47 protein-coding genes and 1 pseudogene (1 of these 48 running past the window's edge) are annotated in these 56,217 nt (G+C 34.0%); 25 read left to right on the top strand and 23 right to left on the bottom strand.

Annotated features, from left to right (window positions below; all coding sequences use genetic code 11):
- Positions 1-114, top strand: a 114-nt coding sequence (locus tag LB452_RS06030) for an integrase core domain-containing protein (RefSeq protein ID WP_224460834.1), incomplete at its 5' end; no start/stop codon positions are given.
- 273 nt (positions 115-387) lie between these two features.
- Here LB452_RS06030 and LB452_RS06025 read toward each other — a convergent pair.
- The 10 genes from LB452_RS06025 to LB452_RS05980 form a co-directional block, all read right to left on the bottom strand.
- Positions 388-1,626, bottom strand: coding sequence for a hypothetical protein (locus LB452_RS06025; RefSeq protein ID WP_224460832.1), 1,239 nt, complete (start codon positions 1,624-1,626; stop codon positions 388-390).
- Positions 1,627-1,639: 13 nt separating this feature from the next.
- Entirely contained in the window at positions 1,640-2,359 is a 720-nt protein-coding gene (gene ric / locus LB452_RS06020; protein WP_224460831.1) for an iron-sulfur cluster repair di-iron protein, read from the bottom strand.
- Between the two features lie 77 nt (positions 2,360-2,436).
- Positions 2,437-3,219, bottom strand: a complete 783-nt coding sequence (locus tag LB452_RS06015; RefSeq protein ID WP_224460830.1) for an ABC transporter permease — start codon at positions 3,217-3,219, stop codon at positions 2,437-2,439.
- The gene (locus LB452_RS06010; protein ID WP_224460829.1) at positions 3,212-3,919 is read right to left on the bottom strand and encodes an ABC transporter ATP-binding protein; all 708 of its coding nucleotides are present in this window, start codon (positions 3,917-3,919) and stop codon (positions 3,212-3,214) included. Before LB452_RS06010 ends, LB452_RS06015 begins: the two co-directional genes overlap by 8 nt.
- Positions 3,913-5,160: a nitrous oxide reductase family maturation protein NosD gene (locus LB452_RS06005; protein WP_224460828.1), complete on the bottom strand. Its 1,248-nt coding sequence runs from the start codon at positions 5,158-5,160 to the stop codon at positions 3,913-3,915. Before LB452_RS06005 ends, LB452_RS06010 begins: the two co-directional genes overlap by 7 nt.
- A gap of 1 nt (position 5,161) precedes the next feature.
- Entirely contained in the window at positions 5,162-5,614 is a 453-nt protein-coding gene (locus LB452_RS06000; RefSeq protein WP_224460827.1) for a nitrous oxide reductase accessory protein NosL, read from the bottom strand.
- Between the two features lies 1 nt (position 5,615).
- Positions 5,616-6,221 carry a hypothetical protein gene (locus LB452_RS05995; protein ID WP_224460826.1) on the bottom strand — a complete coding sequence of 202 codons (606 nt, stop codon included), beginning with the start codon at positions 6,219-6,221 and terminating at the stop codon, positions 5,616-5,618.
- An 83-nt stretch (positions 6,222-6,304) separates the two neighbouring features.
- Positions 6,305-8,272, bottom strand: a complete 1,968-nt coding sequence (gene nosZ, locus LB452_RS05990; protein ID WP_224460825.1) for a Sec-dependent nitrous-oxide reductase — start codon at positions 8,270-8,272, stop codon at positions 6,305-6,307.
- Positions 8,273-8,292: 20 nt separating this feature from the next.
- On the bottom strand, positions 8,293-8,889 hold the full coding sequence (locus tag LB452_RS05985) for a fasciclin domain-containing protein (RefSeq protein ID WP_224460824.1): 597 nt from the start codon (positions 8,887-8,889) through the stop codon (positions 8,293-8,295).
- Positions 8,890-8,908: 19 nt separating this feature from the next.
- Positions 8,909-9,427, bottom strand: coding sequence for a c-type cytochrome (locus LB452_RS05980; RefSeq protein ID WP_224460823.1), 519 nt, complete (start codon positions 9,425-9,427; stop codon positions 8,909-8,911).
- 271 nt (positions 9,428-9,698) lie between these two features.
- Here LB452_RS05980 and LB452_RS05975 point away from each other — a divergent pair, with 271 nt between their 5' ends.
- The 9 genes and pseudogenes from LB452_RS05975 to LB452_RS05935 all read left to right on the top strand — a co-directional run.
- Positions 9,699-10,313, top strand: coding sequence for a TetR/AcrR family transcriptional regulator (locus LB452_RS05975; RefSeq protein WP_224460822.1), 615 nt, complete (start codon positions 9,699-9,701; stop codon positions 10,311-10,313).
- A gap of 15 nt (positions 10,314-10,328) precedes the next feature.
- Positions 10,329-11,576 (top strand): TolC family protein, encoded by a 1,248-nt coding sequence (locus LB452_RS05970; protein ID WP_224460821.1) that lies wholly within the window; start codon positions 10,329-10,331, stop codon positions 11,574-11,576.
- Between the two features lies 1 nt (position 11,577).
- Entirely contained in the window at positions 11,578-12,459 is an 882-nt protein-coding gene (locus LB452_RS05965) for an HlyD family secretion protein (RefSeq protein ID WP_224460820.1), read from the top strand.
- Positions 12,460-12,501: 42 nt separating this feature from the next.
- Positions 12,502-12,984, top strand: coding sequence for an OsmC family protein (locus LB452_RS05960; protein ID WP_224460819.1), 483 nt, complete (start codon positions 12,502-12,504; stop codon positions 12,982-12,984).
- Entirely contained in the window at positions 12,965-13,870 is a 906-nt protein-coding gene (locus tag LB452_RS05955; protein ID WP_224460818.1) for an ABC transporter ATP-binding protein, read from the top strand. Before LB452_RS05960 ends, LB452_RS05955 begins: the two co-directional genes overlap by 20 nt.
- Before the next feature lie 4 nt (positions 13,871-13,874).
- Positions 13,875-14,594 (top strand): ABC transporter ATP-binding protein, encoded by a 720-nt coding sequence (locus LB452_RS05950; protein ID WP_224460817.1) that lies wholly within the window; start codon positions 13,875-13,877, stop codon positions 14,592-14,594.
- Entirely contained in the window at positions 14,591-15,697 is a 1,107-nt protein-coding gene (locus LB452_RS05945) for an ABC transporter permease (protein WP_224460816.1), read from the top strand. Before LB452_RS05950 ends, LB452_RS05945 begins: the two co-directional genes overlap by 4 nt.
- Positions 15,698-15,720: 23 nt before the next feature.
- Positions 15,721-16,842, top strand: a complete 1,122-nt coding sequence (locus tag LB452_RS05940) for an ABC transporter permease (protein WP_224460815.1) — start codon at positions 15,721-15,723, stop codon at positions 16,840-16,842.
- A gap of 128 nt (positions 16,843-16,970) precedes the next feature.
- Positions 16,971-17,222, top strand: a pseudogene (locus LB452_RS05935) (cytochrome ubiquinol oxidase subunit I); the annotation flags it as partial.
- A gap of 84 nt (positions 17,223-17,306) precedes the next feature.
- Here the strand turns inward: LB452_RS05935 and LB452_RS05930 are convergent.
- Together LB452_RS05930 and LB452_RS05925 are read right to left on the bottom strand one after the other, a co-directional pair.
- The gene (locus LB452_RS05930; RefSeq protein WP_224460814.1) at positions 17,307-18,035 is read right to left on the bottom strand and encodes an SOS response-associated peptidase; all 729 of its coding nucleotides are present in this window, start codon (positions 18,033-18,035) and stop codon (positions 17,307-17,309) included.
- 114 nt (positions 18,036-18,149) lie between these two features.
- Positions 18,150-18,356, bottom strand: a complete 207-nt coding sequence (locus LB452_RS05925; protein WP_224460813.1) for a hypothetical protein — start codon at positions 18,354-18,356, stop codon at positions 18,150-18,152.
- Between the two features lie 630 nt (positions 18,357-18,986).
- Between LB452_RS05925 and hsdR the strand changes: the two genes are divergently transcribed.
- The 11 genes from hsdR to LB452_RS05870 all read left to right on the top strand — a co-directional run bounded on the left by hsdR (position 18,987) and on the right by LB452_RS05870 (position 32,404).
- Complete coding sequence (gene hsdR, locus LB452_RS05920; RefSeq protein ID WP_224460812.1) at positions 18,987-21,287, top strand: EcoAI/FtnUII family type I restriction enzme subunit R; 2,301 nt, start codon at positions 18,987-18,989, stop codon at positions 21,285-21,287.
- 24 nt (positions 21,288-21,311) lie between these two features.
- Positions 21,312-22,838: a class I SAM-dependent DNA methyltransferase gene (locus LB452_RS05915; RefSeq protein WP_224460811.1), complete on the top strand. Its 1,527-nt coding sequence runs from the start codon at positions 21,312-21,314 to the stop codon at positions 22,836-22,838.
- Positions 22,831-24,057, top strand: a complete 1,227-nt coding sequence (locus LB452_RS05910) for a restriction endonuclease subunit S (protein ID WP_224460810.1) — start codon at positions 22,831-22,833, stop codon at positions 24,055-24,057. Before LB452_RS05915 ends, LB452_RS05910 begins: the two co-directional genes overlap by 8 nt.
- Before the next feature lie 175 nt (positions 24,058-24,232).
- Positions 24,233-24,817: a hypothetical protein gene (locus LB452_RS05905; RefSeq protein WP_224460809.1), complete on the top strand. Its 585-nt coding sequence runs from the start codon at positions 24,233-24,235 to the stop codon at positions 24,815-24,817.
- Positions 24,818-24,969: 152 nt separating this feature from the next.
- Positions 24,970-25,260 carry a hypothetical protein gene (locus tag LB452_RS05900; RefSeq protein WP_224460808.1) on the top strand — a complete coding sequence of 97 codons (291 nt, stop codon included), beginning with the start codon at positions 24,970-24,972 and terminating at the stop codon, positions 25,258-25,260.
- An 8-nt stretch (positions 25,261-25,268) separates the two neighbouring features.
- Positions 25,269-25,445 carry a hypothetical protein gene (locus tag LB452_RS05895; protein WP_224460807.1) on the top strand — a complete coding sequence of 59 codons (177 nt, stop codon included), beginning with the start codon at positions 25,269-25,271 and terminating at the stop codon, positions 25,443-25,445.
- Positions 25,446-25,457: 12 nt separating this feature from the next.
- The gene (locus LB452_RS05890; protein ID WP_224460806.1) at positions 25,458-26,405 is read left to right on the top strand and encodes a phosphoribosyltransferase; all 948 of its coding nucleotides are present in this window, start codon (positions 25,458-25,460) and stop codon (positions 26,403-26,405) included.
- Between the two features lie 4 nt (positions 26,406-26,409).
- Positions 26,410-26,691, top strand: a complete 282-nt coding sequence (locus LB452_RS05885; protein WP_224460805.1) for a hypothetical protein — start codon at positions 26,410-26,412, stop codon at positions 26,689-26,691.
- 193 nt (positions 26,692-26,884) lie between these two features.
- Complete coding sequence (locus tag LB452_RS05880; protein WP_224460804.1) at positions 26,885-27,934, top strand: retron St85 family RNA-directed DNA polymerase; 1,050 nt, start codon at positions 26,885-26,887, stop codon at positions 27,932-27,934.
- A 157-nt stretch (positions 27,935-28,091) separates the two neighbouring features.
- Positions 28,092-31,142: an AAA family ATPase gene (locus LB452_RS05875; RefSeq protein ID WP_224460803.1), complete on the top strand. Its 3,051-nt coding sequence runs from the start codon at positions 28,092-28,094 to the stop codon at positions 31,140-31,142.
- Positions 31,142-32,404 (top strand): McrC family protein, encoded by a 1,263-nt coding sequence (locus LB452_RS05870; protein WP_224460802.1) that lies wholly within the window; start codon positions 31,142-31,144, stop codon positions 32,402-32,404. The genes LB452_RS05875 and LB452_RS05870 overlap by 1 nt, the downstream gene beginning before the upstream one ends.
- 541 nt (positions 32,405-32,945) lie before the next feature.
- Here the strand turns inward: LB452_RS05870 and LB452_RS05865 are convergent.
- The gene (locus LB452_RS05865) at positions 32,946-36,245 is read right to left on the bottom strand and encodes a T9SS type A sorting domain-containing protein (RefSeq protein ID WP_224460801.1); all 3,300 of its coding nucleotides are present in this window, start codon (positions 36,243-36,245) and stop codon (positions 32,946-32,948) included.
- Between the two features lie 77 nt (positions 36,246-36,322).
- A complete protein-coding gene (locus tag LB452_RS05860) occupies positions 36,323-37,132 on the bottom strand; it encodes a helix-turn-helix domain-containing protein (RefSeq protein ID WP_224460800.1) in 810 nt (269 codons plus the stop codon).
- Between the two features lie 394 nt (positions 37,133-37,526).
- On the opposite strand from LB452_RS05860, the gene LB452_RS05855 reads away from it, so the two are divergent.
- Both LB452_RS05855 and LB452_RS05850 read left to right on the top strand, forming a co-directional pair.
- Positions 37,527-37,760: a hypothetical protein gene (locus tag LB452_RS05855; RefSeq protein ID WP_224460799.1), complete on the top strand. Its 234-nt coding sequence runs from the start codon at positions 37,527-37,529 to the stop codon at positions 37,758-37,760.
- Positions 37,757-38,116, top strand: coding sequence for a hypothetical protein (locus LB452_RS05850; RefSeq protein ID WP_224460798.1), 360 nt, complete (start codon positions 37,757-37,759; stop codon positions 38,114-38,116). Before LB452_RS05855 ends, LB452_RS05850 begins: the two co-directional genes overlap by 4 nt.
- A 331-nt stretch (positions 38,117-38,447) precedes the next feature.
- On the opposite strand, the gene LB452_RS05845 is transcribed toward LB452_RS05850, so the two are convergent.
- The 7 genes from LB452_RS05845 to LB452_RS05815 form a co-directional block, all read right to left on the bottom strand.
- A complete protein-coding gene (locus LB452_RS05845) occupies positions 38,448-40,922 on the bottom strand; it encodes an ATP-binding protein (RefSeq protein WP_224460797.1) in 2,475 nt (824 codons plus the stop codon).
- 30 nt (positions 40,923-40,952) lie between these two features.
- On the bottom strand, positions 40,953-41,312 hold the full coding sequence (locus LB452_RS05840; RefSeq protein WP_224460796.1) for a response regulator transcription factor: 360 nt from the start codon (positions 41,310-41,312) through the stop codon (positions 40,953-40,955).
- A 2-nt stretch (positions 41,313-41,314) separates the two neighbouring features.
- Positions 41,315-43,471: a DUF4838 domain-containing protein gene (locus LB452_RS05835; protein ID WP_224460795.1), complete on the bottom strand. Its 2,157-nt coding sequence runs from the start codon at positions 43,469-43,471 to the stop codon at positions 41,315-41,317.
- Positions 43,472-43,510: 39 nt separating this feature from the next.
- A complete protein-coding gene (locus LB452_RS05830; protein WP_224460794.1) occupies positions 43,511-44,773 on the bottom strand; it encodes a YaiO family outer membrane beta-barrel protein in 1,263 nt (420 codons plus the stop codon).
- Positions 44,757-46,211: a glycosyltransferase family 2 protein gene (locus LB452_RS05825; RefSeq protein ID WP_224460793.1), complete on the bottom strand. Its 1,455-nt coding sequence runs from the start codon at positions 46,209-46,211 to the stop codon at positions 44,757-44,759. The genes LB452_RS05830 and LB452_RS05825 overlap by 17 nt, the downstream gene beginning before the upstream one ends.
- Positions 46,208-47,275, bottom strand: coding sequence for a hypothetical protein (locus LB452_RS05820; RefSeq protein WP_224460792.1), 1,068 nt, complete (start codon positions 47,273-47,275; stop codon positions 46,208-46,210). Before LB452_RS05820 ends, LB452_RS05825 begins: the two co-directional genes overlap by 4 nt.
- A gap of 248 nt (positions 47,276-47,523) precedes the next feature.
- Entirely contained in the window at positions 47,524-49,701 is a 2,178-nt protein-coding gene (locus LB452_RS05815; RefSeq protein ID WP_224460791.1) for a PAS domain-containing hybrid sensor histidine kinase/response regulator, read from the bottom strand.
- Positions 49,702-50,632: 931 nt separating this feature from the next.
- Here LB452_RS05815 and LB452_RS05810 point away from each other — a divergent pair.
- Positions 50,633-52,888, top strand: coding sequence for an FUSC family protein (locus LB452_RS05810; protein ID WP_224460790.1), 2,256 nt, complete (start codon positions 50,633-50,635; stop codon positions 52,886-52,888).
- A 1-nt stretch (position 52,889) separates the two neighbouring features.
- On the opposite strand, the gene LB452_RS05805 is transcribed toward LB452_RS05810, so the two are convergent.
- Both LB452_RS05805 and LB452_RS05800 read right to left on the bottom strand, forming a co-directional pair.
- Entirely contained in the window at positions 52,890-54,260 is a 1,371-nt protein-coding gene (locus LB452_RS05805) for an MBL fold metallo-hydrolase RNA specificity domain-containing protein (protein ID WP_224460789.1), read from the bottom strand.
- Positions 54,257-55,099 carry an ATP cone domain-containing protein gene (locus tag LB452_RS05800; RefSeq protein ID WP_224460788.1) on the bottom strand — a complete coding sequence of 281 codons (843 nt, stop codon included), beginning with the start codon at positions 55,097-55,099 and terminating at the stop codon, positions 54,257-54,259. Before LB452_RS05800 ends, LB452_RS05805 begins: the two co-directional genes overlap by 4 nt.
- A 352-nt stretch (positions 55,100-55,451) precedes the next feature.
- Between LB452_RS05800 and LB452_RS05795 the strand changes: the two genes are divergently transcribed.
- On the top strand, positions 55,452-56,217 hold the start of the coding sequence (locus LB452_RS05795; RefSeq protein ID WP_224460787.1) for a zinc-dependent metalloprotease. It continues 1,640 nt past the right edge of the window; the window shows 766 of its 2,406 coding nt (coding positions 1-766); it begins with the start codon at positions 55,452-55,454; its stop codon lies beyond the right edge, outside the window.

Raw genomic sequence — 56,217 nt, 5'->3', positions numbered from 1 at the left:
CAAACACAAATCTGGATGAATGATTATAATCATCATCGCCCACATGATGGACTAAATAAAATGTCGCCAGTAGAATATGCAAAACTTAATTCACTTGGGGCTAGCCCCAAGTGAATTAAAACAATAAATTTGTGAATAGATTGTAAGAATAAACAGTTCTAATTAAGGGAAGCCTACAACTGTCAATTTCATTCTGCTATGACTGGTACAATAACGATCACAGATTAGTTCCAATATATTTTACAATTTATTAGTATAATGTAATTCTATCACAATAATTTTTAAATCTTAGAGAGCCTTTATATTAATAGAGGCTCTTTTTTTTATTTATACCTAATAAATTTACAGTCTTATCCTAGAGTTAAAAATATGTATTTGGATAGATTTTCATTTTTTTAATATCTTAAATTTTGCCATGTTAAACATTAACGTGGAAATCAAAATATTGATAATACTTAAACAAAACAAGAAAGAAAATAAAGCTAAATATAGGTTCAAATTAGCAAAATAACTCCACTTGAAGATCACGATGCCAGCTCGATAAAAAATCAAAAATTCTGTAAGTATAAAAGCGAAGAGATATAGACTTAAACTCAATTTTGATAGTTTGATCCATTTTAAATATGAAGCTAAAAACAGTAAAAACAAAGTCACAAAGCCTAAGAAAAACCAATGAAAATAACCTATAACAAGGTCTAAGTTAGCTGTAGCTAATTCAGCAAAATATGGAATACCAGTTAAGGTTTGCATCATCATTTTAAGAATAAAAACAAATGCGAGGAATTTCAAAATAAAATTGGATTGTTGATTTAGTGAACTGTAAAATACCATGAACGGTTTTTGAATCGATTTCCAGAGATAAAACAATCCAACCCACAAACAAAGACTTCCTAAATTACTCAATGCATATAGAGACCAGTGAGAGCTTGCCCAGAGGCAGGATAGAAAAAACGTCCCTATAATTCCTATGTGATACAAGCTTAGGAATATTGAAAAGGATTTACTTTCAATTGTAACTTTAGATTGTTCTAATAAAAAAATCAATAGACCAAAAGCAGCAAGTATAAACCACGCATTGTACTGAAAGTGTAAATAAAAATAAATCACCAATTTATACCATACCGACTGGTTTCCTAAAGTTGACATGATCCCGCCTAAAGCCCACGGCCCAATTGATGACAACACCATGTAAAACAAGGCATGCTTGATGAGTAAAAATGATTTTCTGGAAGTTAGTTTTGGGTTGCTGTGTTTGAGAATAAATCCAAAAAATACATAACTCACTATCAGGAATAAAGTTGAGAAAATAATAGAAAACAGGGCATATCCTTGTAAAGGAAAAAAGATTAACATACCGATTATACAGGCTTGAGTTGTCCAGAAAATTTTAAGGTAATATTTTTTAATTTTTGATTGTTCTACAAAAAAATAGACAATACAACTGCTTAACGCTAAATAGACCCAGCCAAGTAAAGCCACATGCGAATGTGTATGTACTATAAATCTATATGAAGAAGGAATATCAAGACTAAAGGGAGTGGCTTCAAGTCTAAGAAAAAACCCTAAAACAGCGGTAATAAGTAAATAAATAAGGCTACTTATATAATGTTGCTTTAGGGTCATCATCAATCAAAACAAACTATGAAAAGATACTTTTCTCCATGGCTAAGGCCTTTGGAAAAAGAATGTTATTTTCTAAATGTATATGCAAATGCAGATCATCTTCAAATTCCTGAAGTTTATGAAACATGGCTTTATAGGTATTGCAGGCATGTTCTGGCAGCTGGTAATTATTAGTCAAAATAGCAATTTTCTTAAACAAATCTCCCGCTGCTTCATGTTCATCTTCCATCATGGCAATAGGGTTTTCTACCGTTCCAAAATGTGGGCGTTCAATTTTTTCATCATTTTTAACGGCTTTTTCCATTTTATGGATAAATGGAAATAGAATCAACTCTTCTTTTTTAAGATGAGGAGTCAATTCTTTTGCAATATCAACAAAAATTTCCTTAACTTGAATTAACTCTGGATTTGCTTTACCATGCACATTGGCTACTTTGTTTGTGTACTGAATTAATATTGGAATAGATTCTTCTACATAGCGATGATGCACTTGTTCGATATGCTGTGCCAAAAAACTCAACTCCCAATCTTTATAATTATAGGTTCTGCCAGTATCACTTAAATTTTGAAGATCAAAAAGTAAATCATCCAGTTTTACTTCATTCTTTAGGCAAGCTTTTTCAAGACTTATACCACCACCACAGCAAAAATCGATGCCATGTTTTTTGAAGGTATGCGCAGTATTGATGTTTTCACTAACTAAGTCTGCAACGGTTCTTTCTTTGTTCAAGTCCATGATAATAATATTTTAGATTTAAGTAAAATTACACCTCTATTTACTCTTGGTTTATGATTTGAATCAAGTTAGCGATATTAAAAATCTTTTTTCTTAGCCACGTGAAGCATCCGCCATAAAGGAAAAACCACCCACAACGCCAAAACGCCTAAAGACACTAAACTTCCTGTTAATGTTCCAAAAAAGTCTTTAAAAATAGCTCCTGTATAGCCGAGTAAAGCAGAAATGTCAAGTTTTAAAAGAATTAAAATTCGTGATAAATCAATAGGATTAAAAAGTGTAGCAACCAAAGTAAATTGATCTAAAGGATAGTCTTGAAAATAGATGAGTGCAATCAAAAAAGCCCCATCGTAAATCACCGCCAAAAATAACCAAAGCAATATAGCATAGCCAAAGCCCTTAATCTTATTGGTATTAGACAAAGCTATGTTGAACGCTAAAGCACTGAAGATAAAGCTAAGAAAAACAGCAACAGCAATCAGAATTAAAAAATCGAAAATAACATTGGATTCGAATAAACCATACAACGCAAAGGGAATGCCCAGGCCTAATAACACACTTAAGGATAGGGAAGTAGCCACACCTAAAAACTGCCCTAAAAATATTGACTGCCTTTTAATAGGCTGTGCCAAGAGCAGTTCTGTAAATTCCTGTGAATCATAGTAATACATCACCCCGAAAATAGTTCCGATGAGTGGTACTAAAACAATCACAACATTGAGCAGGGTGATAATGGTGTTTGATAGATCGTTGTTCAAAAATAATAACACCGAACTCAAAAGCAGATAGAATAAGAAATAGACATAGCTCCAACGGCTTCTTACCAAATCAAAAAAACTGTATTTTAATATTTTAAGCATGATTATGTTTTAATAAGTTAGCAATGGCGTATTCAAAATCGGTTTCTCCTGTGGTTGATTTTAAATCGTCTATACTTCCATCAAAATAGACTTTGCCATCTAAAATAAAACTGATATGGTCTGAGATTTCTTCTACAAAGCTCATAATGTGAGAAGTTATCAGGATTGTTTTTCCATTGTCCTGCTCTTTTTTGAGCAGGTCTTTTAATTTAATCAGGGATAGAGGATCCAGGCCTGAAGTGGGTTCATCCAAAATAACAAATGGACTGTCAAACATGAGACTAAGTACCAAGTTTACTTTTTGCTTGTACCCACCAGATAGATGACTCAGTTTGGTATTGAGGTAGGGTTCCAGTTCAAAATAGTCAATCAATTCTGTATCACGTGTTTTTTGATGTCGCAAATCTTTGATCATTGCTATGATTTCTTTCACCTTTATGTTTCCAGGGAAGTTGGCGATTTGTGGTAAATAATCAATATTTTTTCTGTAGGACCAATTGTTTCTGGTATTGGATTCACCCACTAAAATATCGCCTTTACTTGAATGACACATTCCAAGTAATATTTTGATTAAGGTGGTTTTTCCAGAGCCATTAGGACCTAAAATAGCGGTGGTTTTACCTTTTTGAATCTTTAAATTGATGCCTGTGAGCACCTCATTTTTACCAAAATTTTTATGAATATCTTTAAATTCTACCATTGTACTTCGCGCATTAGTGGTTGTTGATCGGTGAGGTTTTTTGGAGTGAAAACTGGAGTTACTTTCTCAGAAAAGTTGATGATATCTATAAATAAACTTCTTAATAAAATGATACTTTCAGGCGTTTCATTTACCAGGTAACTAAATAACTTCACAGGGCGATAAGGCACATCTCCATATCCATCTTTGTCCAAATCATAACCTGTATAATCACTCCAATAATTCTTATCAAAGCTATTATCATTTAAACCACCAGAATAACTCAAATCGAAGTTATTGTAGAGAAAATTATTTCTTGAAAAATTATTCTGATAGCTACCACCTACGAATTTTACAGCATAACCATTATTTATGAAGTCATTTTCACGATATGTTATTCTCGTAGAACCATCTGCTGTGATTCCTGTGGTGTTGTTCTCAAAAGTATTGTGGTAGATTTCGCCGTCACTGATTTCCTTTAGTAACAACCCATAAGAAGCGGTTCCCCAATTTTTTTTAAACACATTATTGTTCATTTGAATACGTTTGGAAAACATGACAGCTACTCCAGCACTATTATTTTGAAATGTATTATAACTGTAGCGATTATCGTTGGAAAACATAAAATGCAAGCCATAGCGCATATTGTCATGGCTAAAATTATTTTCAAAAACATTATTGCTTCCAAATTCAATGTAAATTCCATCACGCATATTGTAAACTTTATTCTGTCTTACAATCAATTCTTTTGAATCCCAAAGATGAATAGCATTTCCAGAGCTGGCTTCAGATTTACCTACTCCCGATATATTGTTATTTTCTACGATGCCATGTTTTGATTTTTCAATTAAAAACCCAAAGAATGCTTTTTTTAAAGTGATGTTTTTTAGTTTAAAATTATTACATCTGTAAAGGTAAATCGCTGCATAATCTGAAGTATAGCTTACTTCAACGTTTTTTATGGTAAGACTGGCAATGCTAAAATCGCTAGCTTCCACCTTAATCCCGTAGCCTTTATTGTCGATATCTACTATGCTACCTTCTTCACCAAAGAGATGAAGTGATTTCTTATTGATAAAAATATCATGTTCTTTATAGACCCCTTTTTTAATGAAAATGGAATCCCCGGATTTAGCAGCATCAACGGCTTTTTGAATCGAAGAAAACTCACAGTTATTCGCGCATACCTCAATTGTTCTGTTTTGAGAATATCCGTTAAGAAGTGTGACTGCAAAGCAAAAAATAAAGAGATATAATTTCATGTTAATGATGTTTGTGGATGTCTTTTTTGATGACACTTTTCAATTCATCCCATTTGTATACTTTACCTTCTAATTTGCTTTGAGCCTCTTCAGCTTCATTTTTTGATCTAAAAGCAGTGAGATAAGCACCCATAGGACTTGGTAAGTTTTTACTAATTAAATATGAGGAGTTCTTAGCGGGTATCATTTCTCCTGGTTTATTGTAATTAGCGACAAGTAAGGTTGCATTTTCAAATTTTTTGGAATCTTCTTTAATATAATTTACCATGCATTCAATAGCATCAAACTTGTGTTGTTTGCCTTTTTCAGTCACTAGCTGTGCTGCATGTGTTTTTTTAACGATACTCATGCTACAGTAATCACACTGGTCTTCTCCATATTTAATGGGTTTTGCAGATTTGTCGCAGGATGTAATAGCGATAAACAATAGGGCTAAAAATGTATACTTCTTCATATTACTTTGCTTTTTTAAATCCGATGATGTAGGCTACACATGTAAGGGACATGCCTATTCCCATTAAAATTGCTCCGAGAGCCGGATAAGAATGAGCTGTAAAGTTTAATATGTCCTTAGAGCCAAATAAAGGCGGTTTATAACTGAGAGGATTCCCTTCCTTATCTGTCATTTTCATAATGGCTTTAGGGTCTAGATTGGTTCCATAATCTGTCATCCAGTTATTGAAATCAATCATACCCAGGACACCTAGCACAACCATAAGAATAAGCCATCCTAAGAACCAGTTGTAGGATATTTTTTTAAAGAATCCCAAAACACCTATAATAATTCCCACTATGGCCATTCCGCCAACAACCTTAGGAAATACAGAGAATTCCCACATTTCATCATCTTTAGGTAGTTTACGCATACCTATATAGTGATTAAGACCGTCTATATTTTGGATATCGTGTTTTTCATGACCTTCAAGTCCGTCGAGGTGAATATACATTCCTATGCCACTTGGGTACTGAGGTGCTTCTAAGGTAATGCTCCAAAGCGGGTAGAGAAACAACCCAAAAAGTAGTGCAGAACCAATTATCATGGTAATACTTGCGGTTTTCATAAGCTAATTTTTTAATAAAAAAGGGACGAGCAGAGAATCTACTCGCCCCAGAATTGAGTAATCAAAACACTGAAATCAATTCATTACTCTTTCCACTCGTCATCAAGTGACCAGCGTAACTTAGTATTACTGTTTTTAGCAGAAACTCTTACATAACCTTGCATTTCCTGGTGAAGTGCAGAACAGAAGTCTGTACAGTAGAATGGCCAGACACCTTCGCGTTTAGGTTCCCATGTAATGGTTTTAGTTTGTCCAGGCATGACTAAAATTTCTGAAGTATTAGCTCCGATCATTGCAAATCCATGAGGAACATCAAAGTCCTGCTCCAGGTTTGTGATGTGGAAATAAACTTTGTCTCCCACTTTAATCCCTTCAATGTTATCTGGCGCAAAGTGACTTCTCACAGTTGTAGCATAAATATGAACTTCATTTCCATTGCGTTCAACACGTGTATCCGCTTCACTTTTTGCAGCGTATTTATGGTTATTTTCCTCTAATTCATAATACTTTTTAGATTTAGATTTGATCAGTTCAGCAGGAATAGCAGCAGCATAGTGAGGCTCACCATGTGTTGGGAAATCAAGCAATAATTCCATTTTATCTCCAGTAATATCATATAACTGAGCAGAGTGCTCTAGTTCAGGGCCCGTAGGAAGGTACCTGTCTTTAGTAATTTTATTCATACTAAACATATACTTACCAAAAGGTTTTCTTGAGTTACCACCAGGGATGGTTAAGTGACCTACCGAGTAATAGGTAGGGAGTCTATCAATAACTTCCCAGGTGCCTATTTTCCATTTAACAACCTCAGAAGAGATAAAGAAAGTAGTGTAACCATAGCCCTTTCCATCAAACTCTGTGTGCAATGGGCCTAATCCACCGCTATCTACAACACCTTCCAAAACAGATTCAAAGCTTAAAATGGGGATACCATAAGCGTCACCATCATAATCTTTATCTTCAATGGCTTTCATCATTTTATCAAAAGAATAGACACTTAATTGAGTTGATAACTTTCCATTACCGATAATATATTGTCCCGATGGATCTACATCCAATCCATGAGGAGATTTTGGTACCGGCATATAATATACAGCACCTTCTACATTTCTTGGATCTACAGAGATCACACCTTCTTTCATTTCTGTAGTGGCTGTCATCGTAGACTCGTCATAAGTATTATGTGCGTAAGTACCTGCTACTTTTGTACCGCCGCCATTTTCTACATATTCTGCAATCTTCTGCCAATTTACAGCTGCGATAAAATCTTTATCATTTTGTGAAGCATTAACCTCCATCATAGAGTGTGCTTCTTCAGTGTTATATGAAGTAAAGAAGAACCAACCATGAGATTTATCTCGCCCAGGGTGAGCTAAGTCATAGTTAAATCCTGGCATGTTCAACTGAAAATCCAGATTCATATGACCGTGCTCCTGATCAATAGAAATAAAGCTTAAAGGTCCTTTAAACTCACCTTTCATTTCATCAATGGGCATGTCTCGTTGTGGATTTGGAACCGCAAAACGAGTACCTGCCACGATATATTCTGTGTTTTCTGTTACGAAAGAGGAGGCGTGATTTCCCGCTGAATTAGGAATTTCGATGATTTCTTCTGTTTCGAAAGTCTCTAAGCTTATTCTTGCAATACGCGGAGTGTTATTTTCGTTGATAAAAACCCAGCGTCCATCTAATTCTCCGTTGGTTTGGGAAATATCTGGGTGGTGAGCATCACCCCAGGGTACAAAGCCAAAAGAGGTGTTAAGCATGGCTTTAGTTTCTTCAGAATATCCATACCCATTGGTTGGAAATTGAGAAAAAACAGGGATTTCTTTAAACATTCTGCCACTCGGTAAGCCATAAACAGTAAGGTTACCGGAATAACCGCCAGATAGGAAAGCATAGAACTCATCATGCTCACCTGGAGCTACATATACTTTTTCAGCATTGGAAGAAGCCATAGCTCCAGAAGAGCCATCCTTTGAATTGTTACCACAACCTATGAGCAGTAATCCTGCGCCTAGACCTAGTAAAAGTTTTTGAATAGTTTTCATTGTTGTTTTAATTTTAAAAATTAGTTTTCTGGTATTAATACGTTATCGATGATGTGTACCCAGCCGTTACTCACATTAACGGTAGCAATAATTTTAGCATTACCGATGTAAAGGTCTTCCCCTTTTTTTGTCACTTCCAGATATTGACCATCCGCCATATAAAGCTTTCTGTCTTTTTCTATATTTTTTTCTAAAGTTTTGACAGGATAGTTACTAGGCGCAACGTGATGAACTAGAATGTTAGCGAGCTTAGATTTGTTTTCGGGTTTTAACAAATCTTCAAGAGTTGCCTTGTCCAGTTTGTCAAAAGCCGCATTGGTTGGTGCAAAAACTGTAAGTGGTCCTACATTTACCAGGGAATTTTCGACACCTGCTGCTTGTACAGCTTTAACCAAAGTGGTGTGATCTTCAGAGCCAATTGCTAGTTGTAGTGCGTTTGGATCTCCATTATCATCTTCAATAAAAGCTTGTCCTTTATTGGAAGAAGAAACTTCGCTTGAATTTGTTTTATCTTCTGTGGATTGGTCAGAACTTTTCGAATTATTCGAAGAGTTGCAGGCTAACAAGCATACCATTACAAAAACAGAAGCCAGTGATTTAATAAAATGAATGTTCATAAGGTTATATTTAAAGGGATTAATGAGTCTTGTCATATTCTCTGAAGTACTCTAGAATAGCGCGGGTATCTTCTTCAGACACATTTTGATTGGCCATAACCGCCATATTGCTTTCTACAAGAAGTTGTTTGGCAATAGGATCTTTTTTGATCATTTCTTCAGGGTTCATAATCATATTCATAATCCATTCCGGTGAGCGTCTTTCAGTAACACCCCCTAATGAAGGACCAACAAATTTCTTTTCCATCTTATGGCAAGCTGTACAAAGATTGTTATACACCTTCTCACCGCGAGTAGCCATTTCTTTATTTATACCTTCACCTACATCTACAGATTTGATAGGGCCAATGCCTATATTAGCTAAAGCATCTTCTGCAGAAATTTCAGTTCCAGATTGTTTTTTCGGTTCAGATTTTTTTTCAGTGCTGGATTTTTGACCAACTTTTATTTGGTCTTTTTCTTTCTTTTCCCCATTTCCGCCACAAGCTATGAGCATGCCCAGGAGAACAATGGAAGTGAATTTAATAAGTGTTTTCATGTTTTCTGATTTTAATTACTTTAACAAATTTACAGACTACCCTTTTTTTGCTATATGATTCAAATCATATTCAAATTACTGTTTATTATAAAATACATATATGTGTCTGGTTATTAGGTTGTTAAATTTAATTAAAAAACTCAACACTAATAAGTATGTTGTCATTATTCTTTCGAAAGCTGATAGTTATCAGTTTTTTATTAAGTATTATGAAATTTACTTTATAGCAGATTGAATCTATTTATTTTTGTGAGTGTATATTCACTTACTTATGACAAATCGACAATTAGAAATCATCAACTCAGCTGGTAAAATTTTAACCAGAGAAGGAATAAGCGGGTTAACCATAAAAAATATAGCAACAGAAATGCAGTTTTCAGAGAGTGCTCTTTATAGACATTTTAAAAGTAAAGAACAGATCATTTTGAGCATGCTAAATTATTTAGCTGATGGTATGCAGGAGCGCTGTGAAAACGCAATAGAACAGAATGATTCTTCTACCCTTCAACTTGAGAATTTATTTGCTCATCAAATATCCTATTTTAAACAGCATCCCCATTTTGTGAGTGTTGTTTTTTCTGATGGGCTGCTAGAAGAAAGTGAGCGAATAAATAAGGCGATAAGGAAAGTAATGCGGGTAAAGTACGATCTGCTTTTGCCGATAGTTCAAGATGGTCAACTAAATGGAGAATTCAATAATACAATAAAGAGTCAAAATTTAGTTGAGATTATAATGGGGGCCTTTCGTTTACAAATGTTTAAATGGAAATCCTCTGGTTTTACCAGTGATATAGACGGCCATGGAAATGTAATCATTGAAAATATAATTTCACTTATTCAGGAAACTAAAAAAGGTTTAATCAGAGATGTTAGTCAGTATTCATAAACAAATAAAAAGTCAATGAAAAAGCTTATCCTTATATTCATATTTTCAAGTATAGTAGCTCAAGGGCAAGACGTGTTTAGCTTAGATGATTGCTACGACCTGGCAGCAGAGAATTATCCTTTAGTTAAACAAAAAACTCTGTTAGAAAACCAATTATCTACAGAAACTGAAGTGATAGATTCAGAAAAACTTCCACAAATTAGCCTGTTATCAAGGGCTAGTTATCAATCTGATGTCATCAATTTTCCACTTCCAAATTCTACTCTGCAAGGCCCAAACAAGGATCAATATAGAAATGAATTGCAGATCAATCAGTTGATTTATGGCAGTGGGGTGATCGATGCAAAGTCAACTCTTCTTCAAAAAACAAATCAGGCCGAGCAGTTGGCTGTTGACATTAGGTTGTATCAATTGAAGCAACGCATCAATCAAGTCTACTTTTCAATTTTGCTTCATCAGGAAAAAATTGAGTTGCAGGCCAGGCGAAATCAGCAACTTCAACAACAATTGCGAGAAGTGAAATCTGGTGTAGACAATGGAGTTATTGTTGCTTCGGCTCAAGATGCTATCCAAGCGGAATTATTAAAGATACAACAAGAAACTACAGGTCTTGAAGGTAATCAGCAATATCTCCTGAAGGCACTATCAAGCTTAATAGGAGTAAAGGTTTCAGATGTAAATCAGTTGCACTTTAGTGAAATCGAGATCACCAATAAATCATCTCTCCAGCGACCAGAATTAAATTTCTTTCAAGCGAAAAAAGAAGAGTTGACAGCCAACCAAAATTTGATATCTAAAGAGACTTTACCTCAACTGAATGCTTTTGCCAACGCGGGCTATTCCAATCCAGGATTGAATATGCTGGACAATCAATTTCAAGAATATGTATTTGTAGGACTTCAATTGAACTGGAAACTATTCGATTGGAGTGCCAATAAGAATAAACGCAAAAGTTTAGATTTTAAAAAAGAAGAGCTCTCTGTAGAAGCCGAAACTTTTCAGCTTAAAACCCGAACTGAACTTGATGAACAGCTTCAGAAAATTAAAAGCTTAAAGCAAATTATAGAAGATGATGACACTATTATTCAATTGCGGCAAAAGGTTATGGAGGCAACTTATTCACAGCTCATAAATGGGTCGATAACCGCTTCCACGTTTTTGGCTGAGCAAACTCAATTCTATGAAAGTGAAAGTTCAAAATTGATACATCAAATTGAGTTGATGCTTGCTAAACAAAATTATAACACCATTAAAGGATACTAACATGAAAACGATATCAAAACTCCTATTCTTATCTCTGCTATTCATTTTTACATCATGTTCTACAGATGAAAAAGCAGATGCTTATGGAAATTTCGAAACTACAAGCGTATTGGTTTCTGCAGAAAATACAGCTAAGATCGTAGAGCTTAATGTAGATGAAGGAAGCCTACTTCAAAAAAATCAAGTTGTAGGTTACCAGGATACTCTTCCGTTACATCTCAAAAAGCAAAATCTTAAAGCGAAGAAGCAAGTTGTACAAGCTAATTCTGCCAGTGTATTGGCAGAAATCAATGTACTTTCTGCAAGAGCAAAAACCGCTAAAATAAATCGAAATCGTATTAAACAAATGCTAAGCGATAATGCAGCAACTCAACAACAATTAGACAATATTCAAGGAGAAATAAACGCTTTGCATCAGCAAATTAACAGCGTTAAATCTAAAAATGCTTCAGTACTTACTGAGCTTCAACTCATAGAAATTCAGTTAAAAGAATTGGAAGATTTACTTCAGAAAAGCATGATTAAGAGTCCTATTAATGGTCGAGTACTCAACACCTATGCAGAGGCCTCGGAAGTTGCACAATATGGCAAACCCTTATTTGAAATGGCTGATTTGTCTAAGCTTGAAATTAGAGCCTATATTTCAGAAACACAATTAACAGAGTTTACCTTAGGAGATAAAGTAAAAGTGAAAGTAGATTCACAAGACGGCATGCTATCTTATAAAGGCCAAATCATCTGGATTGCTGATGAAGCCGAATTTACTCCCAAAATTATCCAAACGAAAGAAGAGCGTGTTGCTTTAGTCTATGCGATTAAAGTTGAAGTTGAAAATGATGGAAAACTCAAAATAGGCATGCCAGCAGAAGTTTGGTTGAAATAAAACTACTAAAACAAAATATCTAAAAATCAAAATAAATAAATAATGACTGAACACGAATATAATGTTGAAATAGAATGGCTGAATACCCGTAGGGGGAAAATGTATTCACCAGAATTAGAGAATACAGAAGAGAACATTACAAATGAAATAGAGGTTGCACCACCAACTCAATTTTCGGGCGGGATTCCCTATACCTGGACACCAGAGCACCTGTTTACATCTGCCGTAAGTAGTTGCTTGATGACTACATTTCTAGCTATCTCTGAGTATTCCAGGCTTGAGTTTGTAAGTTATAAATGCAAGTCGAAAGGAATTTTGAAGAAAATAGATGGGCGTTTCGCGATGAGTGAAATTCAATTGTATCCAGAAGTAGTAGTTAATGACGAGGCTTTAGTTGAAAAGGCCGAAAAGGTTCTTTGGAAAGCAAAGAAAGCTTGTCTTATTTCCAATTCGGTAAAGTCAGAAATTACAATGCATCCAACCATCACCATACAATCTTATGCAAGTGAGCCTTCAAATCAGTGATATTTCAAAATCCTTTAAGGACTTAAAAGCTTTAAAACACATTAGTCTTGAGGTCAGGGAAAATGAGCTTTTTGGCTTGATAGGTCCGGACGGTGCAGGTAAAACAACGCTTTTTAGGATTTTGGCAAGTTTACTTTTACCGGACGAAGGGCAGGCAAATGTTGCTGGTTTTGATGTAATTAAAGATTATAAGCAATTGAGAAAAAATATAGGGTATATGCCAGGTAAGTTTTCGCTTTATCAGGATTTGACGGTAGAGGAAAACCTAAACTTTTTTGCTACCATTTTTAACTCCAGCATCGAAGAAAATTACGATTTGATCAAAGATATCTATGTACAGATAGAACCTTTCAAAAAGCGAAAAGCAGGGGATTTATCGGGTGGGATGAAACAAAAACTGGCTTTGAGTTGCGCCTTGATTCATAAACCAAAGGTTTTGTTTTTGGACGAACCTACCACTGGCGTTGACCCGGTATCCAGAAATGAATTTTGGGGCATGTTGAAGAAGCTTCAAAAAAAGGGTATTACCATATTTGTATCGACCCCCTATATGGATGAAGCTGCTTTGTGTGATCGCATAGCCTTTATAAATCAGGGTGAAATTCTTCAGGTTGATACGCCTTCGGCTATTGTCAAAAACTTTGCTAAGCAGGTTTTAAACATTCAAACTCCGTCCATATATAAAGCCTTACGAGTTTTAGGGAGTTATCAACACACGCATAGCATTTATCCTTTTGGGGAGTCCTTACATTATATGGATTCTCGAAAAGATTTTGATTGGAATGAGGTTCTAAATCATCTAAAAAATGAAGAAATCAAAGACGTTGAAGGAGAGTTGATTTCTCCGGAAATTGAAGATGTGTTTATGGAACTCTCAAGAAACTAAACTCATGGAAACAACAATTAAAGCAACGAATCTAACCAAGTCCTTTGGTGATTTTACAGCGGTAGATAAGCTAAATTTTGAAGTTGAAAAAGGTGAGATTTTCGGTTTTCTAGGAGCTAACGGTGCAGGAAAAACAACGGCTATGAAAATGCTTATCGGTATTTCCAAACCTACTGCAGGAGATGCCATGGTTGCCAATTATAAAGTTTCAACTCAAGCGGATTTAGTCAAAAAAAACATCGGCTACATGAGTCAGAAATTTGCTTTGTACGATGATTTAAACATTAAGGAAAACATTCAATTTTTTGGTGGGATTTATGGTCTAAATGCGAAAACACTTCAGCAGAAATACCAGCAGGTTGTAGAAAATTTAGGCTTAGAAAACTACGTTAAGCAGTTAGTGAAAAACTTACCGCTGGGTTTGAAACAAAAATTAGCTTTTTCGGTAGCCTTGTTACATCAACCCAAAGTCGTGTTTTTGGACGAGCCTACAGGTGGAGTTGACCCCATCACTCGACGCCAGTTTTGGGAATTGATCTACGAAGCAGCAGATCGGGGTACCACCATTTTTGTGACCACGCATTATATGGATGAAGCCGAATACTGCGACCGAATTTCTATGATGGTAGATGGCAAAATTAAGGCCTTGGATACACCAAAAGCTCTCAAAAAGGAATTTGGCGCAGAGACATTGAACGAAGTATTTTTAAACCTTGCCAGATGAAGAAGTTTATAGGATTTGTAAAAAAAGAGTTTTACCATATTTTCAGGGATAAGCGCTCTCTTTTTATCCTATTCGGTATGCCTGTCGCTCAGATTTTGCTGTTTGGTTTTGCGATTTCCAATGAAATCAACAACGTTGATATCGCTATTCTTGATAAAGCTGATGATAAAAATTCAAAAGAAATTATAGTCAATCTAAAGGCCTCTAAATATTTCAATGTACTCGATTATCTGCAAAGTGAAAAAGAAATTGAAACCGCATTCCAAAAGGGTAAAGTAAAAGCGGTAGTGACTTTTGACCAGGATTTTGCCAGAAATCTGCAACGTCCGAAAACCAGTAAATTGCAAATCATCACCGATGCTACCAACCCCAATGTAGCCAACACGATAACCAACTACATCAATTCAATAGTCGTAAAATATCAAATGGTGAATTTGCAGCAGGACCCACCACCACAACTTGTGCAATCTGAAAGCAGAATGTTCTTTAATCCAGCCCTTGAAAGTGTTTACATGTTTGTGCCAGGAGTTATGACCGTCATCTTAATGCTGGTTTCTGCAATGATGACTTCCATATCAATTACGCGAGAAAAGGAAGTAGGTACGATGGAAATTTTGCTGGTTTCTCCTTTAAAACCAAGTACAGTAATTGCAGGTAAAGTGGTGCCCTACATTTTTTTATCTCTTATTAATGCTATTGTTATTGTACTCTTAAGCGTATTTGTATTTCAGATGCCGATAATGGGAAGTTTATTCTGGCTATCTATCGAGAGTCTTCTGTTTATCGTTACTTCGTTGAGTTTAGGGATTTTGATTTCTACCTTATCCTCAACTCAGCAAACCGCTATGATGATTTCATTGATGGGCTTAATGCTTCCTACTATCTTATTATCTGGGTTTATTTTTCCTATAGAAAGTATGCCGTACCCTTTGCAACTAATCAGTCATATTATTCCTGCCAAATGGTTTATCATCATCATTAAATCAATTATGCTGAAAGGAGTTGGTTTTAGTTTTTTCTGGAAAGAAACGCTCATTTTAGTGGTAATGACGATTTTTTTATTGGGTCTCAGTATCAAAAAATACAAAATCAGATTAGCCTAATCCCATTTATTTAATACAAGCAAATGAAAACGGTTTACATCATTATACGAAAAGAGTTCAAACAAATCTTTAGGAATAAAGCCATGATTCCTATCATTTTTGTGCTGCCATTGCTTCAACTTGTTATTTTGTCTAATGCAGCGACTTATGAAGTGAAAGACATTCAAATAGGCTATGTGGATTATGATCATAGTATCTCTTCAAGAAAATTGATAGAGAATATAAAAGGCTCTTCTTATTTTGAAAATCCTATTTATTATGAATCTGCAGCCCAAGCTGAAGAGGCTATTTTGAAAGATAAAATTGAATTAGTAATCGAAATCCCACAAGATTTTGAAAAAAATATCATTCAGGCAAATTATCCTAAAGTAGCCGTACGTGTTAATGCCATTGATGGTGCATCAGCCGGAGTTCAAAACGTATATATTCAACAAATCATTTCAAATTTTAATAAGCATATTCGATTAGAAAGCTACAACCCAGCTCAACAAAGTCTGAACTATTCAAGCATAGAGAGTGTGACTTCATTTTGGTACAATCAAAATTTGAATTATAAGACGTTGATGGTTCCTGGAATTTTGGTTCTCATCATCACCATGTTGACTTTGTTTCTCTCTAGTATGAATATTGTACGGGAAAAAGAAATAGGTACATTAGAACAAATTAATGTCACACCAATAAAAAAATGGCAGTTTATTGTCGGCAAACTATTTCCGTTTTGGGTGATTGGATTAATGTTGTTAAGTATTGGATTGCTCATAGCTAAGCTGATATTTAATACTCCGATGCTAGGGAGTAATATGTTGATTTATGCCTATACCAGCCTTTATTTATTATTGATTTTAGGTATGGGTCTGCTTATCTCCAACTTCACAGACACTCAACAACAAGCGATGTTTATCGCCTGGTTTTTTGTAGTAATCTTCATTTTAATGAGTGGCTTGTTTACACCTATTGAAAGTATGCCGATTTGGGCGCAAAACTTCACGCAACTCAACCCTGTAGCTTATTTCGTAGAGATGATGCGAATGATCATGCTTAAAGGCTCTACGTTTCAGGACACAGGAGTTATTTTTATGAAGACCTTTATTTATGCTTTGGTCATGAACTTTTTAGCGGTCTGGAGTTATCAGAAAAAGAATTAAGAAGCTACTGATTTGAATTCACGTTAAATAGAGGTCACACAATGGTTAAATAAGGGTAAAACCTGTATTTAAGTAACTCAGGTTACGTCTGGTTTTTAGTACAAATCTCTATTTTGTAAACAAAAACTATGGATGTAGAAATTCTATCTCGTATCCAGTTTGCTTTCACAATTGCATTTCATTATATCTATCCACCTCTGAGTATCGGAATTGGTCTTATAATGGTTGTATTTGAAAGTATCTATATACGGACGAAAAAGAAAGAATATGAAGTTTTAGCAAAATTTTGGACTAAAATTTTTGCAATTACTTTTGGTATTGGAGTAGTAACGGGAATAGTCATGGAGTTTGAGTTTGGCACCAACTGGACAACTACCTCCCCAATAAGCTAAGCTTTTTAGGGTTAAAGAAAATAATCAACTATAAAATCAATTGTATTGAAGGTCTAGAATAGCAATAGTTCATTATCCCAGTTCCTCATACTCTACTTTGTCTAAAATGCTATCCACATTAGAGTTTTCCTGAGGATGAAACAGATCTTTACTGACAGGATAATACTCCAGCTGATCTTCATCGAAATCCTGATTGAAAATAGCTTTGATGTCCTCTTCCTCTAAATCGTCCTTCAGCCAGTCCTTTTCCTGATCTGAAGAAAGCATCACAGGTTGCCGGTTCTTTTTGTTATGGATTTTGGCAAATAAGGGCGAGGCTTCTTTGGTAAGAATAGCAAAAGTGACTTTGTTGTCAATACGCGTGTAAATGCCTGCCAGAGACAAAAACGCTTTGTTTTTAGGTTTAAATACAAACGGGTATTTATTACCCTCGTGATCATGAGGTTCAAAAAAAGCGGACACCGGGATTATACAGCGTTTGGTATAAATGGATTGTCTGTACAGAAAATGATCAAAAGCCTTTTCAGATCTCGCATTGATGCCCCCACCAAACTTTCTGGCTTCTTTGTAATAGTCCTTCAACTCCTCGACAGATTTACTTTCTGGTGCTATACCCCAGGTAGCCGCCGCTAAAACACTGGGCTTTTCCTGCGGGATTATCAGCATCTGTGCATGAGTAAAACCAATGCTATGGTAACTTGGCTGATCGAAAAGCTCTCGCTGAGTTTCATCGCTGAGTTTGACTTGATACTGCTCTTCGAGTGTTGAAACTTTTTGGATTTGAGAGGTATGGGCGCACATGAGTTATAGTTTAAAAGCAAATAATTAAAAGTCCACTAGTGAACTAATGGACTTTTATAAAAAACATTTCAAAAGCTACAATGCGTTTGCAACCGGATTAGATGTTATCCTAAATTAATCGTCATTGTTTCGGTTCATGGCCCAAAAAGCAATTCCTGCAGCGGTGATTAAGCCCCCTACAAATAAAGCAATGTTACCATCACGCTGTACTTTTTTAGCTTTATTCAGTTGTTTTGAGCCTATCCCCTTTTTTGCAATGAGATCTTCCAGTCCTTTAATTCTTCCTTCTAATTCTTCTTTAATCTTATCGTTAAATTCCATAATCAATTGTTTTTAAATTTGTTATAACCCTTAATATAAGAGTATTCCCTTAAACGTAAAATCGTTTTTTAGTTTTCTTAGGAAAGCTTTGTGATACCTTTTGTAATTCAGTGTTGCTATGCCCTATAAAGTTTTTTCTTAAAAACAGACATTTAAGTATAGAACGTAAACCACAACTCTACAAAATCCCTATTGCTCAACTTAAAACGACTGTTTCATCTGTTACACTTATCTTTATGTACACATTTTTGTTATCTAAGTGCTCAATTCACATATCATATGAATAGGAATGTAAGGTATTGAGATATCAACGGTTCAAGCCAACAGATCTCATTAATAACCGTTGGTTTAACTGTTGAAGCCGTTGATTTGACAATTTTTACTCATTTATTCTTATACAGGTGTTAATATTTTATATGTTGTTCTTATATTCGAGGTCAATAATACTGTAACTAATCTAATTTATTAAGTAACTTCTTAAACTATCATCCTATAATCTATGATTACGAAAAATCACTCTCTAAAAATCACCTTTCTTAAAAGTAAAGCTCAATTCAATATCAAAGGTTTTTGTAAGGTTTCAGGAATCATGGAAGTAATGACTGGTGACTATCTAAAATAATCAGCGTTATGACAAAAAATATATCTGAATCGGATACGAGAGCGAATTTTATTGACCCAAAATTAAGTGAGAGTGAATGGGATCCGGTTCACATCGTTAGAGAGTATTATTTTACAGATGGTAGAAAACTATTGGGAGACAAACGCGGAAAGCGTTTGTTCCTAGATTATCTATTAAAATATAACAATACCAATCTAGCTATAGTTGAAGCTAAAAAATTAAGTGATCATCCAACAAAGGGCTTACAACAAGCTTTGGACTATGCAGAGAAATTGAGAATTAATTTTGTGTATGCTACCAACGGTAAAAAGATTTATGAGTTTGATAGAAGAACAGGGAAAGGAGATTATATTAAGGACTTCCCTACTCCACAAGATCTATATCATCGACTTTTTGGTTCTAAAAACAAATTAAAAGAGCAATTACATAACATTCCGTTTTTACTTACGGGTAATTTCAAACCTCGTTATTACCAGGAAATAGCTGTTAATAAAACGATGGAAAGTATTGCTGATGGTAACAAACGCATACTACTAACTCTAGCAACAGGCACTGGAAAAACATTTATTTCATTTCAGATCGTACATAAGCTATTGCAAGCGAAATGGAATATTGAAAGTGAAAATAGAAGACCTCGCATTCTATTTCTAGCTGATAGAAATGTATTGGCAGATCAAGCGATCAACACCTTTAATCCTTACGAAAATGACGTCATCAAAATAGATGGTGAAGAAGTCCGTAAACGAAATGGCGTGGTTCCGACCAATGCTTTTATCTTTTTCGCCATTTATCAGGCCATTGCAGAACGTGAAGATATTGGAGGTTATTACCAGGAATATCCTAAAGACTTTTTCGATTTGGTAGTCATTGACGAATGCCATAGGGGTAGCGCTAATGAAGAGGGGTCCTGGAGAGCTATTTTGGACCATTTTAGCTCTGCAGTTCACTTAGGCTTAACAGCAACTCCAAAACGTGATGATAATGTTGATACCTATAAATATTTTGGACAACCTATTTACGAATATTCTTTAAAAGAAGGTATCCAGGATGGATTCTTAACGCCTTACAAAGTAAAGCGCGTCAAAACAAATATTGACGAATATATACACACTAACGATAGCAAAGTTATTCAAGGTGAAGTGACCAAAGACCGATATGAGATTAACGATTTCAACAGAAGTATTACTGTTAAGCAGCGAACGGAACTTGTTGCCAAAACCATTTTAGCCCAAATAGGCAAAATGGATAAAACGATTGTATTTTGTAGCAATCAGGATCATGCCTTAGATTTAAGAGATTATATCAATCAGTATAAAACCGTTTCAGATATTAATTACTGTGTACGTGTAACTAGCGATGAAGGGAAACACGGAAGAGAATTACTGGAAGCTTTTCAAGACAACGATAAAGATATTCCAGTAATTTTAACCTCTTCAAAAATGTTGACCACTGGAGTTGATGCCAGAAATGTGCGCAATATTGTTTTAACATCACCCATTGGATCAATGGTGGAGTTTAAGCAAATTATTGGTCGGGGTACCCGTGTGTTTGATGGTAAGGACTTTTTTACCATTATCGATTTTGTGGGGGCTACCAATTTATTTTATGACGCAGAATGGGATGGAGAACCAGAAGATCCTAAAGATGAGGGTGGTGGTAAAGATCCACAACCTCCAAGAAAACCTAAAGTAAAAGAGCCTGGAGAACCTTATGAGCGTAAAGAAAAATTGATTGTTGAACTTTCCAACGGAAGGCAATTGAAGGTAACTGATGTTGACACAAGGTACATAGATGAAAATGGAAAACCCTTAACTGTACGTGAGTTTTTAGAAAAGCTGATTGGAGAATTACCAGCCATTTATAAAGATGAAGAGCAATTGAGAGAAATATGGTCTAATCCGGATACTCGAAGCGATTTATTAGAAAAACTTGGCGAATTGGGTTTTGACAACGAACAACTCAATGACTTACGAAACATGATCGCAACACCAGAATGCGATATTTTTGATGTTCTCTCACATATTTCATTTTCTTCAGATCTGATGACCCGTAAACAAGGCGTGAAATTTGTAAAAGATGATGTTCAATTTTTTGATGTTTATGAAAATCTGAAGGCAAAAGACTTTTTAGAGTTTATTTTAAAGCATTATGAAGAACATGGCATTGAAGAATTACAACGTGATAAATTAGGCGATTTGGTGAAATTAAAACTAGGAACTTCAAAAGACGCTAAAACCGCTTTTGGTGATATGAAAACATTATTAGGGGCTTACTATAAATTACAAAAAAACAAATATAGAGCTGTTTAATTGCTCTCAAAAACAAGACCATAAATGAGTATACAGAATAATATAGATCGCATTACAGATATCCTTCGTAGAGACGACGGGATCTCGGGTGCGATGCACTACACCGAACAAATCTCCTGGATTTTATTTCTCAAGTTTTTAAATGATTACGAGGACAACAAAGCAGACGAAGCTTTCTTGGAAGGCACTGAATACAAACACGTCTTGCGAAAGAATTTAAGATGGGAGCATTGGGCTTGTCCTAAGGATGAGAAAGGACAATTGGATGTAAAGCGCGCAATGACAGGTGATGATTTGATAGATTTTGTCAATAAAACACTCTTCCCCTATTTACAAGCTTTTAAAAGCACGACAAATGATCCCAAATCTTTAACCTATAAAATAGGAGCCATATTTGAGTACCTAGACAACCGCATAGCCAGTGGACATACTCTACGTGAGATACTGGATATTATTGACCGTTTAGATTTTCAGAGTAGTGATGAATTGTTTGAGCTTTCCCAAGTCTATGAAAACTTGCTAAAGAGCATGGGAAGCGATGGTGGTAATTCTGGAGAGTTTTACACCCCAAGAGCTATTATCAAAGCGATGGTAGAAACGACTCGTATTAAAGTTGGAGATACCATTTATGACGGAGCCATAGGTTCTGGAGGCTTTTTGGTAGAAGCCTTTGACTATTTAGTTCAAGATGGTAAAAAGGAAAAACTTTCTGCCAAAGAATGGGAGTTTCTCCAAAGTGAAACCTTTTTTGGCATGGAAAAAACCAGTTTAGGTTATGTCATGGGCATGATGAACATGATTTTGCATGGTATAGAAAGTCCAAATGTATTTAGAGGGAATACGCTCACCCAAAACATACGTGACTATCAAGAAAAAGATCGACATGATGTGATCCTAGCTAATCCCCCTTTTGGTGGAAAAGAGAAGAAACAAATCCAACAAAACTTCCCTGTAGAAAGCAACGCTACAGAAATACTGTTTTTACAGCATTTCATGAAAATGCTAAAACTGGAAGGCCGTGCAGCTATTGTAGTACCGGAAGGTGTGTTGTTTCAAACCAATAATGCGTTTACCAAAGTCAAGCAGACCTTATTGGAAAATTACAATGTCCATACGATTGTGAGTTTACCGGCAGGGGTGTTTTTACCCTATAGTGGTGTAAAAACCAATATTTTATATTTTGACAGAAACGGGGCGACTAGCGATATTTGGTATTACGACGTCACACCACCCTACAAGCTCACCAAAAACAAACCTATTACTTACGAACATATCAAAGAGTTTGTTCACTTATTTCATCATCCAGAAGAACGTAACGCCACCAATGCTAAATTAAAAATCCCTGCCACTTCGAGCGGAGTCGAGAAGTCTTGCAACGACTGGACTGTTAATATATCAGACATTAAAGACTATGACCTGAGTGCTAAAAACCCCCATAAAGTAGTTGAAGTCGTGCACCAAAGCCCTCAGAACTTACTTAAAGCCATTAAGCAAAACGATACCGAAATAAACACATTAATGAACCAAATTGAAAGTTTGATAGATGGGTAATTGGATTGAAACTAATATAGGTAAGGAATATGATCTAAAGACCGGCGGTACACCAAGTAAGTCAAAACCAGAATACTATAAAGATGGAAATATTCCTTGGTTAGTTAGTGGTGATATTAATCGAATTGAAATTACTGAATGCGATAATTATATAAATGAAAAAGGCTTAAATAATTCTAATGCTAGATTATTACCTTCAGATATAATTATGATTGCATTAAATGGTCAAGGTAAAACAAAAGGAAGTGTTGCAATGCTCAAAATTGAAGCTACATGCAATCAATCATTAGTTGGTATAATTCCTAAAAATCGTAATATCCAATTTCCCAAATTTCTTTTTTACTATTTAAAATCACAATATTCAAATATTAGAAAACTTGCAGGCGGTAACGATAGAAGAGGATTAAATATGGGGTTAATAAGATCTATAAAATTTAGGTTTCCTAACTCATTAGCAGAACAACAACGTATTGTTGCCAAATTAGATGACTTATTTGAAAAAATAGATAAAGCCATTGGATTGTTAGAAGAAAATATAGAGCATACCCAGGCGTTGATGGGATCTGTGTTGGATGAGGAGTTTGGGAAGTTGGAGAAATTCAATAAACCTTTAATGAGCTTTTGTAAAAATCCTAAAAAGGATATGGTCGGTGGCCCTTTTGGCTCTAACCTTAAAGCATCAGAGTATGTTGATCAAGGTTATCCAATCATTAGACTACAAAATGTTGATAGATTTAATTTCAAAGAGAAAAATATCAAATTTGTAACAGAAGAAAAAGCAGAGTTTCTGTCAAGTCACTCATACGTTTCAGGGGATATCGTAATGACTAAACTTGGAGATCCTCTAGGTAAATGTTGTATAGTTGAGGATGTTTTAGGAATTAATAGAGGAGTAATTTCTTCAGATATAATTAGAATTAGAATAGATGAAAGCAAACATTACAAACCTTATGTAGTTGCAGGAATTAACTCAGAATATTTTATAAAACAACTAAAAAGCAAAACACAAGGTTCAACAAGACCAAGAGTCACGCTTAAAGAAGTAAGGGCAATGCAATTACCTATGTTGGAAAGAAAGGATCAATTATTTTCAGCAGAACGGATTGACGGTATATTGAGAATTCAATTAGATATCTTAGAAGCTCAAACACAAAAAGTAGATCATTTAAAAGCCTTAAAAAGGAGTTTGTTAGATCAGGCTTTTAATGGGAAGTTGTGAATAAGGAATAGCATAACCTAAATTTATAAAATCTAATTTATGATGAATTGGGGGACTATGTTAGAGGGATCAGATAGAATTACAAACATTTATACTAATCAATTAATATTTAAAAATGAGTTTAAATTCAACTAAAGTTTTCACCTTAATAATAGCAGTTAGTCTATTAATAACAATGTCAAATAAATCACTAGCGCAAAGCGATGGCGCTGCCATAGGAATTGCTGCAGGTGCCACAGCTATTACGTTTCTTGCAGCTGATGCTGCAGTAAAAGAAACAGCAAAAGAAGTAAGTCAGTTCAGATCTAAAGAATTTATTATGGACTATATAATAGGTCCTGTTGGAAGTGGCGAAATTAAGTTTGAAACAGAAAGCTTAGCCTCCGACGACTCTGCTGGTGTAGTATCAATAGCATTTAATTGCAGTGAGTTAAATAAAAAAGGATTGCTATTAGCCTTCATAGGTAAAAATAGAAATAAATTGGGAACATTGACTACGGCTTATGGATTTAAATACATTCCGTATGATGAAGCAGTATCTCTACTCAATAGAATTGACAATGTAAAAGATGATAACAAAGATTACATGAGAGATGATAATGATGTCAATAATGTTTACATACAACACGATGATATGAGGTTTATTCTTTATCGTGACGGGGGAGATAAAATAAGAGTGTTCTGGAATGGTTTTGAAGTAGAATGGGAAAGAATACCTTTTGATAGAACCAAAAGAAGGCTAGAGAGATGGTTTGAATAACAAAACTTAGAGATTAAATTGAATGTTTATTTCCTATGTTGATGAATGGGCAGGTGACGGTTGGGGAAGCTGAGGAAGGAAAGAGTTAAAAATAATTTTTAGAAACTATTTACTTTCGTGGACACATAGTTATATTTTAATAAAATAAAAATATGGAATTAATAGAATTAGTCAAATTAGGAGATAATGAATATGTTGTTAAATCAATCGAGAATGGAGATTTGATAACTATATCAGATATTGACTTCCCTGAAATTAAAAAAGTCAAATTTAGAAATCCTAACTCTAAAAATAGAGACAAAGTTTTTACTGTAATTGCTAATGGAAATGTAATAGATCAGGAAAAAGACACTGTGGCTGTATACATAATACAAAGCACTAATGAAGGAGCGCATTATTTAGTCAAAGTAGATAATTTCGATAATGTTTTTAGTTACTTATAGAAAAAAATATGATTGTAAATAGAAGAACTATTAGAAGAAACCGAAAACAGAATAAAAAACTCGCTAAATTACGGGATTGGTTATTGCCGATGTTGATGAATGGGCAGGTAAAAGTTGGTGAAGCTGAGCAGAAATTGGGGATGGTTGCGGAGCAGGAAGGTGGTTATAAAAGAATTAACAAATAACACGTTTAATCTATGTTTAGCTGGTTTATAAAGATTTTTAAAATTAAGAAAAAAGATAAAATCACGGCATCTCTGGAGTGTCAGTCTAACTATTCGGATTTTGATTACGAATCTCTTTGTGAACTCTATTATAAAAATAAGTGGTTGCGTCACGAAGTAAATAATGAAGGGTTAAAAAATTTATGGTTAGAATATGATGATTTGAAAAGTAAAAAAATAATATACTCTTTATTGAAAAATTTCAAATATGTATTTCAAGAAGATGCTGCGTTAGATGTTAAAAATAAACTAACAAAATGTATTGCTGATTGGAATTTAAGTCCCGATAACACTTTACTTATTGGCTTTAGAAAACATAATTATCCTGACGGATCTCAGATTATTTTGAACTTTATAAAGTCTATTCTCATTGAAATAAATCCAAAATGGCAAGAGTATAACCTACTTCCAGACTTTCACTACGGAATTAAGCGTATTAAAAAAAATGGATTCCCAAGAAATGGAGTAGATTTAAAAAATATTGTTTTAGTAGATGACTTCATTGGTACTGGTGGAACTGCAAAAACTAATATTCAACATTTAAAGAAACTGATTAGTGATATGAGCAAAGATTTTAGCTTGAACCTTTTTGCACTGGCTGCCATGAAAACTGGTATCAAACTATTAAAACCTTTAGAATCTAATATATCTGTTTGTTATGAATTGGATAAAGCTTCGAAAACCATCTGGCCATATTTAGAAAGAAAAAGTATAAGAAAAAAAATAGTTAATATGGAGAAGATTCTATACGAGGGAGTTGAACCTGAAAAACTTGAAAAATTTAGTCTTGGATATGGAAAATCAGAAGCTATCTTCGCATGGAATAGATTCAATTTACCTAATAATAATTTTCCCATATTTTGGTGGAATCGATATAGTGATGGAAAATCTCGAAAACCTTTGTTTAATAGAATGCAATAGTAGAATGAATGGAAATGACTTTACGCAATATCTTCTTAAAACAGAAAAGAATGAAATTCGTATTTCTTTTTTTAAGGATTACTATAACCCTAATGATTTGGCAGAGAAACTAGATTCACTTGTTAAAACTGGATTAATTGAGATTGATTGGGAAAGAAAGCTGATAATTAAAAAATTTAATTTAGAAAGAATGCTTGTTTCAAAAAATAAGTTGTTAAAGAAAGAAAAAGAGAAGCCATCTTATATGAAAGGTGAACAAACTGGAATTAACAAACCATATATATAAAAAAAAAGAGAAGAGGAATTAGAAAATGAGGCGATGTCGCCTCAGTACAGTTAAGGCTGTTTTATCCATTATAATGATTTGTTAGAACTGAAATCAGAAAATTGATTCCAGTTACAATAATTCATTATTTGTAAAGAATGGATTTCTATTTTATGAATTATTGTGTAATTCTTCTTCTCTTTAAATTTAAGTTTTGAGCTATACTATAAATGACTGGAAAAAAACTATAGAAACTTCAAATCTCTCAAAAATTGAGAAAATTGAAAGAATGCAATATGTTGAAAGTGCCTTTAAAAACAAGGTTCCGGTTATTATAGACACAAAGCATTTATCTCAATTACTTGGTTTAAAAATTGGAGTCCTAACAAGTATGGTTCAATCACCATCTAGTTTTTATAGAGAATTTAAAATTCCAAAAAGGAAAGGTGGTTACCGAGATATAGTCACACCCTATAAATCACTCTTAGAAGTACAGCAATGGATAGCAAAACATATACTCTCTTGTTTTGAAATACATCCTTCAGCATATGCCTATGTAAAAGGAAAGAATATTGCTCAAAATGCTAAGTTGCATATTGGGTCAAGTGAAATGCTTAAAATTGATTTGAAAGATTTTTTTCCTTCAATTAAAATACCCAGAGTTCGAGAACTTTTTAAAAGATTAGGTTACAATAAAGAGGTTACGTATTATTTAAGTAAGCTCTGTTGCTTAAAAGAACAACTACCACAAGGAGCCGCATCAAGTCCGCTAATAAGTAATATTATCCTTTCTAATCTCGACAAAAGGCTTTTTAAATTTGCAAGTAATAATCAGTTAATTTATTCAAGGTATGCTGACGATTTGGTTTTTTCTGGAGATGCAATTCCATCTGATTTTAGAATATTAGTAGCGATGAATATTCAAGATGAAGGTTTCTCCTTAAATCCTGATAAAACAATAGAATACTCGGAAAATCAAAGAAAGCTTATAACAGGGGTTGTTGTAAAAAAAGACTCTATAAGACTTCCAAAAGATCTTAGACGAGAAATCAAACAGCAAGCTCACTATATATTGAAGTTTGGGATCTTGGATCAAGTGAAACGATATAATGATATTTTTTATGTAGATAGGATACTAGGAAGATTAAGCTATTGGAAACAAATAGAGCCAAAAAATGAATATGTGATCAACACCTTAAAAGAGATAATTTTGATGTATAAAGAAACAATGAATAATATTCAGAATAATGACGATGGTGAATAAAATAAATGCTAAGCTTTAGAAAATTTATTCTATAAGTTAAATTTGTAATAAAAATTATAAAAGCATTTGATACACAATAATAGCCAATCATCTCAGGAAGCTTGTCATTAAGATCTCTAATAAGGATAAATTAAAACCACTACCAAAAAAATAATCCATGCACTTCCACCAACAGATACACCAATATTTATTGAATTATAGAGAAGAACATAATTCAAATTTCAATTTTCTAGTCAGACAAAAATCAAATCCTGATGATAAAAAATATCCAGGAGGTAAAATTCCTAACGGATTATTTTTTCAAGGCACGGAAAAGTACTGTTTTGTTGGTTTAGTTGATAAGAATGGAGGAAATCTCTCCACTAGAAGTGTAGGACTGGTTTTTGAACCCTCTGATGATAATTTTGTATTCAGGTTTGAAATAGTTTTTCTAGACGAAACAAACCCAAAACTCATTGAATTTTATAAAAACTTAGTTTCAGAATTTGAGGGCTTCAAATGGTCTAAAAATAATAGAAAAGCAAAATTAGAAGTATGCGAATTTCAAAAAGATGATCCTAGTAAATTATACCAATGGTTAGATGAGAATTATCCTAAAATCAGAAACCTAGCCTTGGAAGCTGATGTTGATGACTTGATACCTGATGACAAAAGATTTCAAAAGCTTCAAAATAACTTAGAAAAGAAATTAGAAGAAGTTCCTATTAACTACTGGCTTTTTCAAGGCAATCCTAAAATCTTTGATTTTGAATCTGCCTTATCCGACGATTCCCTTCAGGATTTTACAGTATCGTCCCATAAAGACAAAATTAAAGTCGGTGATAAAGTTATTATCTGGCTCACAGGAAAACAAGCTGGTTGCTACGCTTTAGCAGAAATAACTTCAGAGCCTTCTATACAATCAAATAGCATTGGTGATAAATACTGGAAAAAAGAAAATTCTAATGAACTTAAGGCTGGTATTAAAATCACTCATAATTTATATGATAATCCAATTCTTTGGGAGGATTTAAAGGACCTGGATACTTTTAAGGATTTTAAAGCCGGTAATCAAGGATCGAATTTTACTGCTACAAAAGAAGAATATTCAATTTTTAAAAAGATGCTACAAAATAATAATAAGCAGTATTGGCTTTATGCTCCTGGAGAAAATGCTCGTCTCTGGGATGAGTTTTACGAACAAGGCATTATGGGTATCGGCTGGGATGAGATTGGAGATTTGACTCGGTTTAGCAGTAAAAAGGAAATAAAAAAAGCACTTAAGGATACATATGAAGGTACTGGATCAAAGAGTAATGACGTTACTGCTAATGATGATTTTGTAAATAATATTGAAGTTGGTGATATCGTTATTACTAAACAAGGACGAGGAGAACTACTTGGCTATGGAATTGTAACTTCAGATTATAAATTTGATGAAAATCGGGACGAATATCAGCATATTAGAAAAGTAGAATGGAAATTAAAAGGTAATTGGAAAGTAGATTTCAATCTTGTTCTTAAAACTCTTACAAATATTACAAGATATAGCACAGATCATCCTGATTACAAAACTTACTATGAGAGATTAATGGGAGTTATGGGAATTGGTAATCCGGAGAAAGACAACCGAAAAGCATTTTCTAATTGGCTTACCAAAAGATATGGCGAAAATTCAGGAACAACCAGTTCTTATATTAAAGCCATTGATATTTTATCTCAAATTTTAAGCAAGGAATTATTTAAAACAAATGATGATAGCTTCTTAGACACACTATATAAGGATTTGATCAAAGAACAAAGAAATCAAAATAGTAAATATTATCATGCTGATGCTCCATCGTATGGTGACAATGGGTTTTATTCTGCATCAATTAAGTCTTATAGAGAGTTTTTAAAAGCCAATAATGTTATATCAACTTCAGACTATAATCAAATGAAATATTCTTTAAACACAATCTTATACGGTCCTCCTGGTACAGGTAAAACTTTTAAACTACAATCTGAATACTTTAAAAGATTCACTCAATATTCTGCTTCAACTTCCAGAGAGAATTATTTGAAAGAAGAAGTGGAGCCACTGGCCTGGTGGCAGGTTTTGTATATCGCTTTATTGGACTTAGGAAAAGTTAGAGTAAACGACATTCTTGCTCACCCGGCTGTTCAGGCAAAGGCCAAATTAAGTACAATCAATAATTTAAGAGCCTCTTTATGGGGTGCATTACAACGCCATACTGTTGACGATTGCCCACATGTTGGCGTGGTAAGTCGCGCTGCCATAAAACCCTTTTGGAAAACAGATCATTCAGAATGGCATATACAGGAAGATGAAAACCTGGAATTATTTCCTGAAGCCAAGCAGATACTGGAAACCTATAAATATTATGATGAAACCAATAGTAAGGAAATAGAAAATTACAGTTTCGTCACTTTTCATCAGTCATTTACTTATGAGGATTTCGTAGAAGGTATAAAGCCTGTATTAGATGATGAAACTGATGATATAAAATACGAGATTAGTAATGGGATATTCAAAAAACTAGCGCTGAAAGCCCAGGATGATCCTGATAATGATTATGCCATTTTTATAGATGAAATTAACCGGGGTAATGTAGCCTCTATTTTTGGAGAGTTAATTACACTCATTGAAAAGGATAAGCGACAGGGAGCAGAAAATGAACTTTCTGTAATCTTACCCTATTCAAAAACCAAATTTTCAGTTCCTCAGAACTTACACATTATAGGGACCATGAATACTGCCGACAGAAGTGTTGAAGCTCTAGATACAGCATTAAGAAGAAGATTTAGTTTTATTGAAATGCCACCAATTCCAGGAGTAATTTTAAGCAACGGTAAAGCAGACGCTGGGATGGTTGAAGGTATTGAACTTCCATTCCTACTTCAGACCATAAACAAACGAATAGAAAAACTCTTAGATAAAGACCATAAGATTGGTCATTCGTATTTTTTGAATGTTGAATCTGTAGAGGATCTTCGTAAAGTATTTCGGGATAAAGTTATACCTCTCCTGGAGGAATATTTCTTTGGAGATTACGGAAAGATAGGTCTAGTATTAGGAAATACCTTTATTCGAAAAACAGAAAATAACGAAATCCGTTTTGCTTCTTTCGATGATTATGATGAATCCATAGTATCAGATTTGAACCAGCGTGAAGTTTATGAAATGAAACCTATGGATACCTGGGATTTTAAAAGTATTTATCTGTAGTGGACGTTAGAAATAAACACATACGAGTTTTCGAATACGAAAAAATCACCCTTCATAAAGATGATAAGGGAAGGTATTTGTTGCCTGCTGAATTAAGCAAACTCTATGATTTCAACGACCGCAACGGTAACAAATTCTTCACTGGAATAAGAGATGGCGTAAAGTTCCAGAATTATGTAGGTGTCATACAAATCGGTGGTTTGACCATCGAAATCCTACCCAAAGCAGATCAGAAAAAGATTACGCATAAAGAAGAATACGATCACTGGCATAAAGTCCTGCTTGATATGCTAAGAATCTGCAGGCGGATACAGATCTCTTCAGTATCCGAAGCGAGCCTGAAGCGCAGATATAATTCTATACTGGATCTTTATTTTGAAACCTACCTGGATGAATTAGAAAATCTTATACATACAGGCTTAATCAAAAAGTACAGAAAGCAGTCGGGCAACCTTAATGCTCTCAAAGGACGAATTGAGTTTTCTAAAAACATACAAAAAAACCTGATCCATAAAGAACGCTTTTACACCCATCACCAGGTGTATGACTATGACCACTTGATTAATCAAATCCTTCTGGAAGGTTTGAATGTATTAAGCATCATTTCATCCAACCCTATTTTAAAAGATCGTATTTCTAGGATCACCTCACTATTCCCTGAAGTGAAAAAATTAAAAGTCCAGCCAACTCATTTTAGAAATCTAAAACAAACACGTAAAACTGCCCCCTACGCTAAGGCCATTCAAATTGCCAGAATGATACTCCTGAATTATTCACCGGATATTATCAGAGGCCAGGAAAACATGCTGACGTTATTATTCGATATGAATAAATTATGGGAAGAGTATATTTATCGCATGCTTATAAGAGTTAAAGCGGATGACATTACAGTTAGTTTTCAAAATAGTCAAGCCTTTTGGGAGCAACGAACCATAAGGCCAGATCTAGTGATTACTAAAAAGGGAAGTTCTGAAACGTTTATCATTGATACCAAATGGAAAGTCCTGGACACCCATAATCCAAAACCCTCAGATGATGACTTAAAGCAGATGTATGCTTATAACTTATACTGGAACGCCAAAAGAAGTATGCTCCTCTACCCCAACTCTAGTCCCATAGAAGAACGTTTTGGTACGTTTTGGAAAGGCCGGGAAAATCCTCAGGATAATCAATGTAAAGTCGGATTTGTAAACATCCTCAACGCTCAGGGACAATTAAATTTTGAAATTGGACAGGAGGTTCTTGATAAGATGATTGAATGAAATTAAATGTGTATATTAAATCCCTAGGATCATGGAATCAACTTACAAAAGGTTAATCGACGTGACTCTGTAAGACCTTAATAAATAAGCCAAATTAAACACTCCCTTTTTTACGTAAAAAACTATAGTTTTAATGGGTTTGTACCTCAAAAGGCACAAATCAATAAGGTAAAAGATAACGGGTGATTTTGGTCAAATACCAGTTTTTTTGCGCTTGCAGGCCCCGTCATTGCTGGAATGTTAATTTCTTCACGGAAAGTGGTAAACATCGGTACTTTTTTTCCTCCATCTCTTCTAACCCTATGTATACTGGCAAACTAACTTTCTGTATTGTAACCCTACTCTTCTCCATACTTCAGCTAAGCCTGGGAATCAATCCTAAACCTAATACTGTGGTTAAGGTCACGTGTCATTGAATTTTCACAGGCTGAATGTCGGTGACTTTACAGTCGGCTGGAGTGGAATAGGCTTAGGTGTTCAGGGATACATAAAAAAGCCTCCCGAAGAGGAGGCTTTAGAAAAAAAAATAAGTGGATGAAATTTATTTCTTTATAAATCTTAGGATCTTCAATGTGTTTCCGCCCTTAGCATCAACTTTTGCGAAGTACACTCCACTGGATAAGTTAGTGACATCAACAGAATAACTTTCCTGACTTGTTTTAACAAGCTTACCATTCATGTCGTAAATAGTGATGTGTATGAGTTCTGTATTGGAAACTTCGAAGAATAAGTGATCTGAAGTTGGATTTGGATAAAGTTTAACCTGTATGTCTGAATCGACCTGATCTATGCTTAGTGTTGAATCCACCGTCACCTCAGCAGATTCTGTAGTTGTATTCCCTGAAGCATCTGTTGCAGTTATATTTACCACATAAACACCTGTTGCCGTAAAGGTGTCCTGATCCAAAGCAAGTGTTATCTCTCCTGCTAACGAACAGTTGTCTTCAAGCGTATCGACAAGATCACCTGGTTCTATGCTTACTGTAGCATTATCATCTAAGCTTACTGTAATATCCGCAGTGACCAGAGCAGGTGCCATAGCATCGATTACGGTGATGACCGCTGTGGCTGCAGCCTGATTGCCTGAGGCATCGGTCGCAGTTAAGCTTACTGTATTTTCACCTAAGTTAGAGCAGTCGAAACTGGTGACGTCCAGTGCTAAAGTTTCTACTCCGCAATTGTCTGAGGATCCGTTGTCCACTTGTGCAGCAGTAATGCTGGCAGCACCAAACTCATCTAGGTCTACTGTAAGGTTTTGAGCTACTGCTGTAGGTAGACTATTATCAACAACAGTTACTGTTGCTGTGGCTGTAGCCTGATTGCCTGAGGCATCAGTCGCAGTTAAGGTTACTGTGTTTTCCCCAAGATTAGAACAATCGAAAGTAGTTATATCTAAAGCTAGCGTATCCACACCACAGTTGTCTGCAGACCCATTATCGACCTGAGCAGCAGTGATGGTAGCTTCACCGTTGGCATTTAGCTCAACAGTTAAGTCCTGAGTGACCATAGCAGGAGATAAATTATCTATTACGGTCACTATTGCCGTTGCTGAAGAAGAGTTACCACTTCCATCTGTCGCAGTTAAGGTTACTGTGTTTTCGCCCAGATTAGAACAGTCAAAAGCTGTAGCATCAAGGCTGGTTGTTAACAAGCAATTATTGGTTGCCCCTAAATCCCCTGAAATTAAGACGGCTGAAATATCGGCTGGTGAGATTACTGAAGTGAAAGATCCTCCGGACTGACTTAGGTACCTGCCATTTAATTGAAATCTTAAGTTGTATGGCTTACTGAAGTCAATCAATTCTCCAGCAGCAACATTTGCCTGCTCAATAACTAATCGTGTTCTATTGGCAAAAGACCCCGATGAAGAATGTCCTCCCCAAATAATACGATTATCAGATGTTCTGAAAAAAATGGATTCACCAGATGGACGACTTCCATTACTTAATGTAGATCTGGCATGCACCAGGTCACCACTACGCACTTTAGAGTCAATGGTAGTAATAGGAACTAATTCCATTGGAACCCCTCCGGATGAGGCACTCACTAAACCGGCACTAAAGTCTACACGACCCATTCCGGCGCCTTCAATAAATATCTCGGCATTTCCGTAGGTCATCCCGTCAATACAGTAACCTGAAATACTGCTACAATCATCATTACTTCCATTATCTATAATCGCTGGTGTAATGCTTGCTTCGCCGTTAGCATCTAGTGCCACAGTTATATTTTGAGCTAAGGCAGTTGGGTTAGTGTTGTCCTCAACAGTTAGCGTTCTTGTAATTATTGTCTGATTGCCTGAACTATCGGTTACTCTAAACAAGTAATGAAATGTTTTTCCAACATCAGCACAAGTTACATTAATGCGGTCAGCATAACCACTATCGGCAATGCCATCATTATTTTCATCTCTAGCAAGATCAATGACATCAATACTACAATTATCAGCACTGCCATCATTAACATAATCTGGAAGAAAGGCATAGGTTCCATTGCTCCAGTCATAAGTATTTATTGAAAAGTCTGATGCTAAAGCTGTTGGGCTTATGTTATCTTCAACCGTAACTGTAGCTGTGGCTGTAGCCTGGTTTCCAGAAGCATCAGTCGCAGTTAATGTCACGGTGTTTTCTCCAAGGTTAGAGCAGTCAAAACTTGTGACATCTAAAGCTAAGTTATCAATACCACAATTGTCAGAGGTTCCGTTGTCAACATCGGCAGCAATAGCAGATGCTTCGCCGTTAGCATCAAGTTCCACTGTAATGTTTTGAGTTATAACGCTTGGTAAAACATTATCTAACTCATAAAGCGCTCCATATACCCCACTTGAACCATCTTCTGAGACAAAATAAAGTTTGCAATTAAAAACTTCAATGTCATAATCTCGAGCCATTTCCAAAGACCCAGGCAGGTTTATTTGTGTTAAAGAAGTTCCATCATATTTATGAAGAGCACCCCTTATACCACTAGAACCATCTTCTAAGACTAAATTAAGATTATTGTTGTACACCTCTAGGTCGTAATCTCGAGCCATTGTCAGAGATCCAGGCAGGTTTATTTGTGTAAAAGTAGTTCCATCATATTTATGAAGAGCGCCTCTTATACCGCTAAAACCATCTTCTAAGACCAAATAAAGATCGTTGTTGTACACTTCTTGTTCGTAATCTCGGGCCATTTCAAGAGATCCAGGCAGGTTAATTTGTGTAAAAGTAGTTCCATCATATTTATGAAGTGCACCCCTTATACCACTAAAACCATCCTCCAGGACTACATATAAATCATTATCATACATGATCATGTTATAGCCTTCAGCCATTCTCAAAGAGCCTGGTAATACTATTTGAGTGAAAGATGTACCATCATACTTATATAATGCCCCATATATTCCACTAGAACCATCTTCCAAGACTAAATAAAGATCGTTGTTGTACACTTCCATGTCGTAATCTCGAGCCATTGTCAGAGATCCAGGCAGGTTTATTTGTGTAAAAGTAGTTCCATCATATTTATGAAGTGCACCTCTTATACCACTAAAACCATCTTCTAAAACAGTATACAATTCACTTCCATAAACTTCCATGTCGTGATCTTGAGCCATTCTTAATGATCCCGGTAATGTTATCTCTGTAATATCGACTCCATCATTTTTATAAAGAGCACCATAAACACCGATAGAGCCGTCCTCCAAAACGATATATTGCTCATTTTCATACACCTCACTATCATAACCCATAGCCATTCTGTAAGATGCGGGTAAAACTGTTTGGTTGGCTACAGATTGAGCAATTACGTTGCCAATTAGCGCAAAACATATTAGTATAGAACTGAGTAATAGTTTTTTCATAAAAAATAATTTAAGTGAATTAGGAGTTTTTTAAAAATTAAGGCAGTTTACTTTTCGAAGATATTTCAAATAAGAATCTATATTTTATTGTATTCTCTGCTTAATGCCAAGGACAACAAAGGATTAAAATCATTTTTATAGGTGCTGATGCTCTGTCCTAGAAATTTTTTGAAATCTTTTTCGAAATGCGAATGGTCGTAGTAATTGTATCTTTCAATTAAATCTTCAAACTTTGTGTATTCTCCCTTTTCCAATTCTCGAATAATAAAATTGAACCTGACCAGGCGGATGAAGCGATACGGCGATGAGCCCACTTCTCTGCTAAACATACGTTCTATACTGCGTTCTCCATAAGGAAATTTTTCACTTAATTCCGATACTGAAAGCAATCCCTTACGACTGTAGATATAATTAACCATCACGGTTGAATCCAAATCGCAGTTCCAGGCGCTGTAAAATTTATATAAATGCTTATCTAGTGTCTGTGTGATAGCTTCTACAGTTTTGTTTTCGTAGATTTCATAGTAGAGCCTGTCTAAGATGGAAGCATCCACATAATCATATAAATCAATCAGTTTATTTCTGCATTTTTTTGCGATGAGCCTGGTGATGTTATGCAAACTATGATTAGGTAATTCAACAGAAATCCAGGTACTGTTTTTATATGCCTTTACATTAAAAAAGTCACCAGTTCCTTTCACAAAAACTTTAGGAATTTCTATGGGTTTATTTTTATAATCATAAGCCTCAAATTCACCAAAACGAAACATGATATAACTGTAACCATAATCATTTATGCATTGTAAAGGCATATCGGCTGGATAATCAATTCTAACAATATCTTTAATGAAAGAATGATTAAAATTCAAACTGTTAATAAATTCCATTTAATTAACTTTTGAAAGCTAAAATAATCTTAATGAACTTTATAAACCTGTAAAATACCGACAAATAGAGAAATAGTCATATCGTATTTTAAATCGATAATTTTCTTCAACTTTGTAACTCAAAAGGTACAATACCATCAAAAATAGAGACAATGTATAATTTTAAATTTTATAATCAATTGATTACCAGTATATTAAAAAGATTCGATATGATACGATCAAAATAGAGAAGTAATCTTTCAATTTGGCACTTTTAGTGCGTTCGCAGCCCCGTCGTCAATGCTGAAATGTTAATTCCTTCACGTAAATAAGCAAAAACTTGTAACTCTATACCTTTATCACCCATGTACACTGGTGTTTCATATTTCTGTATCGCGAAGTAATAGTATCAAAAATGAAAAAACCTTCACTTGATGAGATTAAAAAGGGAGATAAAAAAGAGTCGACAGAGTCGTTGATCTCTTTGATCTATTTCTTTGCTAAGGACTGGATGCGACCATCATCAAAACATCCTCTGGCTCTTCAATTACTCATCTTTATTATAAAATTACCTGCTTTAATTTTATTCCTGGCCTTGTCTCCTGTCATTTTTTTAGCTATGTTCATAACGCTTGTTATCGGGCTATGAAGCATGAAAAACCAATTATTATTCTGGTCGCTGTTTCAGCTTTGCTTTTTCTGATCCATCAATACTTTCAAATGGTCATTAAATTAAAAATAGCTTTTATGGACAATTATCTGGACCCAGCTGTTCTCATGCCATTACTACTCTATGCTGTGCTTTGGGAACGCAGACTTATTTTAAAAAATAAGAACCAAGTTCTATCTTACACAGAGATATTTGGCTATTTTTTATTAATGGTGCTTATCGGAGAAATCCTGTTACCTCTATTCAGCGAAAAATTTACAGCAGATTACTGGGACATTCTTGCTTATGCATTTGGAACCCTTGCCTATATCATTGCAAAAGAAGTTTCTAGGTAATAAAAATTAAAGATCACAAATCTGTATTTTTAGGAATATTTGGAAAATAAAAAAACACCAAAATATTGCTGGAAGAATTTATTCAAACATATTTCTCTCGTGCAGAAAGCACCTTTAATCATCAAACGATTTTATTTTCATTTGTAAATCCTTGAAAGAGATAAAAAATCCTTCTTTTTGATTTAAAACTAATCGGATACTTAATGCCGTTCTTGTTATTAAGAATTTCGAATAAAGCTGTAACAAGGATAATACGATACTTTTATTGATTTCGCGTTTTACGTTGATCTTATTGTAAAGCGATGTATTAATAACTAATAAAATTAGAATACTAATTCTTTAATTCTTCATTTAAACCTTTAATTATCTCTGTAGTCTCGGATACCAATTTTTCAAAAACGTGATTTATATCTTCAGTAGAGTCTTTATTTTGTGACATTTTTTCTATTTCTTTTAGATAAGTTATATTTTTATAGCCTACGACATCATAACTCGATTTTAATTTGTGGCTCGTTTGATAAATAATTTCATAGTCATTATTGAGAATACCATTTCTTATTCTTGATAACTCGTCCGGAGTTTCTTCGATAAAAACATCTATCATCTCTTTTATAAACTCCTTATTGTCAGAAGCTAATAGTTCTAACTCTTTTAGATCATATAACTTGTCACTGGTATGCTCATTTGAATCATATTTCAAAGTGGTATCACTTTTTTTTCCTTTTAAAGCTGATTGGATTTTACTGCTTAAATCATCAAGTCTAAAAGGTTTTGATAAAAAATCATTCATTCCGTACTCTAAGCAGGTAGCCTTCCCTTGACTTAGCGGATGGGCAGACATTGCTATAATAGGTATATTTAACTTTAACTCTTTTCTGATAATAGAGGTGGCTTCAAAGCCATCCATTTCAGGCATACGGAGATCCATTAAAATTAGATCTACTTCATTCCTATTTTTAAGCCATTTTACACCTTCTAAGCCATTGGATACAATAGTTAATTCATGACCCAGATCAGATACTATTTTCCGAACTAGTTTCTGATTTAAAAGATTATCTTCAAATAAGAGAATCTTACCGTGGATAAACTCTGAAGTTTTAATGACGTCATGCTTGGCTGTCTCTAATTTGTTTTCAATTTTAAAGGGCATTTTAAGTGTAAACAATGAGCCCTCACCTATTTTACTTTCTAATGTGAGTTCCCCATTGAATTTCTCAATTAATAATTTAGCAATATTCAGACCAAGACCTGTACCCCCAAAATTTTGTGATATAGTAGAATCAGCTTGTGTAAATCTTTCAAAAATCATTTGCTGCTTATCTTTTGGAATACCGATGCCACTATCCTTGACCTTTATGATTAGAATGCAGGTGTTATCTTCAAGCAATTCAGATGAAGTAGAAACTTTAACAAAGCCTTCTTGAGTGAATTTAATGGCATTGTTAATTAAATTCATAATAATTTGACTAAATCTAAGTTCATCCCCTAAAAGAAATTGTGGGACAGAATTATCAATTTCGTTTTTAAGTACAATATTTTTTTCAAGCACTTTCTCTCTTTGGATTTGACATACTGTATTTAAGACATCTATCGGACTGAACGGACTGCTTTCCAAAATAAACTTACCAGATTCAATTTTTGATAAATTAAGAATATTATTTATGATACTCAACAAGTTTTCTCCGGCCCTTGAAATGGTATCAGCATGGTCTGTTTGGATATCATTCAGATCTTCTTTTTTAAGAAGATTTGAAAATCCAATAATTGCATTTAAAGGTGTGCGAATTTCATGACTCATGTTGGACAAGAAATTATCTTTAGTGACTAAGGCTTTTTCTGCTTCTAGTTTTGCTTCTTCCAATTCTTTTTGATAGCGAACTTGATTGGTAATGTCATGTGCAATGTTTAGAATATTAATTAAATTGCCTTCGTAATCAAAAATTGGGTTGTAGGAAGATTTAATCCATTTTATTTTTCCAGATTTCGACTTGGTTCTGAGCTCTTCTTGATAGATTCGTTTATTTGATTTTTTCTGAAACCCACTGATAATTTTCTTTATCTTAAAATCAGGAGCTAAAATATTGTAGTTTTGATTTAACAGTTCGTCTGGTTCATACTCCAACATATCACAGAATAATTTATTTGTTGAAAATATTTTACCATCAGGACTTATTGTAATGGTGGGATTAGAATCATCAATGCATCTTTGTAATTGATTAGCTTTAAATTTTGTATCCCTGAGTTTTTTATTCGTGTTATCAGTTTTTTTCTCTAACAGTCCCTCTACTTTCTCTTGAGAATTGCTTTGGGACTTCTTGATTTCCAATAGTGTAATAATTTGCTTAGCTAGAATTCTCAAAGCATTTTTTTGGACATTATCTAGTTCATTAGGCTTAGTATCAATAACACTTAATGTTCCTATGTTGTGACCCTCGGGAGAGCGCAGAGGTACCCCTGCATAAAACCGAAAATTCGGAGCTTTTTTTACCAAAGGATTGGTTTTAAAAACTTGGTTAATAGACAAATCCTTTACTTGAAAAATGTCATCTTGTAAAATAGTATATTGACAAAAACTATCCTCACGACGTCGATTAAAGCTAGACGTACCTAAAGATGATTTTTTATATTGCTGCTGTTCGTCAATAAATGTAATTTGACTAATAGGTGTATCGCAAATATTGCGTGCAAGCTCTGCTAATTCATCGAAGCTCTTTTCCTGACCAGACCCTATTATATTATAGGACTCCAGAGCTTTCAATCGATCATTTTCGTTGAAAGGTAGTTGAGCTTGTTGGAAGGAATTCATATTGCAAATAATGAAATATTATTGAAACAATTACAAAAGACGTTTTACTCTTAAAAGTAATTCATTTGGAGAAAATGGTTTACTAATGAAATCATCTACCTCAAACTCAAAAGCTTTCTCAACAGTAGATTCTTCGTCACCAAGAGCAGATAAAATCACTACTGGAGTTTCTGAAGATTTACTTTTAATATGATGTGTGACTTCTAATCCAGATTTAAATGGAAGCATTATGTCTACAATGACCAAATCTGGATTAAATTCATCAAACTTCTCTATGGCTTCGATGCCATCTTCGGCGGTTATAATTTCATAATCATTCTTTTCAAGAATAAAACAAATCATTTTTAAAGTCAATTTGTTATCATCGATAACTAAAATTTTTGTTTTCATAGCTAATAAATTTCTATTTCGTCGAGCATAAACATGGCTTTTTTATTTTTTCGTTTTCGCCAGATTGGTAAATTTCGATTGTTAATAACTAGTATTAAATTACTATAATTATTTGTATCGAGGTTATTAAAAGTCTTAGAAATAATCTTTATGTTTTCATTTTCAATAAGTTCTGGAAAATGACAAGTTTTCATTTTGACTTTCTGTCCATCTTTAATCCCGAATAAATTGATACTAACAGGAGGAAAAATCCAGTGTCTTTGATTTTCTAAAAAATTTATTTTTATTTGATTTACTTGCTGCCCCTCCAGTTCAATTTCAATTTCTGCATCATTTCCGTACCATCCTACCCAATTTATGTTGTAATCTTTGTAAGCTCTTACACCATCGACTAATCCATAAGCCCCTTTTCCTTTGAAATCTTCACTTGGCTGAGTTAATAAATTGATTTTTAATTTTTTGGCTTCTGAAGTTATGTTTGCATAATTTATAATCTCTAACCAACGTTGATAATACTCGTCAGGACTCAGCCCCATTTCAGAAATCTCATAAACTCCCTTTCCATTTAAGTGTTTAGTGAAATCCTCAACCCTTTTAGTAAGGTTTTGACGAATTTCATAGTCATCGTCATTAGTTTTCTTAATAAACATACCATGTTGGTCTTTACCAAAAAATTTAGATTGTTGAAAGTAGGTATACTCCAAGGATAAACGCAAATCCCTAATTCGACTATACACCTTACTATCTTTTCTAACAATCTCTTCTGCGCCTAGAATGATTTGATTGTAGTCGGACATGTGTTCAGGACTAAGAAAGGTTTCAATTTGTTTGACAGGGTTATCGTAAATACTCAAATAGGAATTGCTGTCAATTTGATTTTTTGTAAAAAGGTTCAGATATTCAGAAACATATTTGGCAGCATTGCCATAAAACATTTCCATAAAATCCAATGTTTTTTCATCAACATTTATTTCAGTGTTTTGTAATAAATTTACGAGTAGAAATTGTCTCAATTCATAAAAATGAGAAGGAATGTCGGCAGAACCTTGAATAAACAGACCTTTAATGCCCTCCTTTTTAAGATAATCATAGTTTTTTTGAAAGGTATGTATATTGGGAAAAGCTGAAAAATAATCTGTAAACTGAACCGTATAGTCCCAGAAAAAGAGGTTTTCTGTCGCTTCCGTCCAATTTTTAAGAGTAGCTCTCATGTCTGAGCTTCTCGGATCTTCTGCGAAACTTATCCCGCGATTCAAATTAATCGGGCAATAAATAATATAAAGATTATGTACAAGATGTAAATCTTTTGGAGGTTGTGATGTATGTAAATAAGCTAAAGAGATCAAATTATGATTGGGAAATTCTTTTGCCAAATCGTTGAGAAAGACATAATGTGAACCACGATCCTCACCATGTTTTTTATTCAATTTTTCGCACCTATTGCATTGACAATAAACTTCATCATCATTTTGACTTACTGAGAAGAACTTAGCATGAGGATTCTTCTTAATGATTTTTTTTAATTCAGCCTTAAAGATCTCTTGAGTTCGCCCGTTAGTATAACAAATAGAGCCTGAATTTCTTTCGCCCTCAAATAAGGCAAAAAGTTCAGGTTGTTTTTTAAAATATATGCTTGGTGGCATTAACTTATGATAGCTATGCCCCCAGATACCAAAATCTTGATCTATTCCATCTAATTGATACCAGCTTCTAAAGTCTTTATTGAAATTTCCAGGATAGTATAAATAACGGTAAACAAAATCCGGTTCAGATTTCTTATAAAAATGAGAAGGAAAACTTAATTGTTTATCCTTTTTAAGAAACCAATCTTTTTCAGTGATCTTTATAATCCCAATGGTTTCTAAAAAAAAAGCTATACCTCTTTGAAGGGCTTTCCCACTTCCTCCGCTGATCCTAATATTGTTACTATCAGAATAAATTTCAAAAGTGATTTCATTCAAAGTTTTGGTATTGATACTTAAAAGAATTTGATTGTTTTTTTCAACACAAGATACCTTAATGGTATTTCCCAAAACTTCTGAAAAATAATGATTCAGTTCATTAGAGTGTTGCTCAGTTGATTTAGTATGAAACAAGGTGAGTTGAAACTCATTAAATTCATAAATTGATATATTCTGTGAATTTATACTGAGTGTCACATTAAAAATTATGAAGATTATAAAAAATCGTATTTGCATCTAGTTGAACTTATACTGTAAGCTTAAAAACAATTCATACTCATTCTGAAAACGACCTGGTATAAGTTCCTGATAGTTGTACCCTCCTTGAATACCTATCAAATATCTTTGATTTAACATTCTGAAATATCCTAAGTTAACGCGGTAGGCTTCAGTAGAAACGCGGCGTTGGAATTGGTTAAGAATGGATCGTTCGTCAGGATTTGTTCCATAGCTTAAGATCAATCCAATGTAATCGAACCTTGTATCTATATAGTGACGTGTTGTCAACGTAAAAGCTGGATAGTATTTATTATTACCTTCGGTCATCATAAATGATCTAAGATAAATCCAGTTAGAACCAAAGTATTTATTGAGACCTAAAGCTGCTGTATAAAAGTTTCGATCGTCAAATGTTTGATCATAGCGTGCACCGATATCCGCTCCCCAGCCTTTATCAAAAAATCTAAAATGTGAGGCTCTAAATCTCCATTCTGGAAAAACGTCATCACTACTGTAAGATCCTCCGACATAAGTATAGTTGTTGATACCTGTGAAAATATAAGAGTCCAGTTCGTACTGAAGACCAGTTCTACTTTCGCCAACAGCAGAAAGACGATTTGCATAATTTATACGAGGGATTAGCGCCCCCCATTTTCTTTGCCGTATATATTGAAAGCTCATCAAATGCCAGGGTCCAAAATTTTCCCTATCGAAAGCAGTGATACTGTAATTTAATCCAGCGATATCAAAATCAAAACGAAGTTCAAGGTTGACTAAACGCCTGTTCAGCTCGCTATCATCTGGGAATTTGGGTTGAATCTCCTTTATATAAGTGAATTCACCTTTTAAATCTCCAAGGGACTGAAATATTGAAAGTTTTTTGAAATAAAAGTCTTTTTCTTCAGGATAGTATGTTATTGCTGTTTCGCACACTTCTTTGGCACTTTGGTAATTTTCTGCCTGAAATTCTAAATCAAACAAATAATAAAAAGCAGTCTTATAATCTTTATTTTTATCTATTACTAATTTGAAGTTCTGTCTAGCTTTATCAACTTCACCTGTCATTTGTTGTGCTCTTCCCAAGACTAAATTAAAGTCAAGATAATCTGGTGCAATTTTCAATGCCTTCTGGGCATTAATTTTTACTTTTTCATATTCTTTTTCTTTCAACAAATCAATGGTTTCATATAGAAGTGAATCCACATTGATGTCTTGCCCTAATGCGCTGGTACCCATAATGAATAGCAACCAGAGCATTTTTGATTTAAATATATTTTTCACTTTCTGTCGAATTTATTTTTACTAAATACCCTCTACGCTTCATGTCACCCCACTTAGGCTGTTTTCTAGTGAAAAAACACCAATACCCTCTTAAATAAGCAAAAGTATTTATCGGATGGTATATTATAGGTTCTATCATAGACATGGTGATTAGAATTAAAATTTCCTTCAAACTGTTATAGTTCTTGAAAATAAACTCATCTATCAAAATGGAAATGAGGGTAATGGATTGAAAGAAAAGAAAAACGGCCAGAAATAGATAAAGCACAAAATCATAATTTAACTCTAAAAAAATCAAAGAAAATATGATTATGAGGACCCCCAAAAGTTCTAGGATTGGTACTAAAAATTCGAAAAAAACAAAATAAGGAAAAGCCAACATGCCAGTGATCCCGTATTTTGGATTTAAAAACATATTCCTATGGATTTTTATTGTTTGGATTAAGCCTCTAGCCCAACGTGACCTTTGAGTTATAAATAAATCTGTGGTATCAGGCACTTCTGTCCAACATAGAGATTCAGGGATATATCTTATAGCAAATTCTTCTTTTTTATCGTGCATTAATTTTCGCATTCTTGTGATAAGTTCAAAATCTTCGCCAAAAGATTTATCCCAATAGCCACCTGCTTCAAAGAAAACTTTTTTATCGAACATGCCTAACCCACCTGAAACTAAAAGAAGAGCGTTCATACGACTCCAAGCCATTCTGCCAAATAAAAAGGAGCGAACATATTCCAACTCCTGAAATCTTGGAAACATCTTTTTGGGAAATCTCACTTCTTCTATTGTGCCTTCTTTGATCTTACAATTATTTGAAATTCGAAGTCCTGCACCAGTAGCAATAACTCGTTTCTTTTCTACCATAAAAGGAAGAACTAGTTTCGTAAGAGTATCATTTTTCAAGATACAATCCATATCTGTGCAAAGAAAAATTGGATAGCATGATGAATTCACCCCAGCATTTGAAGCATCAGCTTTAGAACCTCCATTTATTTTATCTACAACCAAAAGTTTGTTGTATACAGGGTTGGTAGATTTATAATGCGCTCGAACGCCTTGTGTTTTAATTTTTTCTTTATAATAAAAATCAACTTTTTTTAAATCGAAATTATTGATAAGTTTTACCAAAGTATCGTCTGTACTACCATCATTGACGACGATAACTTCAAATTTTGGATATTGTAATGAGAGAAATGTTTTTAAATTATCGACAACAACATCTCCCTCATTATAAGCCGGTATCACAACAGAAATACCTGGAACCTGACTAGATTTGAGCATTAAATCTTTAGGGTAATCGTATTTTAATCTTTGAAATTTATCAATGGCTAGGTAAGAGGAAACCGCTAAGAGCGAATAAAATAAAACATATGAAAGCATGAATATTAATACGAAATATTCAAACCAGGTTACGAAGGTGAAGAAATAGTCTATCATTTCAGTAGATTTTCATTAATATGTTTTTTAATATCTTCTACCCTATTGTTATTATTTGCCATTTTAAATAAGGCTTCAGGATTGATAGAATTTATGGTTCTTGCAATTTCAAGCTCATTATAATTACTTTTTAATAAAAGGGGTTTAAGAAAATCAAGGTGATTTTCTTTTCCAATTTTACTTAGAGTTGATACAATTTGAGTTTGATTATTTACTGTTTCTTCACCATAGCGAGAAATCATTTCATCTGCTTTATCTTCGAGAAATAAGTCAGCCAAAGCTACATACGCAAGCTCTCTCACGCTTGGATTCTTGTGATTTATGCAATTTGTAATTTCAGACTCCAAATCTGAAGCATTATAATAAACCGCTAAACGAAGACCAGTTCTTACAATAAAATCGTTTTCTGAAAACAAGAAATTTTTGAGTAAGTCAGGACGTTTTAATTTTCTTGTTTTGCAGATTTCAAGTATTTCAATTTCTTTGGCGAATGAAGGCTGATATTTAATGTCTATTAGGAAAGAAACGTCTTTTTCTGTCAGTATGATGAAAGCTATTAGAGCATTTGCACTTAATCTTTTACTTCGATGATGTATATAAGGTTCAATATCTTTAGCCGCTGGTTTATAATCCATCATTTCAAATTGATAAATTCCTTTTTTCTTATAGAAGATAAAGAAACTTTTCAACAGGTTATAACTATGCTTATCTAGATTGAATGCTTCATAAATCTTAATAAATTCTCTTTCATCAACACCTTTTAAACTATTTTTTAATTCTATAAGTGACTCAACTAGCAACTCCCTAAACCTATAGCTACTTATGTTATGATTACTTTTAAATTTTTCTATTTCAATATCTTTTTCGATTTCAGAAAGTCCAGCTAGAAAAAATTCAGGCAAGAAATCATTTAACTTCCTTTTTATTTTTTTGTCTAAAATTTTAAAATTAATTATAGCCAACCTGTTTAAAAAGAGCAATATGATTACACTTAGAAATAAGATTGATAATATCGGTATGATATAAGGAATTAATACCGTTTCAATAAAATTGCTTTTCTCCATAGTCTTTTAATAATTAATTCTATTTTATGTCTTCACTCAAATTCCCAATTATATTTACTGTTTTCGATTTTAAGTCTTTAAAAGCAAATTGTAATTATTCAGTAGAATCTCCTGTTTGAAGCATTGCTTCTATTTACCGGGTAAAAGCATGTTTTATTATTTATCAAATTATAACTACATCTTAATTTGTAATTAGTGTAAAACATAGTTTTATTGTCATTGTTGAGAATACAGTTTTTTTAATTTTATTAATTTTCTTGACGTTTCATTAATGAAGACACCTGATATTTTTTTAATAAATCCTTCCTTGAGCCTAATAATTTCAAATCTTCTAGATCTGGCAGCTTACCAGGTTTTTTCTCAGCAGATTCATCTGACATACTGATAGATTGCTTTTCATTATTAAGAGCAGTCTGTACTTTGCTAACAAGAACCTCAAGTTTGAAAGGTTTTGATAAAAAGCCATTCATACCAAACTCGATGCATTTAGCTTTCTCTTGTCTCAACGAGTGAGCCGTCATTGCAATTATTGGAGTATTAATCTTTAATTTTTCTCTAATAATGGAAGTGGCTTCAAAACCATCCATGCCAGGCATGACTAAATCCATCAAAATTAAGTCAACACTTTCATTGTTTTTAAGCCATTCCACACCTTCATAACCATTTGAAACAACAATCAATTCATGCCCAAGTTCGACTATAATTTTTTGTACTAACTTTTGATTCAATGGATTATCTTCAAACATCAAAATTTTACTTTGTTTGTGTCTACATTGAGAATCTGAACTCTGATTATTTTCTTTTGATTTTTTCTCTAATTCAAATGGAATAGAAACAGAAAAAACGGAACCCTCACCTATTTTACTTTTTAATTTAAGGGATCCATTAAAATTATCTACTAATAATTTAACAATATTGAGACCTAAGCCCGTACCTCCGTACTTTCTTGTAGTATCAGTCTCTGCTTGAGTAAAGCGCTGAAAAATCATTTGTTGTTTATCCTCCGGTATCCCAATACCACTGTCTTGCACTTTTATAGATAAAACAGATTTATTATTGGCGACTAATTCCGCAGATGCACATATCTTAACAAACCCTTCGTGTGTAAATTTTATAGCATTGTTAACTAGGTTAATAATAATTTGGCTTAATCTATATTCATCTCCAAGCACCAATTCCGGCAATACACCATTAATTTCTTTTTCAAGACTGACACCCTTTTTGGATGCCTTATCTTTCTGCATATTGTAAACATACTCCAGTACCTTTTCTGGACTGAATAGTTTTTTTTCTAGAGAAAAATTACCGGATTCGATTTTAGAAAGATCTAGTATATCATTTACAATATAGAGTAAACTTTCCCCGGCTCTTAAAATGGTGTCCACATATTCGAATTGCGAAGCATTCAAATCTTCTTTTCTTAAAAGATCCGAAAAACCAATGATAGCATTTAGCGGTGTTCGGATTTCATGGCTCATGTTACATAAAAAATTATCCTTAGCAACTAAAGCCTTTTCTGCTTCTTGTTTTCTTTGCTCCAAGTCCTTTTGGTGTCTAATTTTATCTGTAATGTCATTCGCAATTTTTAAAATAAACTGAAACTTGTTGTCTTTACTATAAACAGGAAATAAACTAGATTCTATAAACTTTTCTTGACCGCCTTTAGTCCTTGTTACAAATTCTTCTTTTTGATTTTCTCCCTTTTTAGATTTTTCCAAGCAGTTTTTGAAATTCTTTTGCATTTCAATTCCAGGAATTAAAAAACTATAGTCCTTCTGTAATAATTCATCCGGCTCGTACTCCAACATGTCACAAAACAGTTTATTTACAGATAAAATTTGACCATCACAACTTAATTTGACTATAGCATTTGCCTTATCCAAAGAATTTTGAAGTTCATAGGCTTCTAATTCTTTGCTAGCCAATTTTGTATCACTCTCATTATTGTACCGTGATTTGGTTTGCCTAACAGCAGAATTTGGTTGACTTATTACGTTAAATCTTACAGCGGGTTGGGAATTCTCAATTTGCCAAACTTCAATCTTTACACCGTAAAAATTAATCTCATCTGATGTATGATCATTCAACCAATCAAGTGCTTTCTTGTGTTCGTCGCTAAAATTTGAAGTGATCCATATTACTGACGAAGCATTTAAGACAGATGCATAAGTAATAAATTTACCGAGATGCTCGTAATCTGTACTTTCAAGTTGATTTACAACAACTACAAATTTATCTGTCTTTTTATCTTTTGCCAAAATATCCACACAGAATGGACCTAAAGGAATTTCCTTAGCTACAAATTTAAGTTTAAGATGAATTGCATCTCCTATATCATTTAAATGCTCGGAAAGCCAAGATGTAAAATCAGGATATCCTTTGTTCCAAATTTTTCTTAATTGAATATTTTTGATGATTCCTATCATTTTGAAGTTTTCATTTTTAATGCTAAAAGATTGAATTATTTTTTAAAATTAAATAATCGGAAAAGAACCCTAATAGTCATTATTGTGACATATTTAATAAATTTGCCTTAAATTTTAAATAAATTAAAAAAAGCGCTTATAAACTTAAATTACAATTAATTAGGTATCGAATAAATATTTTCAACTATTACTAGTCAATCATAAATAAGCTATATTAACAATACATTAAGATTTTTAATTTTAAAAAAAGGTAAAAATTGATAAGGTTCAAAAAATACTAATCTGTCAATTTTTGGATTAAAAATGATTCAGAGATGATAACTAAATCACCCTTAACTTTTTTTGAAATGAAATTCAACTTTTCTAATTATTCAAAAACAAATATTAAGTCCTCCTCTCAGAGTGAGAACTATGGTGTGAATATTATTTTTTAACTCATGAGTTATTAAATCAATAATTAAATCAGATCTATTGTGTTTGCCATTAATAAAAAATACTAAATAGAAGATCTCCAACACTAGAATAATAATTCATACTTTATATTTTAGGAATCATGGAGTTTTCTCTGTTTTTTTTTGTTTTAAATACTTTTCAATTTCTTATGCTTTAAAATCAGAATAAAGTACACCACTATTTTTTTGAACTTGTTAATCTCATTTCAACTTGATAATCTCTTAAGTCCATTATTTTTTAAAAGCTATTTTCCAATGGCATAGATAAATCGTCATAGCTGTATAAATAGTGACTTACGAAATATTTTAAAATTAGTTGAAAAGCATCCTTGTCTTTATATACATCATAAAGCTGCTTTATTATTGAAGAGTCATATTGAAAATAAACCTAGCGAACAGCTAAAGATTTCAGGTAGTCATAATATATGAAAAGCAGAAGGTATTCCTATCAATTCATTTAACTTTACGGAAAAAAGAGGTTGAAGGAAACGATCAAACAACTCGAATTATTTTTCAGAAGTTCAAATTTCGGTCGTGGAATGCGTTTAGGTGTGGCACTTGCTCTTCCATTTGTCATTCTTTATAGTTTAGGTTATTTTGAATTTGCTTTGCCAATTGTGGTGGGCGCTTTTCTAAATGCTCCAGGAGATATGCCAGGAAGTAGAAAGCGTATGGTAAATGCTACTTTAATTAGTATTGGCTTGACCATGCTGATTACGGCTGTCATTTTATTTACAAAACCCTTTTTACCTTTATTATTAATCGCAATGGGTATTATCACCTTTTCTGTATCACTCCTATCCGTTTATGGGTTTAGAGCTTCTTTGGTATCTTTTTCCGGCTTATTGGCAATAGTGATTGCCTTCGCCATAAACAAGACTACTCCTTTTGAAATTTTGATTCAAGTTGCACTTATGGGTGTGGGTGGTTTGTGGTACTTATCGGTATCGTTGTTGTATCAAATTATTTTTCCTAAAAAAGATCAAAATCAATTATTGTCCGATACGCTTCACTTAACAGGAGATTATTTAAAACTACGTGCTAAACTTCTTACAAACACAAAAAATAGGGATAAGCACCTGAAACAAAGCTTTAATCTTCAGAATCAAATCAACGATAAACACGAGACCCTTCGTGAGGCATTGCTAACCGTAAGAAAACGTTCCGGACGATCAAGATATGAAGAGAAACAATTGTTGATTTTCCTATCGTCCATCAAAATTTTTGAACTCATTGAAGCTGAACAAATGAATTATGAGACTATCGATAAAACATTTGAGGAAAGAAAGGAGTTTTTAAAACCCGCCAAAGAGCTTAATAATGTTATGGGGGAACATCTTATTCGTCTATCAGAAGTATTGATCCAACACGATCCTTTGCCAAGCAAAAATGAGTTGGTAACTGCCCTTGATAAAACAGACGATTCTATAAGGAATTACATTGATAAGTTTAAGTTACCACAGGCCAGAGAAGGTGCATTGATTTTAAAAAATCTTTACGATTATCAGGAACAGTTGCTTGAAGAGATAACGGCCATCAGGAGGACAATGGCAAATGTAAAAGAGGCCTCAAAAGTTTCTATAAAACGTCAAGATGCAAGTCAATTTTTGACGCTTCATGAGTATAGGTTCAATGTAATTTTACAAAATTTAAGTCTAGATTCTACTCTATTCAGACATTCTTTGAGGTTAAGCTTTGCTATGTTATTTGCTTATAGCCTGGGTCTATTTTTTGAAATTCAAAACACGTATTGGATTTTACTTACGATCATAGTGATCATGCGTCCTAGTTACGGGTTGACCAAAGAACGCTCAAAAGATCGAATCATAGGCACCATAATAGGAGCTGTTATTGCTGTCGGTATAGTTCTGCTCACCCAAAATCAAATTTTATACGCGGTTTTGGCTTTATTCTCTCTGATCTTTGCCTTTGCTTTATTACAACAAAACTATAAGTCGGCTGCAGCACTAATAACGATTAGCATTGTATTCGTGTATTCTTTTATCAATCCTAAAGCTTTAGAGGTGATTCAGTTTAGAGTTATTGACACCTTTATAGGCGCTGTGATAGCTGTCGTCGCTAATTATAGCCTATTACCAAGCTGGGAGGTATTTAATTTAAAACAGGTCCTTATTAAAGCCTTAAAATCAAATAAAACCTACCTTCATGCCACCCAGGATTTGTACCAAGACCCCAGCAACAACTCCTTAGCTTATAATTTAGCTAGAAAAGATGCTTTTCTGGCTATTAGCCAACTCAATGCTGCTTTTCAAAGATTGACTCAAGATCCCAAATCCAAGCAAAAAGAATTTCAATTGATTTATGAAATGGTGACACTTCACCAGACCTTGATTTCTGCCACAGCGTCTATTGGAAACTTTATTGCTCAACATCAAACCACGCCTGCTTCTGTTGAATTTAATATACTTATTAAAAGAATTTCGAATACGCTGCAGGAGGCCCTAGATATATTGGAGCAAACTCCATCTCAGGATAACATAACTAAGATCAAAGCAGATGAAGCTCAGAAAAAATTAGAAAATGAGTACAAGCGATTAGCTCATGTTAGAGATGAAAACATCAAACAAGGTAATGAAGAACTTAATACAGAAACCTTACATGCCTTGCAGGAAGCTTATTTGATTTCAAACCATCTGGGGTGGCTGGTGTCATTATCAGACAATTTGAAACGCTCCACAAAAAAATATAATCAAACAATTTTACGAATTGAATGATTCAGATTGAAATTTCTATGACCTCATTTAGTTTTGGAATACTGACCTCCCAAGAATAAGTATCTTGAATTTTTACCTTGAGTGTTTGCAAGGCCGTAGGCTCCCCGTGAACTAAAAATGTGTGTCGAGGCCGTTCTTTAATTTCGCTGATCCACTCCAAAATCCCTTTTTGATCAGCATGAGAAGATAAGGTTTCAATATGGTGAACTTTAGCCTTAACCGCATGATATTTTCCATAGAATTTTAATTCATGTGCTCCTTCTAATAATTGCCTGCCCCTTGTTCCTTCTGCTTGGTAACCGACTAGCAATATGGTTGTGTTAGACTTATCTACAAGTTGCTTGAGATACGTTAAAACTCTTCCACCCGTAACCATACCACTTCCTGCGATTACTATTTTCGGCCGTGGGTCATTAATAGTCTCCCAGGTCTCTTTGTAGGAAGTAATAATCTTCATCCGATCTGTCATTGCTGAAAATTCTTCAAGTGACATTTTATGCCATTCAGGAAATCGTTTAAATACGCCAAGCACATTATTACCCATAGGACTATCTATAAAAATGGGGATATTTGGAATCTTATGCCTGTTGTAGAGCTTGGATAAAAGAAACATGAGCGTTTGCAGGCGTTCTACTGCAAAAGAGGGGATGATTAAAGTTCCTCTATTATAAATTGTTTTATTGATAAGTTCGATGAGTTTTTCGGAAACACTATCTTTTGGATGAAGTTTGTTACCATAAGTGCTTTCCAGTAATAGATAGTCTGCATATTGCGGACGTTCGGGAGACCTTAGCAATAGATCCTTTTGTCTTCCAACATCTCCGGAAAAGACAAAAATCTTTTCAAAAACTTTAAGCTCTATAAAAGTAGCGCCTATGATATGACCATTGTATTTAAATCGATAAAAAATATCTTTTGAAAGTTTTTGCCATTCATCATCTTCAGCCGGGCTAAACATCTTGAGTGTTTTTTCCACATCTTGAATCGTATAAAATGGTAAAGCTGGAGAATGCTTACTATAATTTTCAGTATTAGCACGCTCTGCCTCTTCTTCACTAATTTTGGCACTGTCCAGAAGAATTATTTTGGCAATCTCTAAAGTTGGAAGTGTTCCTATAATTTTTCCTTGAAAGCCTTGTTTCACCAACCGAGGCAAGTAACCCGTATGGTCTAAATGTCCATGGGTTAGTAAAACAAAATTAATTTGCGATCCTGGAAACGCCAGGTCATTCCAGTTTTGTTCTCTTAAGGACTTCATCCCTTGGAACATTCCGCAATCGACTAAAATATTGAGACTTGAGGTCTCGAGTAGAAATTTGGATCCTGTGACAGTTCCGGCGCCACCAAGGAAATGGAGTTTTACAGATTTCATTTTGATTTATTTTTACAAAGACTTGAAATTTCGTTGAGTATTTTGGTTTTTCTTACTTCTGAAATCCCTAGATGATCCAAATAGAAGCTATCATTCAAGAGTTGGCGGCAAAGCACTATATCCCTGCTCAGTAAGAACTGTTTTTCTCTGCTGGATAATAAAGTCGAGACAGTTATGGGGTATAAACCTAATCTATCAATGCGATCTTTTAATGCATTCTCTTTTGGGTAATCCCAACTTAATAAATAAAGTCCTACACAATTGCCATAAGTGATAGCATCTAGTGTAAAGCGTGTGTTGGTCACTACCCAGGCTTCCTTAGGTCCATCTTCGTCATCCTTACCTCCAGCAACAATATCACGATATCTAGAATGGATATATAATGGGATTTTCACATTACAGACGGAAGCCTTGTCATTATGAAATTTACACTCTGCCAAAATGTTATGCTCATCTTTGCTAGCAATGACATCTACCTCATGAGATACGCATTTCCCCTTTAGTATTTGTCCAACTTTTACTTCATAACCACTATACTTCATAAGTTCTCCAATAAATTTTTCAAATGGAAAACCAGTGGGTCCCAATTCATAGATCGCTTTTTTGAGTTTATATTTAGAAGCGTAAATGGGCTCGCTTTTCTTTAATAAGGCAAAGGCTCTATTATAAATTTCCTTGGTAGAAATGCCCTGATACAGCTCATCTCTTACAATATTTAGAATATGATCTACTGTGGATTTGTCGGCACCACTACGAAATAAACTATTTCGCAATTTTGAAAGCGAAAAATCAGCTTTTTCACCGGAGGACTTTACAATTTGAAAGGTTTTCTTTGACATAACTATAAAAATATTCAAATTTTATAATAAAATCTATGACAATTGTCAACTTTCTGAAAATCATTCGATTAAAACTTTTAGGAAATAAAATTGATCACATAATACTATCAATATTGAGTTTTCAATTTAACTTTTTGAATTGTTTACGTAAACTTTAAAAATTTCAAAAGTGACCTTTGAGTAATTGCTATCTTATATTCTCAAGGCTTTAATCCGTCAACTAATATTTAAATACTTGAATTATGACATCGAGTAAATCACAAATTTTTAAAATAAATTCTTAACGGTTTTTCAACTAAGCCTTATATTCGGGTTTAATATTCATTAAGATTTGACTTTTAAAACATATAACATGAAAACCTTTACTATTCTTCTCATCATATTCGTAAGCACTTCATCTATTGCTCAGAACTTTGAAACCTTAAAAGATAAAGAAGAACTAACTAAACAGGAAGGTTTCTTCGACTTTTGGTATTCTGAAAAAGAAGACAAAATTTATTTAAAAGTTGATCAACTCGACCAGGAGTTTATTTACGTGCATTCCCTTACTAGTGGGTTAGGTTCTAACGATATTGGTTTGGACAGAGGACAACTGGGTGGTACAGCCATAGTCAAATTTCAACGTGCCGGAAACAAGCTACTTCTCTTGCAACCCAATCAGGATTACAGAGCTATCACCGATAATGAATCAGAACGCCAAAGTGTAGAGCAAGCCTTTGCCAAATCGGTTTTGTTTGGTTTTGAGATTGAAGACGAAAGTGAAGGTGCTTTTCTTATCGATTTCACAGCATTTTTAATGCAAGATGCTCATGGCGTTGCCAGACGTTTGAAGCAACAAAGACAAGGATCTTACAAATTAGATAAAACTAAAAGCGCCTTGGCTATGCAACGCACCAAAGCCTTTCCTAAAAATTCAGAATTTGAAGCTTTATTAACCTTTACAGGGCAACCAGAGGGCAGAAATATTCGCTCTGTAGCTCCAGATGCTTCCAACCTAAGTGTGATTCAGCATCATAGTTTTGTAGAATTACCAGATGACGGTTATGAAAAAAGAGAATTCGATCCCAGAAGTGGGGCTAATTTTATTTCTTATCAGGATTATTCAACACCCATTTTCG

It is taken from the genome of Psychroflexus longus, assembly GCF_020164595.1.
In the GTDB taxonomy this organism is placed as follows: Bacteria; Bacteroidota; Bacteroidia; order Flavobacteriales; family Flavobacteriaceae; genus Psychroflexus; species Psychroflexus longus.
The sequence above is the reverse complement of the archived record's forward strand: the minus strand, read 5'-3'. Positions and strand labels throughout refer to the sequence as shown.

What these genes read in the sequence shown, in the direction of transcription:
- LB452_RS06025 (WP_224460832.1), bottom strand. Translation starts at nt 1,626, where the DNA reads ATGATGACCCTAAAGCAACATTATATAAGTAGCCTTATTTATTTACTT.
- ric (WP_224460831.1), bottom strand. Translation starts at nt 2,359, where the DNA reads ATGGACTTGAACAAAGAAAGAACCGTTGCAGACTTAGTTAGTGAAAAC.
- LB452_RS06015 (WP_224460830.1), bottom strand. Translation starts at nt 3,219, where the DNA reads ATGCTTAAAATATTAAAATACAGTTTTTTTGATTTGGTAAGAAGCCGT.
- LB452_RS06010 (WP_224460829.1), bottom strand. Translation starts at nt 3,919, where the DNA reads ATGGTAGAATTTAAAGATATTCATAAAAATTTTGGTAAAAATGAGGTG.
- LB452_RS06005 (WP_224460828.1), bottom strand. Translation starts at nt 5,160, where the DNA reads ATGAAATTATATCTCTTTATTTTTTGCTTTGCAGTCACACTTCTTAAC.
- LB452_RS06000 (WP_224460827.1), bottom strand. Translation starts at nt 5,614, where the DNA reads ATGAAGAAGTATACATTTTTAGCCCTATTGTTTATCGCTATTACATCC.
- LB452_RS05995 (WP_224460826.1), bottom strand. Translation starts at nt 6,221, where the DNA reads ATGAAAACCGCAAGTATTACCATGATAATTGGTTCTGCACTACTTTTT.
- nosZ (WP_224460825.1), bottom strand. Translation starts at nt 8,272, where the DNA reads ATGAAAACTATTCAAAAACTTTTACTAGGTCTAGGCGCAGGATTACTG.
- LB452_RS05985 (WP_224460824.1), bottom strand. Translation starts at nt 8,889, where the DNA reads ATGAACATTCATTTTATTAAATCACTGGCTTCTGTTTTTGTAATGGTA.
- LB452_RS05980 (WP_224460823.1), bottom strand. Translation starts at nt 9,427, where the DNA reads ATGAAAACACTTATTAAATTCACTTCCATTGTTCTCCTGGGCATGCTC.
- LB452_RS05975 (WP_224460822.1), top strand. Translation starts at nt 9,699, where the DNA reads ATGACAAATCGACAATTAGAAATCATCAACTCAGCTGGTAAAATTTTA.
- LB452_RS05970 (WP_224460821.1), top strand. Translation starts at nt 10,329, where the DNA reads ATGAAAAAGCTTATCCTTATATTCATATTTTCAAGTATAGTAGCTCAA.
- LB452_RS05965 (WP_224460820.1), top strand. Translation starts at nt 11,578, where the DNA reads ATGAAAACGATATCAAAACTCCTATTCTTATCTCTGCTATTCATTTTT.
- LB452_RS05960 (WP_224460819.1), top strand. Translation starts at nt 12,502, where the DNA reads ATGACTGAACACGAATATAATGTTGAAATAGAATGGCTGAATACCCGT.
- LB452_RS05950 (WP_224460817.1), top strand. Translation starts at nt 13,875, where the DNA reads ATGGAAACAACAATTAAAGCAACGAATCTAACCAAGTCCTTTGGTGAT.
- LB452_RS05945 (WP_224460816.1), top strand. Translation starts at nt 14,591, where the DNA reads ATGAAGAAGTTTATAGGATTTGTAAAAAAAGAGTTTTACCATATTTTC.
- LB452_RS05940 (WP_224460815.1), top strand. Translation starts at nt 15,721, where the DNA reads ATGAAAACGGTTTACATCATTATACGAAAAGAGTTCAAACAAATCTTT.
- LB452_RS05930 (WP_224460814.1), bottom strand. Translation starts at nt 18,035, where the DNA reads ATGTGCGCCCATACCTCTCAAATCCAAAAAGTTTCAACACTCGAAGAG.
- LB452_RS05925 (WP_224460813.1), bottom strand. Translation starts at nt 18,356, where the DNA reads ATGGAATTTAACGATAAGATTAAAGAAGAATTAGAAGGAAGAATTAAA.
- hsdR (WP_224460812.1), top strand. Translation starts at nt 18,987, where the DNA reads ATGACAAAAAATATATCTGAATCGGATACGAGAGCGAATTTTATTGAC.
- LB452_RS05915 (WP_224460811.1), top strand. Translation starts at nt 21,312, where the DNA reads ATGAGTATACAGAATAATATAGATCGCATTACAGATATCCTTCGTAGA.
- LB452_RS05910 (WP_224460810.1), top strand. Translation starts at nt 22,831, where the DNA reads ATGGGTAATTGGATTGAAACTAATATAGGTAAGGAATATGATCTAAAG.
- LB452_RS05905 (WP_224460809.1), top strand. Translation starts at nt 24,233, where the DNA reads ATGTCAAATAAATCACTAGCGCAAAGCGATGGCGCTGCCATAGGAATT.
- LB452_RS05900 (WP_224460808.1), top strand. Translation starts at nt 24,970, where the DNA reads ATGGAATTAATAGAATTAGTCAAATTAGGAGATAATGAATATGTTGTT.
- LB452_RS05895 (WP_224460807.1), top strand. Translation starts at nt 25,269, where the DNA reads ATGATTGTAAATAGAAGAACTATTAGAAGAAACCGAAAACAGAATAAA.
- LB452_RS05890 (WP_224460806.1), top strand. Translation starts at nt 25,458, where the DNA reads ATGTTTAGCTGGTTTATAAAGATTTTTAAAATTAAGAAAAAAGATAAA.
- LB452_RS05885 (WP_224460805.1), top strand. Translation starts at nt 26,410, where the DNA reads ATGAATGGAAATGACTTTACGCAATATCTTCTTAAAACAGAAAAGAAT.
- LB452_RS05875 (WP_224460803.1), top strand. Translation starts at nt 28,092, where the DNA reads ATGCACTTCCACCAACAGATACACCAATATTTATTGAATTATAGAGAA.
- LB452_RS05865 (WP_224460801.1), bottom strand. Translation starts at nt 36,245, where the DNA reads ATGAAAAAACTATTACTCAGTTCTATACTAATATGTTTTGCGCTAATT.
- LB452_RS05860 (WP_224460800.1), bottom strand. Translation starts at nt 37,132, where the DNA reads ATGGAATTTATTAACAGTTTGAATTTTAATCATTCTTTCATTAAAGAT.
- LB452_RS05855 (WP_224460799.1), top strand. Translation starts at nt 37,527, where the DNA reads ATGAAAAAACCTTCACTTGATGAGATTAAAAAGGGAGATAAAAAAGAG.
- LB452_RS05850 (WP_224460798.1), top strand. Translation starts at nt 37,757, where the DNA reads ATGAAGCATGAAAAACCAATTATTATTCTGGTCGCTGTTTCAGCTTTG.
- LB452_RS05845 (WP_224460797.1), bottom strand. Translation starts at nt 40,922, where the DNA reads ATGAATTCCTTCCAACAAGCTCAACTACCTTTCAACGAAAATGATCGA.
- LB452_RS05840 (WP_224460796.1), bottom strand. Translation starts at nt 41,312, where the DNA reads ATGAAAACAAAAATTTTAGTTATCGATGATAACAAATTGACTTTAAAA.
- LB452_RS05825 (WP_224460793.1), bottom strand. Translation starts at nt 46,211, where the DNA reads ATGATAGACTATTTCTTCACCTTCGTAACCTGGTTTGAATATTTCGTA.
- LB452_RS05820 (WP_224460792.1), bottom strand. Translation starts at nt 47,275, where the DNA reads ATGGAGAAAAGCAATTTTATTGAAACGGTATTAATTCCTTATATCATA.
- LB452_RS05815 (WP_224460791.1), bottom strand. Translation starts at nt 49,701, where the DNA reads ATGATAGGAATCATCAAAAATATTCAATTAAGAAAAATTTGGAACAAA.
- LB452_RS05805 (WP_224460789.1), bottom strand. Translation starts at nt 54,260, where the DNA reads ATGAAATCTGTAAAACTCCATTTCCTTGGTGGCGCCGGAACTGTCACA.
- LB452_RS05800 (WP_224460788.1), bottom strand. Translation starts at nt 55,099, where the DNA reads ATGTCAAAGAAAACCTTTCAAATTGTAAAGTCCTCCGGTGAAAAAGCT.